General features: G+C 61.9%; 55 protein-coding genes (1 of these 55 cut by a window edge). 23 read left to right on the top strand and 32 right to left on the bottom strand.

What is annotated here, in order from left to right; all coding sequences use genetic code 11:
- From glpR to ACF8FG_RS10890, 3 genes are all read right to left on the bottom strand, one after another.
- Positions 1-671: the 5' portion of a DNA-binding transcriptional repressor GlpR gene (gene glpR / locus ACF8FG_RS10900; protein WP_003254962.1), read on the bottom strand. It extends 85 nt beyond the left edge of the window; 671 of the gene's 756 nt are visible here — the first part of the coding sequence; the start codon lies at positions 669-671; the stop codon falls past the left edge of the window.
- Between the two features lie 101 nt (positions 672-772).
- Positions 773-2,272 carry a glycerol kinase GlpK gene (glpK, locus tag ACF8FG_RS10895; protein WP_014589908.1) on the bottom strand — a complete coding sequence of 500 codons (1,500 nt, stop codon included), beginning with the start codon at positions 2,270-2,272 and terminating at the stop codon, positions 773-775.
- A gap of 51 nt (positions 2,273-2,323) precedes the next feature.
- Positions 2,324-3,175 carry an MIP/aquaporin family protein gene (locus ACF8FG_RS10890; RefSeq protein WP_014589909.1) on the bottom strand — a complete coding sequence of 284 codons (852 nt, stop codon included), beginning with the start codon at positions 3,173-3,175 and terminating at the stop codon, positions 2,324-2,326.
- Between the two features lie 302 nt (positions 3,176-3,477).
- On the opposite strand from ACF8FG_RS10890, the gene ybaK reads away from it, so the two are divergent.
- Entirely contained in the window at positions 3,478-3,948 is a 471-nt protein-coding gene (ybaK, locus tag ACF8FG_RS10885; RefSeq protein WP_003254957.1) for a Cys-tRNA(Pro) deacylase, read from the top strand.
- A gap of 37 nt (positions 3,949-3,985) precedes the next feature.
- On the opposite strand, the gene ACF8FG_RS10880 is transcribed toward ybaK, so the two are convergent.
- Both ACF8FG_RS10880 and argF read right to left on the bottom strand, forming a co-directional pair.
- Positions 3,986-5,095, bottom strand: a complete 1,110-nt coding sequence (locus ACF8FG_RS10880) for an ABC transporter ATP-binding protein (RefSeq protein WP_014589910.1) — start codon at positions 5,093-5,095, stop codon at positions 3,986-3,988.
- Complete coding sequence (gene argF, locus ACF8FG_RS10875; protein WP_014589911.1) at positions 5,092-6,012, bottom strand: ornithine carbamoyltransferase; 921 nt, start codon at positions 6,010-6,012, stop codon at positions 5,092-5,094. The genes ACF8FG_RS10880 and argF overlap by 4 nt, the downstream gene beginning before the upstream one ends.
- A 373-nt stretch (positions 6,013-6,385) precedes the next feature.
- Between argF and ACF8FG_RS10870 the strand changes: the two genes are divergently transcribed.
- Both ACF8FG_RS10870 and grxD read left to right on the top strand, forming a co-directional pair.
- Positions 6,386-8,494, top strand: a complete 2,109-nt coding sequence (locus ACF8FG_RS10870) for a molybdopterin-dependent oxidoreductase (protein ID WP_070383524.1) — start codon at positions 6,386-6,388, stop codon at positions 8,492-8,494.
- Positions 8,495-8,585: 91 nt separating this feature from the next.
- Positions 8,586-8,921, top strand: a complete 336-nt coding sequence (gene grxD, locus ACF8FG_RS10865) for a Grx4 family monothiol glutaredoxin (RefSeq protein WP_003254949.1) — start codon at positions 8,586-8,588, stop codon at positions 8,919-8,921.
- A 57-nt stretch (positions 8,922-8,978) separates the two neighbouring features.
- Here grxD and bfr read toward each other — a convergent pair whose 3' ends face one another.
- Entirely contained in the window at positions 8,979-9,452 is a 474-nt protein-coding gene (gene bfr / locus ACF8FG_RS10860; RefSeq protein WP_003254948.1) for a bacterioferritin, read from the bottom strand.
- Positions 9,453-9,651: 199 nt separating this feature from the next.
- Complete coding sequence (locus ACF8FG_RS10855; RefSeq protein WP_134697459.1) at positions 9,652-9,870, bottom strand: bacterioferritin-associated ferredoxin; 219 nt, start codon at positions 9,868-9,870, stop codon at positions 9,652-9,654.
- Between the two features lie 224 nt (positions 9,871-10,094).
- On the opposite strand from ACF8FG_RS10855, the gene ACF8FG_RS10850 reads away from it, so the two are divergent.
- Positions 10,095-10,697: a peroxiredoxin gene (locus ACF8FG_RS10850; RefSeq protein ID WP_003254945.1), complete on the top strand. Its 603-nt coding sequence runs from the start codon at positions 10,095-10,097 to the stop codon at positions 10,695-10,697.
- A 159-nt stretch (positions 10,698-10,856) separates the two neighbouring features.
- On the opposite strand, the gene rnt is transcribed toward ACF8FG_RS10850, so the two are convergent.
- On the bottom strand, positions 10,857-11,468 hold the full coding sequence (rnt, locus tag ACF8FG_RS10845; RefSeq protein WP_010952252.1) for a ribonuclease T: 612 nt from the start codon (positions 11,466-11,468) through the stop codon (positions 10,857-10,859).
- Between the two features lie 59 nt (positions 11,469-11,527).
- Positions 11,528-12,574, bottom strand: a complete 1,047-nt coding sequence (pyrC, locus tag ACF8FG_RS10840; protein WP_014589913.1) for a dihydroorotase — start codon at positions 12,572-12,574, stop codon at positions 11,528-11,530.
- A gap of 130 nt (positions 12,575-12,704) precedes the next feature.
- On the opposite strand from pyrC, the gene ACF8FG_RS10835 reads away from it, so the two are divergent.
- Entirely contained in the window at positions 12,705-13,685 is a 981-nt protein-coding gene (locus tag ACF8FG_RS10835) for an OmpA family protein (RefSeq protein ID WP_019438141.1), read from the top strand.
- A gap of 309 nt (positions 13,686-13,994) precedes the next feature.
- A complete protein-coding gene (locus ACF8FG_RS10830; protein ID WP_003254941.1) occupies positions 13,995-15,212 on the top strand; it encodes an argininosuccinate synthase in 1,218 nt (405 codons plus the stop codon).
- 67 nt (positions 15,213-15,279) lie between these two features.
- Here ACF8FG_RS10830 and ACF8FG_RS10825 read toward each other — a convergent pair whose 3' ends face one another.
- Positions 15,280-15,762, bottom strand: a complete 483-nt coding sequence (locus ACF8FG_RS10825) for a hypothetical protein (protein WP_014589915.1) — start codon at positions 15,760-15,762, stop codon at positions 15,280-15,282.
- Positions 15,763-16,130: 368 nt separating this feature from the next.
- Here ACF8FG_RS10825 and ACF8FG_RS10820 point away from each other — a divergent pair, with 368 nt between their 5' ends.
- Entirely contained in the window at positions 16,131-16,754 is a 624-nt protein-coding gene (locus ACF8FG_RS10820; protein ID WP_003254939.1) for a response regulator transcription factor, read from the top strand.
- A 69-nt stretch (positions 16,755-16,823) separates the two neighbouring features.
- Here ACF8FG_RS10820 and ACF8FG_RS10815 read toward each other — a convergent pair whose 3' ends face one another.
- The 7 genes from ACF8FG_RS10815 to metG all read right to left on the bottom strand — a co-directional run bounded on the left by ACF8FG_RS10815 (position 16,824) and on the right by metG (position 22,526).
- The gene (locus tag ACF8FG_RS10815; protein ID WP_010952256.1) at positions 16,824-17,000 is read right to left on the bottom strand and encodes a PA3496 family putative envelope integrity protein; all 177 of its coding nucleotides are present in this window, start codon (positions 16,998-17,000) and stop codon (positions 16,824-16,826) included.
- Positions 17,001-17,104: 104 nt separating this feature from the next.
- Positions 17,105-17,743 (bottom strand): endonuclease III, encoded by a 639-nt coding sequence (gene nth, locus ACF8FG_RS10810; protein ID WP_014589916.1) that lies wholly within the window; start codon positions 17,741-17,743, stop codon positions 17,105-17,107.
- A gap of 4 nt (positions 17,744-17,747) precedes the next feature.
- Positions 17,748-18,272: a hypothetical protein gene (locus ACF8FG_RS10805; protein WP_014589917.1), complete on the bottom strand. Its 525-nt coding sequence runs from the start codon at positions 18,270-18,272 to the stop codon at positions 17,748-17,750.
- Positions 18,265-18,867, bottom strand: coding sequence for an RnfABCDGE type electron transport complex subunit G (locus ACF8FG_RS10800; RefSeq protein ID WP_019438143.1), 603 nt, complete (start codon positions 18,865-18,867; stop codon positions 18,265-18,267). The genes ACF8FG_RS10805 and ACF8FG_RS10800 overlap by 8 nt, the downstream gene beginning before the upstream one ends.
- On the bottom strand, positions 18,864-19,835 hold the full coding sequence (locus tag ACF8FG_RS10795; RefSeq protein WP_014589919.1) for an RnfABCDGE type electron transport complex subunit D: 972 nt from the start codon (positions 19,833-19,835) through the stop codon (positions 18,864-18,866). The genes ACF8FG_RS10800 and ACF8FG_RS10795 overlap by 4 nt, the downstream gene beginning before the upstream one ends.
- Complete coding sequence (locus ACF8FG_RS10790; protein ID WP_144179916.1) at positions 19,832-20,380, bottom strand: Rnf-Nqr domain containing protein; 549 nt, start codon at positions 20,378-20,380, stop codon at positions 19,832-19,834. The genes ACF8FG_RS10795 and ACF8FG_RS10790 overlap by 4 nt, the downstream gene beginning before the upstream one ends.
- Positions 20,381-20,486: 106 nt before the next feature.
- Complete coding sequence (gene metG, locus ACF8FG_RS10785) at positions 20,487-22,526, bottom strand: methionine--tRNA ligase (protein WP_014589921.1); 2,040 nt, start codon at positions 22,524-22,526, stop codon at positions 20,487-20,489.
- 158 nt (positions 22,527-22,684) lie between these two features.
- On the opposite strand from metG, the gene apbC reads away from it, so the two are divergent.
- Positions 22,685-23,779, top strand: a complete 1,095-nt coding sequence (gene apbC / locus ACF8FG_RS10780; RefSeq protein WP_318078428.1) for an iron-sulfur cluster carrier protein ApbC — start codon at positions 22,685-22,687, stop codon at positions 23,777-23,779.
- A gap of 252 nt (positions 23,780-24,031) precedes the next feature.
- Here apbC and ACF8FG_RS10775 read toward each other — a convergent pair whose 3' ends face one another.
- Positions 24,032-24,241 carry a cold-shock protein gene (locus ACF8FG_RS10775; protein ID WP_003254922.1) on the bottom strand — a complete coding sequence of 70 codons (210 nt, stop codon included), beginning with the start codon at positions 24,239-24,241 and terminating at the stop codon, positions 24,032-24,034.
- Positions 24,242-24,568: 327 nt separating this feature from the next.
- Between ACF8FG_RS10775 and dcd the strand changes: the two genes are divergently transcribed.
- Both dcd and ACF8FG_RS10765 read left to right on the top strand, forming a co-directional pair.
- Entirely contained in the window at positions 24,569-25,135 is a 567-nt protein-coding gene (gene dcd / locus ACF8FG_RS10770) for a dCTP deaminase (RefSeq protein ID WP_003254920.1), read from the top strand.
- 94 nt (positions 25,136-25,229) lie between these two features.
- The gene (locus ACF8FG_RS10765; RefSeq protein WP_003254918.1) at positions 25,230-25,457 is read left to right on the top strand and encodes a hypothetical protein; all 228 of its coding nucleotides are present in this window, start codon (positions 25,230-25,232) and stop codon (positions 25,455-25,457) included.
- A 6-nt stretch (positions 25,458-25,463) separates the two neighbouring features.
- On the opposite strand, the gene pdeM is transcribed toward ACF8FG_RS10765, so the two are convergent.
- The 7 genes from pdeM to ACF8FG_RS10730 form a co-directional block, all read right to left on the bottom strand.
- Positions 25,464-26,114: a ligase-associated DNA damage response endonuclease PdeM gene (gene pdeM / locus ACF8FG_RS10760; protein WP_019438146.1), complete on the bottom strand. Its 651-nt coding sequence runs from the start codon at positions 26,112-26,114 to the stop codon at positions 25,464-25,466.
- Positions 26,111-28,561 (bottom strand): ligase-associated DNA damage response DEXH box helicase, encoded by a 2,451-nt coding sequence (locus tag ACF8FG_RS10755; RefSeq protein ID WP_019438147.1) that lies wholly within the window; start codon positions 28,559-28,561, stop codon positions 26,111-26,113. Before ACF8FG_RS10755 ends, pdeM begins: the two co-directional genes overlap by 4 nt.
- A gap of 67 nt (positions 28,562-28,628) precedes the next feature.
- Positions 28,629-29,744 carry a succinylglutamate desuccinylase/aspartoacylase family protein gene (locus ACF8FG_RS10750; RefSeq protein ID WP_019438148.1) on the bottom strand — a complete coding sequence of 372 codons (1,116 nt, stop codon included), beginning with the start codon at positions 29,742-29,744 and terminating at the stop codon, positions 28,629-28,631.
- Positions 29,745-29,857: 113 nt separating this feature from the next.
- Entirely contained in the window at positions 29,858-31,516 is a 1,659-nt protein-coding gene (locus ACF8FG_RS10745; protein ID WP_019438149.1) for an ATP-dependent DNA ligase, read from the bottom strand.
- Complete coding sequence (locus ACF8FG_RS10740; protein ID WP_019438150.1) at positions 31,513-32,529, bottom strand: ligase-associated DNA damage response exonuclease; 1,017 nt, start codon at positions 32,527-32,529, stop codon at positions 31,513-31,515. The genes ACF8FG_RS10745 and ACF8FG_RS10740 overlap by 4 nt, the downstream gene beginning before the upstream one ends.
- A gap of 126 nt (positions 32,530-32,655) precedes the next feature.
- Positions 32,656-35,097 carry a penicillin acylase family protein gene (locus ACF8FG_RS10735; protein ID WP_318078411.1) on the bottom strand — a complete coding sequence of 814 codons (2,442 nt, stop codon included), beginning with the start codon at positions 35,095-35,097 and terminating at the stop codon, positions 32,656-32,658.
- Between the two features lie 85 nt (positions 35,098-35,182).
- The gene (locus tag ACF8FG_RS10730; RefSeq protein ID WP_014589929.1) at positions 35,183-36,541 is read right to left on the bottom strand and encodes a PLP-dependent aminotransferase family protein; all 1,359 of its coding nucleotides are present in this window, start codon (positions 36,539-36,541) and stop codon (positions 35,183-35,185) included.
- Positions 36,542-36,713: 172 nt separating this feature from the next.
- Between ACF8FG_RS10730 and ACF8FG_RS10725 the strand changes: the two genes are divergently transcribed.
- Genes ACF8FG_RS10725 through ACF8FG_RS10710 form a run of 4 tightly spaced genes read left to right on the top strand, consistent with a single transcriptional unit; the run spans position 36,714 to position 40,319 of the window.
- Positions 36,714-37,427: a serine O-acetyltransferase gene (locus tag ACF8FG_RS10725; RefSeq protein ID WP_026031912.1), complete on the top strand. Its 714-nt coding sequence runs from the start codon at positions 36,714-36,716 to the stop codon at positions 37,425-37,427.
- On the top strand, positions 37,424-38,212 hold the full coding sequence (locus ACF8FG_RS10720) for an alanyl-tRNA editing protein (protein WP_014589931.1): 789 nt from the start codon (positions 37,424-37,426) through the stop codon (positions 38,210-38,212). The genes ACF8FG_RS10725 and ACF8FG_RS10720 overlap by 4 nt, the downstream gene beginning before the upstream one ends.
- The gene (locus tag ACF8FG_RS10715) at positions 38,209-39,420 is read left to right on the top strand and encodes an MFS transporter (protein WP_014589932.1); all 1,212 of its coding nucleotides are present in this window, start codon (positions 38,209-38,211) and stop codon (positions 39,418-39,420) included. The genes ACF8FG_RS10720 and ACF8FG_RS10715 overlap by 4 nt, the downstream gene beginning before the upstream one ends.
- Entirely contained in the window at positions 39,417-40,319 is a 903-nt protein-coding gene (locus ACF8FG_RS10710) for a pyridoxal-phosphate dependent enzyme (protein WP_392518772.1), read from the top strand. The genes ACF8FG_RS10715 and ACF8FG_RS10710 overlap by 4 nt, the downstream gene beginning before the upstream one ends.
- 162 nt (positions 40,320-40,481) lie before the next feature.
- On the opposite strand, the gene ACF8FG_RS10705 is transcribed toward ACF8FG_RS10710, so the two are convergent.
- Genes ACF8FG_RS10705 through ACF8FG_RS10690 form a run of 4 tightly spaced genes read right to left on the bottom strand, consistent with a single transcriptional unit; the run spans position 40,482 to position 42,136 of the window.
- Positions 40,482-40,679, bottom strand: a complete 198-nt coding sequence (locus tag ACF8FG_RS10705; RefSeq protein ID WP_003254900.1) for an SEC-C metal-binding domain-containing protein — start codon at positions 40,677-40,679, stop codon at positions 40,482-40,484.
- A gap of 7 nt (positions 40,680-40,686) precedes the next feature.
- Complete coding sequence (locus ACF8FG_RS10700; protein ID WP_014589934.1) at positions 40,687-41,160, bottom strand: LEA type 2 family protein; 474 nt, start codon at positions 41,158-41,160, stop codon at positions 40,687-40,689.
- A gap of 2 nt (positions 41,161-41,162) precedes the next feature.
- On the bottom strand, positions 41,163-41,639 hold the full coding sequence (locus ACF8FG_RS10695) for a YchJ family protein (RefSeq protein WP_026031913.1): 477 nt from the start codon (positions 41,637-41,639) through the stop codon (positions 41,163-41,165).
- Positions 41,640-41,641: 2 nt separating this feature from the next.
- Positions 41,642-42,136: a DUF6231 family protein gene (locus tag ACF8FG_RS10690; protein ID WP_019438154.1), complete on the bottom strand. Its 495-nt coding sequence runs from the start codon at positions 42,134-42,136 to the stop codon at positions 41,642-41,644.
- Between the two features lie 159 nt (positions 42,137-42,295).
- Between ACF8FG_RS10690 and ACF8FG_RS10685 the strand changes: the two genes are divergently transcribed.
- From ACF8FG_RS10685 to ACF8FG_RS10675, 3 genes are all read left to right on the top strand, one after another.
- Positions 42,296-42,988 carry an OmpA family protein gene (locus ACF8FG_RS10685; RefSeq protein WP_010952284.1) on the top strand — a complete coding sequence of 231 codons (693 nt, stop codon included), beginning with the start codon at positions 42,296-42,298 and terminating at the stop codon, positions 42,986-42,988.
- Positions 42,989-43,076: 88 nt separating this feature from the next.
- Complete coding sequence (locus tag ACF8FG_RS10680) at positions 43,077-43,796, top strand: OmpA family protein (RefSeq protein WP_014589937.1); 720 nt, start codon at positions 43,077-43,079, stop codon at positions 43,794-43,796.
- A gap of 98 nt (positions 43,797-43,894) precedes the next feature.
- Entirely contained in the window at positions 43,895-44,170 is a 276-nt protein-coding gene (locus ACF8FG_RS10675) for a DUF1145 domain-containing protein (protein ID WP_014589938.1), read from the top strand.
- Positions 44,171-44,286: 116 nt separating this feature from the next.
- Here ACF8FG_RS10675 and ACF8FG_RS10670 read toward each other — a convergent pair whose 3' ends face one another.
- Complete coding sequence (locus ACF8FG_RS10670) at positions 44,287-44,751, bottom strand: CopD family protein (RefSeq protein WP_014589939.1); 465 nt, start codon at positions 44,749-44,751, stop codon at positions 44,287-44,289.
- 98 nt (positions 44,752-44,849) lie between these two features.
- Between ACF8FG_RS10670 and dinG the strand changes: the two genes are divergently transcribed.
- From dinG to pdxH, 5 genes are all read left to right on the top strand, one after another.
- Positions 44,850-46,994 (top strand): ATP-dependent DNA helicase DinG, encoded by a 2,145-nt coding sequence (dinG, locus tag ACF8FG_RS10665; RefSeq protein ID WP_003254889.1) that lies wholly within the window; start codon positions 44,850-44,852, stop codon positions 46,992-46,994.
- Between the two features lie 79 nt (positions 46,995-47,073).
- Positions 47,074-49,308, top strand: coding sequence for a beta-galactosidase (locus tag ACF8FG_RS10660; RefSeq protein WP_119714093.1), 2,235 nt, complete (start codon positions 47,074-47,076; stop codon positions 49,306-49,308).
- Between the two features lie 133 nt (positions 49,309-49,441).
- Entirely contained in the window at positions 49,442-50,587 is a 1,146-nt protein-coding gene (locus ACF8FG_RS10655) for an EstA family serine hydrolase (protein WP_014589941.1), read from the top strand.
- A 99-nt stretch (positions 50,588-50,686) separates the two neighbouring features.
- Positions 50,687-51,664 carry an OmpA family protein gene (locus tag ACF8FG_RS10650; RefSeq protein WP_070383536.1) on the top strand — a complete coding sequence of 326 codons (978 nt, stop codon included), beginning with the start codon at positions 50,687-50,689 and terminating at the stop codon, positions 51,662-51,664.
- A 19-nt stretch (positions 51,665-51,683) separates the two neighbouring features.
- Positions 51,684-52,331 (top strand): pyridoxamine 5'-phosphate oxidase, encoded by a 648-nt coding sequence (gene pdxH, locus ACF8FG_RS10645; protein ID WP_134697453.1) that lies wholly within the window; start codon positions 51,684-51,686, stop codon positions 52,329-52,331.
- Positions 52,332-52,371: 40 nt separating this feature from the next.
- Here the strand turns inward: pdxH and ACF8FG_RS10640 are convergent, their stop codons facing one another.
- The gene (locus ACF8FG_RS10640) at positions 52,372-52,605 is read right to left on the bottom strand and encodes a hypothetical protein (protein WP_014589944.1); all 234 of its coding nucleotides are present in this window, start codon (positions 52,603-52,605) and stop codon (positions 52,372-52,374) included.
- A 147-nt stretch (positions 52,606-52,752) separates the two neighbouring features.
- On the opposite strand from ACF8FG_RS10640, the gene ACF8FG_RS10635 reads away from it, so the two are divergent.
- The gene (locus ACF8FG_RS10635; protein WP_003254883.1) at positions 52,753-53,217 is read left to right on the top strand and encodes a glycine zipper 2TM domain-containing protein; all 465 of its coding nucleotides are present in this window, start codon (positions 52,753-52,755) and stop codon (positions 53,215-53,217) included.
- A gap of 69 nt (positions 53,218-53,286) precedes the next feature.
- Here ACF8FG_RS10635 and nhaA read toward each other — a convergent pair whose 3' ends face one another.
- On the bottom strand, positions 53,287-54,480 hold the full coding sequence (gene nhaA / locus ACF8FG_RS10630; RefSeq protein WP_026031914.1) for a Na+/H+ antiporter NhaA: 1,194 nt from the start codon (positions 54,478-54,480) through the stop codon (positions 53,287-53,289).
- Between the last annotated feature and the right edge of the window lie 178 nt (positions 54,481-54,658).

Raw genomic sequence — 54,658 nt, 5'->3', positions numbered from 1 at the left:
ACCAGGTCGATCGAGCCCAGGCGCACCATGGCATTGCGCCCGAACTTGCTGGAATCGGCCGCGAGGATCACTTGCCGGGCATTGGCGATGATGGCTTGCGACACCCGCACTTCCTGATAGTCGAAATCGAGCAGGCTGCCATCCTCGTCGATACCGCTGATGCCCACCAGGGCGAAGTCGACCTTGAACTGGTTGATGAAATCGACACTGGCCTGGCCGACCACACCACCATCACGGCGTACCGTGCCACCCGCCACCAGCACTTCGAAATCGTCCTTGGCGGCCAGGATCGCCGCCACGTGCAAGTTGTTGGTGATGACTTTCAGGTGGTTGTGGTTGAGCAGCGCCCGTGCGATCGATTCGGTGGTGGTGCCGATGTTGATGAACAGCGACGCATGGTCGGGAATCTGCCGGGCTACGGCGTCGGCAATGCGCTGCTTTTCGTCACGCATCTGGTCTGCACGCATGGCGTAGGCGGTGTTCTCGATGCTCGAGTCGTAAGCCGCGCCGCCGTGGTAACGGCGCAGCAGGTTGAGCTCGGCAAGCTGGTTGATGTCGCGTCGGATGGTCTGGGGAGTGACAACGAACAGCTGCGCCATTTCCTCGATACTGACATAGCCGCGTTCGCGTACCAGTTCGAGGATTTGTTGTTGGCGGGGGGGCAGATTCATGGGCGGTCCTTTGGGGCTGCCGGACAAATTCTGCAATGATGCCGTAGGAAGGGGATGACGGCCAATAGACGATTGGGGCCGCATGGCGGCCCCAACAGCTATCATGCCTCGTGATCTTCCCAGTCACGGGTACGCTCGACCGCCTTCTTCCAGCCGGCATACAGCTTTTCTTTCTGCGTTTCGTCCAGTTGCGGGCTGAACTCACGCTCGATGATCGCCTTGTCGCGCAGCTCGTCCAGGCCACTCCAGAAGCCACAGGCCAGGCCTGCCAGATAGGCGGCGCCCAGCGCCGTGGTTTCGCGCATCTGCGGCCGCTCCACGCAGGTGCCGAGGATGTCGGCCTGGAACTGCATGAGGAAATTGTTGGCCACGGCACCACCGTCCACGCGCAGTTCGGACAAGCGCTGGCCACAGTCCTGCTGCATGGCGTCGAGGACATCGCGGGTCTGGTAGGCGATGGACTCCAGTGCGGCGCGGATGATGTGGTCCACCTTCACGCCACGTGTCAGGCCGAACAACGCACCACGGGCATACGGGTCCCAGTACGGGGCACCCAGGCCGGTAAAGGCGGGCACCAGGTAAACGCCATTGCTGTCCTTGACCTTGCTGGCGAAATACTCGGTATCCAGGGCGTCGTTGACGATCTTCAGTTCGTCACGCAGCCATTGCACGGTAGAGCCACCATTGAATACCGCGCCTTCCAGTGCATAGGCCACCTCTCCACGCGGGCCGCAGGCAATGGTCGTGAGCAGGCCGTGGGACGACTTCACCGCCTGGTCGCCCGTGTTCATCAACAGGAAGCAGCCGGTGCCGTAGGTATTCTTGGCTTGGCCCGGCTCCACGCACATCTGGCCGAACAGTGCCGATTGCTGGTCGCCGGCGATACCGGCGATGGCTATGCCGCTCTTGGTGTGGCCGTACACTTCCGAGGATGGGCGCACCTCAGGCAGCATCTGCCGCGGGATGCCCAGGATTTCCAGCAGCTTGTCGTCCCACTGCAGGCTGTGGATGTTGAACATCAGTGTGCGCGAGGCGTTGGTGTAGTCGGTGACGTGCACCTTGCCGCCGGTAAATTTCCAGATCAGCCAGGTGTCGATGGTGCCGAACAGCAGTTCGCCACGCTCGGCGCGCTCACGGGCGCCGTCGACATTGTCGAGGATCCACTTCAGCTTGGTGCCGGAGAAATACGGGTCGGTGACCAGGCCGGTGGTTTCACGAATGTAGTTTTCATGGCCGTCACGCTTGAGCTGAGCACAGATCTCGGTGCTGCGGCGGCACTGCCAGACAATGGCGTTGTATACCGGGCGCCCGGTTTCCTTGTCCCACACCACAGTGGTTTCGCGCTGGTTGGTAATGCCCAGCGCGGCAACCTGGGCGTGGCTGATACCCGCCTGGGCCAGGGCCTCGACCATGGTCGCGCTTTGTGTGGCGAAAATCTCCATCGGGTCATGCTCGACCCAGCCCGCCTGCGGGTAATGCTGTGCGAACTCGCGCTGGGAGGTACCCACAACATTGGCGTCACGGTCGAAAATGATCGCCCGCGAACTGGTGGTACCCTGGTCCAGGGCGATGATGTAGTTCTTATCCTGGGTGTCTGTCATGGTCGTAGGCCTTGCAAGAATAGGGGGTCAGGGCTGTGCGTGATGGTGGCATCAATTGGCTTGAGTATCGCCCTGGCGAATGTCATTTGTCTCAGGGGTCGCGGCGGGCGCCATTGGCAGGTTGCGTGCAATCAGGCCGCGGTAGCTCGCTGCCCCCAAGCAGGCGCCAAGGATCGGTGCAAATACCGGAACCAGGAAATAGGGAATATCCCGCCCGCCAGTGAAGGCGATTTCGCCCCAACCGGCCAGGAAGGTCATGAGTTTTGGCCCAAAATCGCGGGCCGGGTTCATCGCAAAGCCAGTCAATGGGCCCATGGCGCTGCCAATCACTGCAATCAGCAGGCCGATCAACAGCGGGGCCATGGCGCCGCGCGGCAGGCCGTTGTTGTCGTCGGTCAGGGCCATGATCACGGCCATCAGAATGGCAGTGATCACCACTTCGACCAGAAACGCCTGGCTGGTAGACAGCGACGGGTGTGGATAGGTGGAGAACACCGAGGCCAGCTCAAGGCTGCCTTCGCTACCGCGCAGCATGGCGTGGGTTTGTTCGAAATCGAAGAACAGGTTGCTGTACAACGTGTAGACCAGTGCTGCGCCACAGAATGCGCCGCATACCTGGGCCAGCATGTAGAAGGGCAGCTTGCGCTTGTCGAACCCTGCGAACAGTGTGAGAGCGATACTCACGGCTGGGTTCAGGTGCGCACCGGAAATACCGGCGGTGAGGTAGATGGCCATGCTGACGCCCACGCCCCAGATGATACTGATTTCCCAAAGCCCGAAGCTGGCCCCGGCAACCTTGAGCGCGGCGACGCAGCCGGTACCGAAGAAGATGAGCAGGGCGGTGCCGAGAAACTCGGCCAGGCATTGGCTGGACAGTGTGGGTTGGCGCAGAGCAGTCGTCATGTATGACCTCGTTTTTTTTGTTGTGAGGCGCGTGGCGCTCGACAGCAAAACCCGGTGTCTATCCCCATTGACCCCGGGTGATGTAGGAAATGCACCTTAAAAGGGCATCGTTTATTCAGAAACGAAAAAATATAGACAAGAAACGCTGATGTCAAAGGTCGAAAGTGAACGGTCAGTCACGATAAGGTCGCTAGAATCAGCTGCTGATCCCTGTACTAGACGCGCTCGATTGCGGTGCGGTGGCTGGGATGTGGGAATTGTCCTAAAGTAGCCGCCGAGTCGTCCCTGACTGGAGCCCTTGCATGACCCCCGCCCTAGACCTGTTGAAGAAGCACCGTGCCGAGCATCGTGTGCACAGTTATGAACATGACCCGAAGTCGGCGTCGTATGGCCTGGAGGCGGCAGAAAAGCTCGGGCTCGACCCGCAACAGGTGTTCAAGACGTTGCTGGCAAGCAGCGAGAAAGGGGAATTGCTGGTAGCGGTGGTGCCCGTGGTGGGGACCTTGGACCTTAAGGCCCTGGCCCATGCTGCTGGGGTGAAGAAGTGCGAGATGGCCGACCCGGCGGCGGCGCAGCGGGCGACCGGTTACCTGGTGGGCGGCATCAGCCCGCTGGGGCAGAAGAAGCGCCTGCGGACCTTTATTGATGACTCGGCGCAGAATTTTGCAACTATCCATGTCAGCGCCGGCAGGCGTGGCCTGGAAGTGGAGCTGGCAGCGGCGGTGCTGGCGGAGTATACGCAGGGCACGTTTGCCGGGATTGGTCGAGGCTGAGAACAGGGGGCCGCCAAGCGGCCCCCTGGCGCTGAAGTCAAGTCGCCGAACTGTATCGACGCACGCCATTCTCCTGGCGTGGCAACTGTGCTGCAACGCTACCCGGTACCGGGAATAGCACGAGGTGATCGGCCTTCACTGCAATCTCCACATTCTCACCGATCTCGTGGTCGTTATGGCTAGGGAAGATCGCTTCCAGCTGGCTACCGGTGGGCAACTGCAGGCGGTAGAGCGTGGATGCCCCAAGGAAACTCTTGCCCACGATGTTCGCCAGGAGCGCGCTGCCAGGTGCATGCACGATATCATCCGGGCGCAGCAGTACATCCACCGAACTGCCCGGCGCCATGATGTAGGCGCGGTTACCGCGCAGCTCACCCACTTCGGTATTGACTGCCTCGTGGCTGCTCATTTGCCCACGGATGAAGTATCCCTGGCCGATGAAACTCGCCACGAATGGCGTCTGCGGTTCGTGGTAAAGGTTATAGGGCGTATCCCACTGTTCCAGGCGGCCTTCCTTGAAGACGCCAACCTGGTCGCTGACGGCAAAGGCTTCTTCCTGGTCATGGGTGACCAGAATGGCGCTGGTACCGCGGCTTTTGAGAATGTCGCGAACCTCATGGCTCAGGCGCCGGCGCAGCTCCACGTCGAGGTTGGAGAACGGCTCGTCAAGCAGCAGCAGCTGCGGCTCGGGCGCCAGCGCCCGGGCCAGGGCGACACGTTGCTGCTGGCCGCCAGACAGCTCATGCGGGTAACGTCCGCCCAGCCCGCCGAGTTTGACCAGCTCCAGCATCTCTTCGATGACGGCGGCCTGGCGTGGGTGTTTGGCGATACCAAAGGCAATGTTCTGCGCCACGGTCAGGTGCGGGAACAGCGCGTAGTCCTGAAATACCATGCCGATGCGGCGCTTTTCCGGAGCCAGGGTGAAGCCAGCCCGGGAAATGACCTCACCGGCCAGGTGGATTTCACCTTCGTGCACCGGCTCGAAACCGGCGATGGCGCGCAGGGTGGTGGTCTTGCCACAACCGGATGAACCCAGCAGGCAACCGATGTCGCCTGCGTTCAGGTGCAGGTTGAGGTTCTGGACGATGCGCTGGTCGCCATAGCCGCAGGCGAGGTTGCGCAGGTTGAGCAGTAGGGGTTGACTCATGCGTGGTGGTAAGCCGGTTCTACAAGGAATTCGAGAAGCGCCTTCTGTGCATGCAGGCGGTTTTCAGCCTCGTCCCAGGCGACCGAACGTGGGTCGTCGAGCAGGTCCTGGCTGATTTCCTCGCCACGATGGGCGGGCAGGCAGTGCATGAAGAGGACATCGGGTGCAGCCAGGTCGAGCAGTTCGCGGGTGACCTGGTAAGGCGCGAAATGCGCCAGGCGCCGTGCAGTTTCCTCCTCCTGACCCATGGAAGTCCAGACATCGGTGACCACCAGGTGTGCATCACGCACAGCTTCCCTGGCATCCCGGATGATCTGCACGCGGTCACCGCCCAGTGCCATGAAGCGTTGATCCGGCTCATAGCCTTCGGGGCAGGCGATGCGCAGCTGGAAATCGAACTGCCTGGCGGCTTCGATATAGGAGTTGCACATGTTGAAGCCATCGCCGATCCAGGTCACGGTCTTGCCCTGAATCGAGCCGCGGTGTTCAACGAAGGTCTGCATGTCGGCCAGCAGTTGGCACGGGTGCGATTCGTCGGACAGGCCGTTGATCACGGGTACGCGCGACTTGGCGGCGAACTCGGTCAGGGTGCTGTGGGCGTGGGTACGGATCATCACCGCATCAACCATGCTCGACAGCACAATGGCGCTGTCACCAATCGGCTCGCCGCGGCCCAGCTGGGTGTCGCGGGGCGACAGGAAGATGGCCTGGCCACCGAGCTGGATCATGCCGGCCTCGAACGACACACGGGTACGGGTCGAGGACTTTTCGAAGATCATGCCCAGTACACGGTTCTTCAGCGGTTCGAACAGCACGCCTCGCTTACGCAGGTCCTTCAGCTCGATGCCGCGGCGGATCACCCCGAGCAATTCGTCGGTGGTGAAGTCCAGCAGGGAGAGAAAGTGCCTAGCGCTCATGAGTGACTACCTTATCTGCAACGGTATGCAGGTCGACCGTATGGTTTTTTTGACAACGGGGGTGACCTGCGGCGTAAGCCGCACGGGGCGGACGAAATAGGGAAAGGCGCAATACTATAAGTAAATGTCGCCTGAAGCCAAGGGGGGAAAAGCGGCGTGATTGCAAAGGGTATTGCAAAGGGTGTCTTTACCCGTTGGCCCGTGCTGTTCTTTATTTGCTACAGACGGTTGTACACGGCTTGCTGGCAATTTGGCAAATGGCTGTCGTGAATCGTGCGCCTGATGTCGGTGGATTCACGCGGCGAAGCGCACTGGCCGCGGGGCGGGGTCGGGCGCATAGTCACTGTTCGACAACAACAAGGCAGAGGCGGCCATGACCAAGACCCTGCATCACCGTGCCTGTCACCTGTGCGAAGCGATCTGCGGGCTCAACATCGAAGTCAGTCATGAGGAGGACGGGCGGGCCCTGATCAGCTCGATCAAGGGCGACCCCCAGGACCCGTTCAGCCGTGGCCATGTCTGCCCCAAGGCCGTGGCGTTGCAGGACATCCAGAACGACCCGGATCGCCTGCGCCAGCCCCACAAGCGAGTCGGTGAGCAATGGCAGGCCATTGGCTGGGATGAGGCTTTCGCACTGGCTGCCGAAAAATTGTGGGCGGTCCAGCAAGCCCATGGGCGCAATGCCGTGGCGGTCTACCAAGGCAACCCGAGTGTGCACAATTACGGCTTGATGACCCACAGCAACTATTTCCTGGGCCTGCTCAAGACCCGTAACCGTTTCTCTGCCACGTCCGTGGACCAGTTGCCCCAACACCTGGTCAGCCACTTGATGTACGGGCATGGGCTGCTGCTGCCGATTCCGGACATCGATCACACGGAGTTCATGCTGATTCTTGGCGGCAACCCGCTGGCCTCCAACGGCAGCATCATGACCGTTCCGGACGTGGAGAAGCGCCTGAAGGCCCTGCGGGCGCGTGGTGGGCGCCTGGTGGTGGTTGACCCGCGGCGTAGCGAAACGGCTGCAATGGCTGACAGCCATTTGTTCATACGCCCTGGTGGTGATGCAGCCCTGTTGTGCGGCTTGCTCAACACATTGTTCGAAGAAGGCCTGGCACGGGGCTCGCACTTGCCGGTTAGCGGCCTGCAGCAGGTGCGCGAGGCCATTGCGCCGTTCAGTGCCGAGGCCGTTAGCGCCCAATGTGGTATTGCTGCAGCGGATATTCGCCAGCTGGCACGCGACTTCGCCGCTGCCGGGCAGGCCGTGTGCTACGGCCGCATGGGTGTCTCGACCCAGGCATTCGGTACCCTTTGCCACTGGCTGGTGCAGCTTGTGAACCTGGTGACCGGCAACCTCGACCGTACAGGCGGCGCGTTGTGCACGGAGCCTGCCGTCGACCTGGTGGCAACCACCTCGGGCGGCCACTTCAACGCCTGGCAGAGCCGTGTGTCGGGCTTGCCCGAGTACGGCGGCGAGCTGCCGGTGGCTGCCCTGGCCGAGGAAATGCAAACACTGGGCGAAGGGCAGGTGCGCGCCCTGGTGACAGTTGCCGGCAACCCTGTGTTGTCCACGCCTAACGGCCGCCAGCTGGATACGGCGCTGGAGGGGTTGGAGTTCATGCTCAGTATCGACCTCTACATCAACGAAACCACCCGCCATGCCGACCTGATCCTGCCCTCCACCTCAGCGCTTGAGAACGACCATTACGACAGCACCTTCAACCTGCTGGCAGTGCGCAATGTCACGCGCTTCAACCGGGCGATCCTGCCCAAGCCGGAGGGAGCATTGCATGACTGGGAAATCTTCGTCGGCCTGGCCCAGGCTTTTGCCAAGCGTGCCGAGTTGGAGTTGAAGCAGACCTGGTCGCCTGCGCAGATGATTGATCAAGCCCTGCGCAAAGGGCGCTATGGTGAAGCTACGCCTTGGCGGCTCTCCCTGGCAACCCTGGACGATCACCCGCACGGGCTTGACCTGGGGCCGTTACGCAGCAACCTCGCCGGGCGCCTGGCGACTGCCAGCAAGGCTGTCGAAGCCGCCCCCCAGGTTTTACTGGACGACCTGCACCGCCTGGCGCAAATGACGCCCCCGGTGCCGGGCGAACTGCTGCTGATCGGGCGCCGCCATGTGCGCAGCAACAACTCGTGGATGCACAACTTCCATCGCCTGGTGAAAGGCAAGCCACGGCATCAGTTGTTGATGCACCCGCAAGACTTGCAGCAGCGGCAACTGCAGGATGGCCAGCGCGTGCGCATACGTTCGCGTACCGGCTCACTGGAGGTCGAGGTGCAGGCCTGCGAGGACATGATGCCCGGTGTGGTCAGCTTGCCCCATGGTTATGGTCATGGTCGTCAGGGCGTGCACATGCAGATCGCCCAGGCGCAACCCGGCGTGAGTGCCAATGACCTGACCGATGAGCGCTTTCGGGACCAGGTTTCCGGAAACGCTGCACTCAATGGCGTACCCGTGCAGGTCGAGGCCGCTTGAGGAACGGCAAGGCCGAGCACTGCGCTCGGCTTTCCGATACAATGCGACACCGTGCCGACGACTGTGTCGGATAGTTCAGCCGAGGTGCTACATGGATATCATCGAAACGATCAAAGAGCAGATTGCCAACAACACCATTCTGCTTTACATGAAAGGCTCGCCGAATGCTCCGCAGTGCGGCTTCTCTGCGCGTGCATCGCAGGCCGTGATGGGTTGTGGCGAAAAGTTCGCCTACGTCGACATCCTGCAGAACCCGGAAATTCGCGCCAACCTGCCAAAATACGCCAACTGGCCGACCTTCCCGCAACTGTGGGTAGCCGGTGAGCTGGTTGGCGGCAGCGACATCATGCTGGAAATGTTCGAGAAGGGTGAGCTGCAAACCCTGATCAAGGAAGCGGCTGCCAAGGCCAAGGCTTCTGAAGCCTGATCTTCCGGCAAGCATGAAAAAACCCGCTGATCGCGGGTTTTTTCATGGGGCGAATATTTACTCTTCGCCCATCTGCGACTGCAGGTAGTTCTCGATACCGATCTTGTCGATCAGCCCCAGTTGGGTTTCCAGCCAGTCGATGTGTTCTTCCTCGGACTCGAGGATATCTTCGAGCACGTCACGCGAGCCGAAGTCGCCAGCGGTTTCACAGTGGGCGATGGCGGCCTTCAGGTCGACCAGGCCTTGCTGTTCAATCTTCAGGTCGCACTCGAGCATTTCCTTGGTGTGCTCGCCGATCAGCAGTTTGCCCAGGTCCTGAACGTTAGGAATACCCTCGAGGAACAAAATACGCTTGATCAGCTTGTCAGCGTGCTTCATTTCATCGATGGATTCTTTGTACTCGTGCTTGCCGAGTTTGTTCAGCCCCCAATCTTCGTACATGCGTGCGTGCAGGAAGTACTGGTTGATCGCGACCAGCTCGTTTCCGAGGATCTTGTTGAGATGCTGGATGACGCTTACGTCGCCTTTCATGTCGGGTTCCTGCCCTGTAGAAGTGTGTCAATCCACTGAAGTTTGAGCCCGATACTTAGGTGTGTCAAACCTAAGTTCTTGAATAATAAGTGAAAATTAATAGGAATAAGAATGTTTGTGAACCGCGTTGCAACGCTAACTTGTTGAATTTCGGGCATAAAAAAACCGGACACCAGGTCCGGTTCTTGAAATTCTGCGTTCAGGCAGCGGTAAATTCGACGGCGTAGGGCAGGGCTGCCTGACTGACCTGAAGCTCGGTCAGGGTCTCGCGGACCACTTGCTTGGCCACGCAGGCGCATTTCCCACACTGGCTGGCGACATTGGTGGCGGCTCGCACTTCCTTGTAACTGCAGCATCCTTCATAGATCGCATCGCGGATCTGTCCGTCGGTAACGCCGACACAAAGACACACATACATAAGGGCTGACCATCGCTTGTTGGGTCGATGGGTTGGAGCTTAATGGTAATGAGAATGCTTGTCAAAGATCTTTCTGAGAGGGCTGTGCTTGAGTGACCGGTGGTCGCTTTGTCGACGGAGTCGGCCTGTCATGAGAAGCCGTGTATGATGGTCGGCCTTTGTTGGATGTCGGGCAAGCCCGTCTGGCCCGGCAAACGGTTTTTCACCCTCATCAGGAGATTACAATGAGCGTACTCGTTGGTAAGAAAGCCCCCGATTTCACCGTTCCGGCCGTGCTGGGCAATGGCGAGATCGTCGATAGCTTTAACCTGGCCTCGGCCATCAAGGGCAAGTACGGCCTGGTGTTCTTCTACCCGCTGGACTTCACCTTCGTCTGCCCGTCCGAGCTGATCGCCCTGGACAACCGCATCCCTGACTTCCAGGCGCGCAACGTGGAAGTGATCGGTGTATCGATCGACTCGCACTTCACCCACAACGCCTGGCGTAACACCCCGGTCAACAACGGCGGCATCGGTCAGGTGAAGTACACCCTGGCTGCCGACATGACCCACGAAATCTGCAAAGCCTACGACGTTGAGTCCGAAGGCGGCGTGGCCTTCCGTGGTGCCTTCCTGATCGATACCAACGGTGTTGTCCGTTCGCAGATCGTCAACGACCTGCCACTGGGCCGTAACATGGACGAGCTGCTGCGTCTGGTTGACGCTCTGCAGTTCCACGAAGAGCACGGCGAAGTCTGCCCTGCCAACTGGAAAAAAGGCGACAAGGGCATGAACGCTTCGCCTGAAGGCGTTGCTGCCTACCTGAGCGAGAACGCTGGCAAGCTGTAATTGCTGCGTGCATGAAAAAACCGGCCTTCGTGGCCGGTTTTTTTATGCCTTTCTGTGCCGGGCTCTTCGCGGGCGCGCCCGCTCCCACCGATTCTCTGCATGCCTGAAGGCAAAGGTGAACCTGTGGAAGCGGGCGTGCCCGCGAATGCCTTTGGCAGGTCAATCGTTGAAATCGCGCCAGCCGCCCATTTCTTTCCAGCGGTTGACGATGCCGCAGAACAGCTCAGCGGTTTTCTCGGTGTCATAACGTGCCGAGTGCGCCTCACGCCCGTCGAAGTCGATGTCAGCGCTCTGGCAGGCCCGCGCCAGCACGGTCTGGCCATACGCCAGGCCCGCCAGGGTGGCGGTGTCGAAGCTGGAGAACGGGTGGAACGGATTGCGCTTCAGGTCATTGCGCGCCACTGCTGCATTGAGGAAACCCAGGTCGAAACTGCTGTTGTGGCCGACCAGAATCGCCCGCTTGCAGCCGTTGGCCTTGAGTGCCTTGCGCACGCCACGGAAGATGTCGGTCATCGCGCTTTCCTCGCTGACCGCCATGCGCAGCGGGTGGTCCAGCTTGATCCCGGTGAACTCAAGCGCGGCCGGCTCGATGTTGGCGCCCTCGAACGGCTCCACTCGGTGGAAGTAGGTGTGTTCGGGGAACAGGAAGCCTTTCTCGTCCATGCCGATGGTGACGGCGGCAATTTCCAGCAATGCATCGGTAGCGCTGTTGAAACCACCGGTTTCAACATCCACCACGACCGGCAGATAGCCGCGGAAGCGCTCGGCCATCGGGTGGCGAGGACCGCTGCTGCCTTGGGTGTCCAGGTCGTCTTCGTAAAGGTCTTCGCTCACGCGTTTTTCTCCAGCAGGCGCCAGCGCAGTTTTTCGCCAGCGCGCAGCGGGACTACGGTTTGCTCGCCAAATGGCAGGCTTTCCGGAGCGGTCCATTCTTCGCGGACCAGGGTAATGGTTTCGGTGTTCGCCGGCAGGCCATAGAAGGCCGGGCCGTGCAGGCTGGCGAAGCCTTCCAGCTTGTCCAGCGCGTTACGCTGCTCGAACGCTTCGGCGTACATCTCGATGGCCGCATAAGCGGTGTAGCAACCCGCGCAACCGCAGGCTGCTTCCTTGGCGTGACGGGCATGAGGTGCCGAGTCGGTGCCGAGGAAGAACTTCGGATTGCCGCTGGTGGCTGCATCCAGCAAGGCCACCTGGTGGGTGTTGCGCTTGAGGATCGGCAGGCAGTAGAAGTGCGGGCGAATGCCGCCAACCAGCATGTGGTTGCGGTTGTACAGCAGGTGCTGGGCGGTGATGGTCGCACCCACGTTGGCCGGGGCCTCGGTGACGAACTGCGCGGCGTCGCTGGTGGTGATGTGTTCGAACACCACTTTCAGCGTCGGGAAGCGCTCGACCACACGGCGCATGTGCTCGTCGATGAAGCGCTTCTCGCGGTCGAACACGTCGATCTCGCTGCGGGTCACTTCGCCATGCACCAACAGCGGCATGCCAACTTCCGCCAGCGCCTCTATGGCCGGGAAGATGTTGTCGATGCTGGTCACGCCCGAATCGGAGTTGGTGGTGGCGCCGGCCGGGTACATTTTGGCGGCGTACACGAAACCGCTGGCCTTGGCCGCGCGGATGTCCTCGGGGCTGGTGCGGTCGGTGAGGTACAGCACCATCAGCGGCTCGAAGCGACTGCCGGCCGGGCGGGCAGCCAGAATGCGCTCACGGTAGGCACCAGCCTGCTCGGCATTACGCACCGGAGGATTCAGGTTGGGCATGATGATGGCACGGGCGAAGGTACGCGCCACGTCGCCAACGGTGTGGGGCAGGACGGCACCATCGCGCAGATGGATGTGCCAGTCGTCGGGGCGCAGGAGGGTCAGGCGATCGGACATTGGGGATTCCAGGCGGGTCGAACTCAAGCCCCAATCCTACCGGAAAACCCCGGGGCGAGCACGGCTATCAAGTTTTCAGGACAGCGTCCGATAGCCTGCAGGTAAGCCGTCAGAATTTGTGGAGCCGCCCGTGCGCCAGCGTTACCTAGCCCTGTTGACCCTGTTCGCCAGCCTGCCGGCCGGCGCACTGACTTTCCAGACGCGCATGGAGAACATTGCCTGGAAGGTCGAGGGTGACCAGTTCGAGTGCCGTCTGAGCCAGCCGATCGAAGGTTTCGGCAGCGGTACGTTCGTGCGTCGGGCAGGCGAGCAGCCGGTGTTCCAGCTGCGGTCGGACAGCAACGTACTGGGTGCAGGCACCGCCAGCCTGTTGGCCGCGGCAGCGCCGTGGCAACCAGGGCGTGGCGATATCAACCTGGGCAATGTGCGTATGGCCCGCAGTGGTGTGCTGTTCAGCTCCTCCCAAGGGCAGGCCAGCCGGCTGATCAACGGCTTGCTCGACGGGCGTAGCACCGTCGTGCGCAACTACACCGGTGAGGCAGGCAGGCCGATGGAGGTGCGAGTGCTGCCGGTCAGCTTCGCCAAAGCCTACAATGACTATCAGGTCTGTGCTGGCAAACTGTTGCCGATGAACTACGACCAGGTGCGCCAGACCCAGGTGGGTTTTCCCGGGGGCGGTATCGAGCTGGATGCAGCAGCCAAGGCGCGGCTGGACGTGATCCTCGATTACATGAAAGCCGACCCGACGGTGAACCATGTCGAGCTCAATGGGCATTCCGACAACAGTGGCAACCGCCTGGCCAACCGCGACCTGTCACGCCGCCGCGCATTGGCCGTGGCCGATTATTTCAAGGCTAATGGTGTGCCGGACGAGCAGATCACTGTGCGCTTCCATGGCGAGCGTTATCCGCTCGCGAAGAACAACAGTGCGTCGAATCGAGCGCGTAATCGGCGGGTGAATATCGAGCTTGATAGGCTGGCGGTGGTTGAGAAACCGGTGGAAAAGCCGGTTGAGCAAGCGGCGCCGGGTGTTGCACCGGTATCAGGGCCTGTTCCAGCGGGTCCGGCTGCTGCACCTGCCTCGGGCGTCCCGGGGGCGAAGGCGCCCTGAGATCTGGTCGGTGCATGTCATGGGCTCGCATCAAGGCGGACACCTGGCGGCGCTCGGTCTCACAGGCGCAGAATGTGTCGAGGCGGACACCTGGCGGCGCTCGATCTCACAGGCGCTGAACTCCTCAAGGCATGCACGCTGCGGCTCGACGCCCCTCCATGGTCCTCATGCCACATCCTGCAACCGACCGCCCGTCGCCCCTACGAAAGTTCCTGTCGCTTTGTCGTCAGAAGCTGTCGCCCCACTGTAAATTTATCCGCAACGCCGGTAGAATCGGTCCCTTTCCGTACAACCCCGTGGAGTGATGGCATGGCGGACGTAAAAAAGGTCGTACTGGCGTATTCCGGCGGCCTTGATACTTCGGTGATTCTCAAGTGGCTGCAGGATACCTACAACTGCGAAGTGGTGACCTTCACCGCTGACCTGGGGCAGGGCGAAGAGGTCGAACCGGCCCGTGCCAAGGCCCAGGCAATGGGCGTTAAAGAGATCTACATCGACGACCTGCGCGAAGAATTCGTGCGTGATTTCGTGTTCCCGATGTTCCGCGCCAACACCGTCTACGAAGGCGAGTACCTGCTGGGTACTTCCATCGCCCGTCCGCTGATCGCCAAGCGTCTGATCGAAATCGCCAACGAAACCGGCGCTGACGCCATTTCCCATGGCGCCACCGGCAAGGGTAACGACCAGGTGCGCTTCGAGCTCGGTGCTTATGCCCTGAAGCCAGGCGTCAAGGTCATCGCCCCATGGCGCGAGTGGGACCTGCTGTCCCGCGAAAAGCTGATGGACTACGCCGAGAAGCACGGCATCCCGATCGAGCGCCACGGCAAGAAGAAGTCGCCGTACTCGATGGACGCCAACCTGCTGCACATCTCCTACGAGGGCGGTGTCCTGGAAGATACCTGGACCGAGCACGAAGAAGACATGTGGCGCTGGAGTGTCTCGCCTGAGAATGCCCCGGATCAGGCTACCTACATCGAACTGACCTACCGCAATGGTGACATCGTTGCCATCGACGGCGTCGAGAAATCCCCGGCCACCGTCCTGGCAGACCTGAACCGTATCGGTGGTGCCAACGGCATCGGCCGTCTGGACATCGTCGAAAACCGTTACGTCGGCATGAAGTCGCGCGGTTGCTACGAAACGCCTGGCGGTACCATCATGCTCAAGGCACACCGTGCCATCGAGTCGATCACCCTGGACCGCGAAGTCGCTCACCTGAAAGATGAGCTGATGCCAAAGTATGCCAGCCTGATCTACACCGGCTACTGGTGGAGCCCGGAACGTCTGATGCTGCAACAGATGATCGATGCTTCGCAGGTCAACGTGAATGGTGTGGTGCGCCTGAAACTGTACAAGGGCAATGTGACCGTGGTTGGCCGCAAGTCGGACGATTCGCTGTTCGATGCCAACATCGCCACCTTTGAAGAAGATGGTGGTGCGTACAACCAGGCAGATGCTGCGGGCTTCATCAAGCTCAACGCACTGCGTATGCGCATTGCCGCCAACAAGGGCCGTTCGCTGCTCTGATTGCTGGCGTGTGCGAAAACCCCGGCTCAGTCCGGGGTTTTTTTATGCCCGCGCAAAGGCGGGTCGTTCAACTTCGATGGCTCACATCATCGCCCTCAAGTGTGCTGATCGAAAGCTGCGCACATTGACGTCTGTCCAGATTACAAAAGCGCCAGACTCGTGTTGGCTCGGGCGGTTGGGCAAGTGCGTGCAAGAGTTGTTGCTCCATCATGCGATAGGCGTCGGGGCCAGAGAACATGAATGTGACAGGCTCGCCCTGTACCGCCTCTTGGGCATCATTGGAAATAGCGGGTGTGACCACACTGTTCAGTGCTGGCGTGTTGGGCTGTGCTGTGCTGTCGGGTAGCGGGTTGTAGAACGACTTGTAATTGAAGTTGAGCGTCAGAAAGAACAGTGCCGTCAGAAAGAATGGAAAGCCTACCAGGAACCAGGTGTAGAGCTTTTGGCTGGACTCGCCGAGAAATGGCAGTGTGGCAAGGGCGGAGGCTTCGATGATCCCCGCGAAGATGGCAATGATCGTCAGCGGGGCGACAGGTTGTGCTTGGGTCATATAGGCCGTCTCCAGCGGTTTTGTCCATCTTTACCTTACTGCTGTACTCAACTAAAGGCTGGATTGTTTCCCGGGGGAGGAATGATCGTCAGAGAACCTCGTTGTGTTGCTTTTTCGACGTGCTTGAGTCGGAAGTTTTCCTTTGCTGAAGATCAGTCTTCAACTGGTACGTTTATGTCAGTGGGTGGTACCGTTTCTTTCGGTAATAAGTAATTTGTTTGTTACAACCATAGTCATTGTGTGTAGGAAGTTTCTGTAAGTTCTGTAGGCTTTGTCTGTCCATGGCTTTCGCTGGTAAATCGCCGCGCCAGCAAGCGTCCTGTCGGTTATCTTGGCGTGCCAAAGCAACAACAATGTATGGATATCGCATGAATAAAGTGCTTATCGTGGATGATCATCCGGTCATACGCCTGGCCGTACGCATGCTGATGGAGCGGCATGGGTATGACGTTGTGGCGGAGACTGACAATGGGGTGGCTGCGTTGCAGCTGACACGGCAACACCTGCCGGATATCGTGGTGCTGGATATCGGTATCCCGAAACTGGATGGCCTGGAGGTGATCGCCCGCATGGCGACGTTCAGCCCGGGTAGCAAAGTACTGGTGCTGACGTCACAGGCCCCCGGCAACTTTTCGATGCGCTGCATGCAGGCAGGGGCGGCGGGTTACGTGTGCAAGCAACAGGAGCTTACCGAACTGCTCAGCGCTATCAAGGCTGTGTTGTCGGGTTACAGCTACTTCCCCAACCAGGCCTTGCATGCGTCACGTGGCAGGGGGGCGGGCAGCGAGACGGATATGGTGAATCGCCTTTCTGCGCGAGAAATGACGGTGCTGCAACAACTGGCGCGAGGGCGTTCGAACAAGGAGATTGCCGACAGCATGTACCTCAGCAACAAGACGGTCAGTACCTACAAGTCGCGGCTCTTGCTCAAGCTCAATGCACGGTCGCTGGTTGACCTGATCGAGCTGGCGCAACGGCAAGGTCTGAACTGATCGCCAAGCCTTGAAGCCTCCAGACGGAGGCTTTGCCAAGGCTATGGGGCCATGACTACGGGACCCGCACTACAGGTCGTAATCGAAATCGGCCAACTGCTTTTGCAGGCGCCGTTCTTCCAGCATGTTGTCGATGGTGCGGCGTTTGCTCAGGTTGGTCTTTGCGATTTCAACCTGTGGCTCCGCGTCGTCGTCTGCGGCAACAAAATCATCATCGATCGACAGGTCGTCTTTATCGGTACTCATGAGTCGCTCCAAGCCAAGGGGCCATTGGCCGTCCTTATAACCAGAAAGCAGACGCTGGTAAAAAAGATTTTTTCAATCGATGTGAGTGGTTTTTGGCTATCGGCTCAATCGTCGGAGGTTTTGTGCTTGTACTCGCACAAATCTTCGATCCTGCAGCTTCCGCACCTTGGCTTGCGCGCCTGGCATACGTAGCGCCCGTGCAGGATCAGCCAGTGGTGGGCGTCGAGCAGATAGTCCTTGGGTACAAACTTGACCAGTTTCTTTTCCACTTCCAGCACCGTTTTGCCTGGCGCGATGCCCGTTCGGTTACTCACCCGGAAGATATGGGTATCCACGGCCATGGCCGGTTGGCGAAACGCCGTGTTAAGCACCACATTGGCGGTTTTTCGGCCGACACCGGGTAGCGCCTCCAACGCTTCGCGGGTTTGCGGTACCTGGCTGTCGTGGCGCTCGATCAGCAGCCGGCACGTTTCTATGACATTCTTGGCCTTGCTGTTGTAAAGCCCGATGGTCTTGATGTATTCGCTGAGGCCTTCAACGCCCAGGGCATGGATGGCCTCGGGGGTGTTGGCGACGGGGAACAGGCGGGCAGTGGCCTTGTTGACGCCGACGTCGGTGGATTGCGCGGACAGTGTCACGGCGACCAGCAGTTCAAACGGGGTCGTGTAGGCCAGTTCGGTCTTGGGGTCGGGGTTGTCTTCGTGCAGCCTGCGAAAAATCTCCAGGCGTTTGGCGGCATTCATGAAATCAGGGCTTTCCTTGACAATGTGGGTGGGCTGGGCCCGGAAGCAGGCGATTGTACAAGGCCAACAGCAGACCCAGCAGCAGTAGCGCACCGGGGGCGAGGCTGGCCAGGTGCAGCTCGGCATGGTCAGCCAGCCATTGGCGACTGGCGCCCAGCAGCAGGCAAATGGCAAAGACAGCGCCGAGGTGCCTTGCGAGCAGGCGCCAGCGGTGTTGGTCAGGCAACAGGTGGTCACTGGCCAGGCATTGCAGGCACAACAATGCGGGATAGTGGCCCAAAGCAATGGCCAGTGGTAGCAGCCAGGCCCGCATGGCCAACTGCAGGCAACTGGCCAACGCAGCCAGCAGCAGCAGGCTAGCCAGTACATATGCCCAGCTGGCCATGTGTTTACGCAGTGGCGCCAGCAACAGTTGGTGCAGGCACCCCATCAGTACTGCGCACAGGCCGATGGCCGCGCCTTCAGCCAGCGTTCGGGTGGCACCCAGCAGTGGCGCCAGGCTCATGGCCAGCAGGCAGAACCTATTCATGGGTGGCGCCCTCCAGCAATACACTACGCTGCTCGTCGAAATAGCTCAGCGCATCCTGCAATGCGGCGATCACCGCGCGCGAGGTCACGGTTGCGCCGGCCAATTGGTCAAAGTCACCCTGGTCCCGCTTCAGCGCCCAGTGATCGCCCTGATCGCGGTTGTTGAACTGACTCAGCCAGTGCAATCGCGGATCCCCCAGGCGATCGCCCAGCCCGGGGCTTTCCTGTTGTTCGACAACCTGGCTGCCGATCAGCCGGCCGTCCGTGGTGATGGCGACGCTCAGCACGATCGGCCCGGCATACCCCTGGGCCTGTGTTATCAGGATAATGGCGCTTGGCTTACCTGCCACAGTGGCACGGTAAGCTGCCAGGATACGGCTGTTGGGCCTCTGTGCGGCGGGCCTTGGCAGTGGGCTTTCCAGGGGCTGGTTGTCATAGCTACCGTCGGGCAGCACGGCCAGTCGCAGGCGGCTTTGCAGCTGCTTTTCAGCGCCGGCGATGGCCGGACCGGTCCACTGCCGCCAGGCCAGGGTGGCGGACACTGCCAATACTCCCGTCAGCAGCAACAGGCCCACATTCCGAACCCCGCGCTTCATCGGGCTGCCTGCTGACGCTGCGCAGCCATGCGCTCGAGTGCCGGTGCGAAAAGGTTCATCAGCAGGACGGCGAACGCGGTGCCATCCGGATAGCTGCCCCACGTACGAATCAGGTAGATGAGCACCCCTGTTCCTACGCCGAAGCACAGTTTGGCCCAGTCGTCTCGGGGGCCGGATACTGGCTCGGTCGCAATGAAGAATGCTGCCAGCATGGTCGAGCCGGAAAACAGGTGCAGCAAAGGCGAGCCATTGGAGTCCGACCCCGAACCGTTCCAGCCCAACAGGCTGAATACCAATAGCCCTGCCAGCAAACCTGCCGGTGCATGCCAACTGATCACCTTGCGCTGCAGCAAGAACAGGCCGCCAAGCAGGAATGCCAGGTTGACCCATTCGCTGCCTGCCCCGCCAATGTTGCCAAAGCCCGGATGGCTGGCAAACAGCTCGTCGATGGTCAGGCTGCGGTTGTGGCGCAAGCCGTCGAGCAATGTCGGCCGGGCCCAGGCATCGATCTGTTCGCCCCCAGCGAACACCTGCTGCACGCTGTCGAGCAGGCCTGGGGCCTGCCCAGGCCAATGGTTCATCTGCAACGGGAAGCTGAGCAGCACGAAGGCATAGCCCACCATGGCTGGATTGAACAGATTTCGCCCCACCCCACCGTAGGCCTGCTTGCCGATACCGATCGCGACACTTGCCGCGATGACCGGCAGCCACCATGGCGCCAAGGTGGGCAGGGCGGCCGCCAGCAGCACGGCGGTCACCAGTGCGCTGCCGTCGTTTAGCGCCTGGCTCAGTGATTGGCTGCGCAGTGCCAGCAGCAATGCCTCGCACAGCAGCGCGGCACTGGCGCACAGCAACAGGTTCAGCATCATGCCCCAGCCATGCAGCCACAACAGCGCCAGCAGTCCAGGCGTGCAGGCTAGCAAGACCAGGCCCATGCTGGTGCGTAGGCGCGGATCGGGACTGCTCATTGGCCAAACATTCCGTTGAAACCGGAAAATGCCATGGCCATCACCCCGGCACCGATCAATTCGATGGGCAGGCCGCGCAGTACGTTGGGGATATCGGCGTGGGCGCTGCGCTGGCGCAGGTCGGCGAACACCATCAGCGCCAGCCAGAAGCCGCCACCCGTCAGCAAGCCTTGGAGCAGCATGGTTGGCCAGGTGCTGTTGTCGCTTGTCTGCTGCAGCGCCAGCCCAAGCGCTGCTGCATTGCTTAACAGCAGCGCTGGCAGCCCCACTACAGGCCAGGCCGGGCGCCACTTGGCCAAAAGCCAGGGCAGGCCCCAGGCGAGCAAAGCCAGCCAGGGCAATAGCAGAAACAGGGCAAGATCGTGGATGTGCAACGGGGCAAGTACCGCGTGCACCAGCAGCTGCGCGCCGATTACGCCCAGGGCGATGCACAGGGCGCAGGCCAGGCCGTGCACCTGCAGTTGCAGCCCGGGGAGTGGCTGTCGAAGCAGGCACAGGTGATTGATCAGTGCGGCGCTGATCAGGACCAGGATGTAGTCATTCATGAGATGACGATAGCCGGGAATCGGGGCGATTGTCCGGGTTTGACATGAAGGGGCCTGCGTAATTGTGGGAGCGGGCAGGCCGCTCCCACAATGGCCCGCAGGGCGGTTACTTGATGCGCTGGCCTGGCTTGGCGCCGCTGTCCGGGCTCAGCAGGTAGATTTCTTCACCGCCAGGGCCGGCAGCCATGACCATGCCTTCGGACACGCCAAAGCGCATCTTCCGGGGTTTGAGGTTGGCTACCATCATGGTCAGGCGGCCTTCCAGCTTGGACGGGTCTGGGTAGGCCGACTTGATGCCGGAGAACACGTTGCGTCGCTCGTCACCAATGTCCAGGGTCAGTTGCAGCAACTTGTCGGCACCCGCCACGGCTTCAGCCTTGACGATCAGCGCCACACGCAGGTCGACGGCAGCGAAGGTATCGAACTCGATCTCTGCCGATAGCGGGTCCTTGGCCAGTTCGCCATTGCCCGCCGGGGCCTTGGCTTCGGCAGCCAGCAGGTCTTCCTTGCTGGCAGCGACCATGGCTTCGACCTTGGCCGGTTCGATACGGCTCATCAGGGCCTTGAACGGGTTAAGCGGGTGGTTTTCCAGGCGTGTCAGGTGGTCGTTCCAGGTCAGCGGGGCCACGTTGAGGAAAGCCTCGGCGTCAGCGGCCAGCACCGGCAGTACCGGTTTGAGGAAGATCACCAGCTGGCGGAACAGGTTGATGCCTTGGGCGCAGATGGCCTGGACTTCATCCTGCTTGCCTTCCTGCTTGGCCAGTGACCACGGTGCCTTGTCGGCGATCCAGGCGTTGGCGCGGTCGGCCAGTGCCATGATTTCGCGCATGGCGCGGCCAAAATCACGGGCCTCATAGGCTTCGGCGATGGAAGGTGCGGCAGCCAGGAAGGCTTCGGTCAGCTCAGGCGCGGCATCACCGCTTACCATCACACCTTCGTTGCCCTTGTGGATGAAACCGGCGCAGCGGCTGGCAATGTTGACGACCTTGCCGACCAGGTCGGAGTTGACCTTCTGTACGAAGTCTTCCAGGTTCAGGTCCAGGTCGTCGACGCCACGGCCCAGCTTGGCCGCATAGTAGTAACGCAGGTATTCCGGCTGCAGGTGGTCCAGGTAGGTGCGGGCCTTGATGAAGGTGCCGCGTGACTTGGACATCTTGGCGCCGTTGACCGTCAGGTAGCCGTGCACATTGACCGCGGTCGGCTTGCGGAAGCCGGCGCCTTCGAGCATGGCTGGCCAGAACAGGGCGTGGAAGTTGACGATGTCCTTGCCGATGAAGTGGTACAGCTCGGCCTTGGAGCCTTCGTTCCAGAAGGCGTCGAAGTCCAGCTCCGGGCGGCGCGCGCAGAGGTTCTTGAAGCTGGCCATGTAGCCGATTGGTGCATCCAGCCATACGTAGAAGTATTTGCCAGGCTCACCCGGGATCTCGAAGCCGAAGTATGGCGCGTCGCGGGAGATATCCCACTCCTGCAGGCCGGAGTCCAGCCATTCCGCCAGCTTGTTGGCTACCGCGTCCTGCAGGGTGCCGCTTCGGGTCCACTGCTGCAGCATGGCCTGGAAGTCTGGCAGCTTGAAGAAGAAATGCTGGGAGTCACGCAATACCGGGGTGGCACCGGAGATCGCTGACTTGGGGTTCTTCAGCTCGGTGGGTGCGTAGGTGGCACCGCATTTTTCGCAGTTGTCGCCGTACTGGTCTTCGGCCGCGCACTTCGGGCAGGTGCCCTTGATGAAGCGGTCGGCAAGGAACATGCCTTTTTCCGGGTCGAAGTACTGGGTCACCGACCGGGTGGCGATGTGCCCGGCTTCGCGCAGGCGCGAGTAGATCAGGCTCGACAGCTCGCGGTTCTCTTCGCTGTGGGTGGAGTGGAAATTGTCGAAGTCCACCAGGAAGTCGGCGAAATCGCTGCTGTGCTCGGCCTGGACGTTGGCGATCAGCTGTTCCGGGGTGATACCTTCCTTTTCGGCGCGCAGCATGATGGCCGAACCGTGGGCGTCGTCGGCGCAGACATAGATGCATTGGTTGCCGCGCAGCTTCTGGAAGCGCACCCACATGTCCGTCTGGATGTACTCCAGCATATGGCCGAGATGGATCGATCCATTGGCATAGGGCAGGGCGCTGGTGACGAGAATCTGGCGTGGCTCGGACATGGTGGCTCGGCTACTTATCTGGCTACGGGGTAAAAATGAGGGTGATCGGCCACTATAAAGGGCTGGCGAAGATATTTCACCCCGCAAGCGCATCTGCTGACGATTGACGGGTTAGGATAGGCGGCTGTTTTACATTCAGTTTGCCAATGGGAGTCTCCATGAGTGCCGTCACCCGTGCCGCCGTTGAAGGCGTGCTTCGCCAGTACACCGACCCCTACCTGAACCAGGACCCGGTCAGCGCCGGCTGCGTGCGCGCCATCGATATCCAGGGCGGGCAGGTCAGCGTGCAGTTGCAGTTGGGTTATGCCGCAGGGCTGTTCAAGAACGGCTGGGCCCAGGTGCTGCAGACCGCCATTGGCAGCCTCGAGGGGGGCACTGGCGCCCAGGTTTCGATCGATTGCGTGGTGGCCGCGCACAAGGCCCAGGCCCAGGTGCCAGCCATGGCCAACGTCAAGAACATCATTGCCGTGGCCTCGGGCAAGGGCGGTGTGGGCAAGTCGACCACCGCTGCCAACCTGGCCTTGGCCCTCGCACGCGAAGGCGCACGGGTAGGTATTCTCGATGCCGATATCTACGGCCCCAGTCAGGGGGTGATGTTCGGCATCGCCGAGGGTACCCGTCCACAGATTCGTGAGCAGAAGTGGTTCGTGCCGATCAAGGCCCACGGCGTGGAAGTCATGTCCATGGCCTTCCTCACCGACGACAACACGCCGATGGTATGGCGTGGCCCGATGGTCTCTGGCGCGCTGCTGCAACTGGTCACCCAGACCGCTTGGGATGACCTGGATTACCTGGTGATCGATATGCCGCCGGGTACCGGTGACATCCAGCTGACCCTGGCACAAAAGGTGCCGGTGGTCGGCTCGGTGATCGTCACCACGCCACAGGACCTGGCGCTGCTGGATGCCAAGAAGGGCGTGGAAATGTTCCGCAAGGTCAACATTCCGGTGCTGGGCGTGGTCGAGAACATGGCCGTGCATATCTGCTCGAATTGCGGCCATGCCGAACACCTGTTCGGTGAAGGTGGCGGCGAGAAGCTGGCCAGCCAGTATGGCGTCGACCTGCTGGCGTCGCTGCCGTTGTCGATGCTGATACGTGAGCAGGCCGACAGCGGCAAGCCGACGGCGATCGCCGAGCCGGAAAGCCAGATTGCCATGGTTTACCAGGAGCTGGCCCGCCAGGTAGGCGCGCGGATCGTGCTGCAGGAAGCTGCGGCGCCGGCAATGCCCAGCATTACCATCAGCGAAGACTGACGCATTCCCTGTGGGGGCAACTGTCTTGCTCAATTTCTAAAAGCTGGCGCGATCCCTGTGGGAGCGGCCTGGCGTCGCGAAAGGGCCGCGCAGCGGCCCCAGGATCTCGGCATCATGCATAGATTGCTGGGGCCGCTTTGCGGCCCTTTCGCGACACAAGGCTCCACACACTTTCAATGCATGGCCTTCAGACAGGCATAAAAAAACCCGCCAGAAGGCGGGTTTTTTTGAAAGCTAGGAAGCTAGATCGACTTAGGCGATCTGAACTTCTTCAGCCTGCATGCCTTTCTGGCCGCGGGTAGCGACGAAAGTAACAGCCTGGCCTTCTTTCAGGGTTTTGAAGCCGTCAGCTTGGATGGCTTTGAAGTGCACGAACAGGTCGTCGCCCGACTGAGGGGTGATGAAGCCGTAGCCTTTCTCATCGTTGAACCACTTAACAACACCGGATTGACGGTTGGACATTTTTCTGTCTCCTTGGACAATTTGATAACGGTCAGGAAAAACCCTGCCCGGGACTGAGCGCAAAGAGAGCAGAAAATTCAGCGATGGGCCGATCAGGATCGTGCATCAAACTAGAGATTCTCGGTGTCACGTGCAGCACAGTGGCAACACCTTACCCCACTTTCCGCAACCTGCCAATGGTCAGAAGGCGCTTTAGGCAAATTCGGATCGGCGGCGGCTGCAGCCCCCACCCGGCGCGGGATGAGGGATGGAACTTTAACCTGGGCGCCGGGACCGGTAATATGCGCGTCACGATTTTCACCTCGCAACTCTTCAGGACACCCCGCCATGAGCATCAAATCGGACAAGTGGATTCGCCGCATGGCGCAGGAACACGGCATGATCGAGCCGTTCGTCGAGCGCCAGGTGCGCGGCGAGCAGGACAACCGCGTGATCTCCTTCGGCGTCTCCAGCTATGGGTACGACGTACGCTGCGCCGACGAATTCAAGGTGTTCACCAACATCAACTCGGCCACCGTCGACCCGAAAAATTTCGATGCTGGCAGCTTCGTCGATATCAAGAGCGACGTGTGCATCATCCCGCCAAACTCTTTCGCCCTGGCGCGCACTGTCGAATATTTCCGCATTCCCCGTGACGTGCTGACCATTTGCCTGGGCAAGAGCACCTACGCCCGTTGCGGCATCATCGTCAACGTCACGCCGCTCGAGCCTGAGTGGGAAGGCCACGTGACGTTGGAGTTTTCCAACACCACCACGCTGCCGGCGAAGATCTACGCCAACGAAGGCGTGGCGCAGATGTTGTTCTTGCAGTCCGACGAAGAGTGCGAAGTGTCGTACAAGGACCGTGGAGGCAAATACCAGGGCCAGCGCGGCGTCACCCTGCCGCGTACCTGAGCCGACAAGCGCGGGGAATTACCCGCGCCTTTGGCACTCCAACGAAGTAACGCCGGTGTGCATGATGTGCATCGGCTTTCGTCAGGAGCAGCCAATGAAACTCCATCCCGCAATCAGTGCCAAGCTGGCAGGCCTGCAGCCCAATCACGTTGGGTTGTTGCCCTGGTCACTGCTGGCGCACCCGCTGCCCATGCAGGCGGGGGGCGTGCCCCATCAGCCTGATCCCGATACCCCGCAACCGCCGGAACCCGGTGAGACGCCTCCCATGGAGCCGGGTGAGCCGACCTTGCCGGACGAGCCGCCTCCCGCCCCTGTGGCCTGAGCGTCGCTAAAGCGGCCAGACGCGTTCAGCGCCAGCCAGGTACAGCCGGCTGGCGCTGGCGGGGGTGACTTCCCACCCTCCGGTGAACTCACCGAATGCAGGTAGCAGGCTGACTTGCTCATCGATCACGAAGCAAGGCAGGCGCAAGCGCTGACGGGCCTTGCCGCGCAGGACGAAGACTGGGTGTACGTGGCCCGCCAGTACCGGGTGTGTGTGGTGGGGCTGCGGCTCGTGCTGCAGGGCAAAGGGCTCCAGAACCCAAGGCTCGTCCACGACCTGGATATCGAGCGAGGCAGGTGGATCGCCGGCGTTGCGGTCATGATTGCCGCGTATAAGCACTATTTTCAGTTCTTTGTGCCGCTTGCGCCAATCATCCACCTTGGCCAGCGTTGCCGGTGCACGGGCCGTGCGGGCATGCAGAAAGTCGCCCAGGATGATCAGTTGCTCACAGTCATGTGCGGCCAGCAGGCGATCGAGCCTGGCGAGTGTCGCCTCAGTCGTTCCACGTGGCACCGGTTGATGCAGGGCGCGGTAGCTGGCGGCCTTTCCGATGTGCACGTCGGCCACCAGCAAGGCTCGACGGGCGGGCCAGTAGATGGCTTTGTCGGCAAGCAGCCAGAGCGCCTGCCCCCAGTGTTCGATGGGTTGGTAATTCATCCCGCGTCCGCCGCTTGTTCCAGTTCCGCTACCATCCGCGCAATGCGGTCTGCCAGCTTCTCGGTGCTCAATGTCTCGCGCATGCCTTCCACCAACAAGGCAAACGCCAGGGGCCCTGGCCGCTTCAAAGCCCGCAGGTCAAGTTGCAAATCACTCATTTTCAGCAGTTGCCGATGCAACCGTTCGATTTCCAGCTCTTCGCTCAAAACTTCATTCCGCGCCTGGCCAAGCAGCAAATTCCCCGCGTCGTGCTTGCGAAACACCTCATAGAACAGTCCGCTGGAGGCCTGGATTTGCCGCGTGCTCTTCTGCGCGGCGGGATAGCCGCCAAACACCAGCCCGGCAATCTGGGCAATTTCACGAAAGCGCCGCAGTGCCATTTCCCCGGCATTCAGGCTGGCCAGCACATCTTCCAGCAGATCCCCGGTGCCGAGCGCTTGCGGCAGGTGACTGGCCCAGTCCACCTTGGCAGGGCTGAGGAGTTCGAATCCGTAGTCATTGACAGCAATCGACACCGACAGCGGTTGTGCGCGGCTGACCCGCCAGGCAATCAGATTGGCCAAGCCCAGGTTGGCCATGCGCCCGGCAAAGGGATACAGGAACAGGTGCCAGCCCTGGCGTGACTTGAAGGTTTCGGCCAGCAGCGTGCCTGTGGTGGGTAAGGCTGACCACTGCGCCTGAAGCGCAAGCAGCGGGCGTACTGCGCGCATTTCCGGCCCGTCAAAGCGTTCATGGGCGGCAGCATCGAGCTGCTCGACCAGCGCCTCGGCCAGTTCGCTCGAGAGCGGCATGCGCCCGCCGTTCCAGCGCGCTACCGCAGCCTTTCGCGCCGTGCTGCGACGCACATAGGCCGTCATGTTTTCCACGCGTACCAGCTCCAGTACCCGCCCGGCAAATACCAGCGTATCGCCGGGGCGCAGGCGGGCGATGAACGCTTCTTCAACACTGCCCAGCGTTTTCCCGCCGCCGCCCTTGCTCCAGTATTTCAGTTGCAGGTTGGCATCGCTGACGATAGTGCCGATGCCCATGCGGTGGCGCCGCGCCAGGCGTTCGCTGGTAACCCGATAAACACCGTCGGCCTGGCGCTCGACGCGCTGGTAGTCCGGATAGGCGGTCAGTGAGCTGCCGCCGTGGCAGACGAAGTCCAGCGCCCATTGCCATTGGCTGTCGCGCAACTGGCGAAAGGCCCAGGTGCTGCGCACTTCGGCGAGCAGTTGCTCCGGGTGAAAGCCACTGCCCAAGGCCATGCTGACCAGATGCTGTACCAGCACGTCCATGCACAGGCGCGGTGAAAAGCGGGCTTCGATGTGGCCGGCTATCAGCGCCTGCCGGGCCGCCGCCGCTTCCACCAGTTCCAGGCTATGGGTGGGCACCAGGGTGATCCTGGAGCGCCGCCCAGGCGCGTGTCCTGAGCGACCCGCCCGCTGCATCAGGCGGGCGATGCCCTTGGCCGAGCCAATTTGCAGCACCCGTTCCACGGGCAGAAAGTCAACGCCCAGGTCCAGGCTGGACGTGCAGATCACCGCCTTGAGGCTGCCTTGCTTGAGGCTGCGCTCGACCCAGTCGCGCGTATCACGGGCCAGCGAGGCGTGGTGCAGGGCGATCAGCCCGGCCCAGTCTGGCCTTGCCTCAAGCAGGGCCTGATACCAGATTTCTGCCTGGGCGCGGGTGTTGGTGAACACCAGGCTACTGGCACTGGCATCGATCTCGTGACTGACCTGGTCGAGCATCTTCAGGCCCATGTGTCCAGCCCAGGGGAAACGCTCGATTGCTGTTGGCAGCAGGGTGTCGACTTGCAGCGCCTTGTCTTGCCGGCCTTGCACCAGCAGGCCGCCCTGGGGCAGCAAGACATCCCGTGCGTGTTGCAGATTGCCGAGCGTTGCCGACAAGCCCCAGGTCGGTAGGCCTGGGTGCCAATGCCGCAGGCGCGCCAGGGCCAGCTGCAGTTGTACCCCGCGCTTGTTGCCAAGCAGCTCATGCCATTCATCCACTACCACCAGTTGCAGCGTGGCGAAATCCTCATGTGCCTGTGCCCGGGTCAGCAGCAGGGTCAGGCTTTCGGGGGTGGTGATCAGCACACTGGGTAGCCGCCGTGCCTGTCGGGCGCGCTCGGCACTGTTGGTGTCGCCGCTGCGCACCCCTACGCTCCAAGGCAGTTGGAGCTCATCAAGCGGCGCTTGCAACGCACGTGCGGTGTCGGCGGCCAGGGCACGCATGGGCGTCACCCACACCACCTGTATGGGGGCCAAGTGGCGGCCCTGGGGCCTGGGCTTGAACGCACGCAGCGCAGCGAGCCAGACCGCATAGGTCTTGCCGGCACCGGTACTGGCATGCAGCAAACCGGACTCGCCCCGTTCGACGGCAGCCCATACGCGCCGCTGGAAGGCGAAGGGCTTCCAGCCGCGCTTGGCAAACCAGGCATTGGCGAGGTCGGTAGCAGCAGGCATGAGGCAGATGGCCCTCCGAAGGCTGTGCTTCTACAGACCACTTGCCGGCTGCAATGGTTTTACCGGATCAATTGGCCAACAGGTAGCCGCTGCGGCATACCTGTTCGCCGGCCACATGGGCGATGACCATGCCAGCCGTGGCCATGCGCCGTACGCTACGCGCATACAGTAGGCCTGGCTGGCTGTTGCGCAGGGGGGTGACTCGGTCACTGAGTGGGTCGATGACCTCGGCGATCAGTTGGCCGGCCTCCAGGTGCTGGCCCGGTTTGGCGTGGTAAACCAGCAACCCACCCAGTGGCGTTGCCACGGGTTCCACGGCGGCCAACGGCGTGGCGTGGCGTAACAGCGCGGGCAGGGCGGCGCTGGTGCCTTCGATGACACCTGCGTGGGTCAGGAAGTCGAGGATCGCCTGGCAGTCCTTGCTGGCCAGATCATGGCTGACATCCGCCTGGCCACGCAGCTCGACGGTGACCGAGCAGCAGCCCAGCGGAATCGGGAAGCGTTTGCCGAAACGTTGCTGCAATTGCCACCAGACCAGGCTGAAACATTCATCGAACGACTGCCCGCCCGAGTCGGTTGCCAGCAGGCTGGCCTGGGCGCCCAGGTAACGGGCCAAGGGTTCGATCTGGGGCCAGGCATCGGGTGTGGTGTACAGGTGCTCGACTGCTTCGAAGTCGCAGTGCAGGTCCAGCACCATATCGGCATCGCAGGCCAGGCGCTGCAGTATCAGGCGCTGGGCCTGCAAGGGGGTGCGGGCCGGGTGTGCATCCAGGCCGCGGCGCAGGTATTCGCGGATCAGTGCAAGGTTGTGCGTCGGGTCCTGGGTGAGGTGTTCTTCGATCAGGTCGCCGATGCTGTCCGACAGGTCGACGAAGTTGCGATTGAAGTTCTCGCCGCTTTGCAGTTCAAAACGCCCCAATGGTGCATCCAGCAGCACTTGCTCCAGACCCACCGGGTTGGCCACCGGCACCAGTATGATCTCGCGCTGCAGTCGGCCTTGCTGTTCCAGCTCGGCCAGGCGGCGCTTGAGGTGCCAGGCTACCAGCATGCCCGGCAGCTCGTCGGCGTGCAGTGAGGCTTGTATATAGACTTTGCCACCACTGCGGGGGCCGAAGTGGAAGCTGTGCAGTTGGCGGGTGATGCCCGGTACGGGGGAGAGCAGGTCGTGGGTTGAATGGTGCATGTTGGTCCTGGCTGCGTGGCGAAAACGGTCTGCGACACGGGTCGGCTCAAAAATAGAAGCATAGTTTCAGCGAATGCGCCTCATCCTGCAGCAGTCGGGCATCGCAAACTTTTTCAGGCCAGTAGCGCCTGCAGGGTGGCCAGGTCATCTGCTTCTTCCACCGGCTTGTCCAGTCGCCAGCGCAGCATGCGCGGAAAGCGCACGGCAATACCGCTTTTGTGGCGCCGGGACAGGGCGATGCCTTCGAAGCCCAGCTCGAACACCAACGTTGGGGTCACACTGCGCACCGGCCCGAACGTTTCCACCGTGGTCTTGCGGATGATGGCGTCGACCTTGCGCATTTCTTCGTCACTGAGCCCTGAATAGGCCTTGGCAAAGGGCACCAACGCCCGACCAGGGGTACCTGCCGGTGCATCCCATACGGCAAAGGTGTAGTCGCTGTACAGACTGGCCCTGCGGCCGTGGCCGCGTTGGGCATAGATCAGCACTGCATCGACGCTGAAAGGGTCGATCTTCCACTTCCACCAGATGCCCATGTCCTTGGTGCGCCCCACGCCGTACAGGGCCTCGCGCTGCTTCAGCATCAGCCCTTCCACGCCCAGGCTGCGTGACTGTTCGCGCTGGCGGGCAAGGTCGGCCCAGTCCGGGCCTTGCAGCAGAGGCGACAACAGCACGGGGGCAAGTGGGTGTTCATCCACCAGGCGCTCCAGCTGGCTTCGGCGTTCGTGCTGCGGTCGGCTGCGCCAGTCCTCGCCCTGCCACTCCAGCAGGTCGTAGGCCTGCAGCACCACCGGCGCATCGTTCAACAGTTTTTTGCCCAGCGTTTTGCGACCGATACGCTGTTGCAGCAAGGCAAAAGGCTGCACGGCCAGTTCACCCTCGGTTTCACCGGGTTTCCAGACCAGGATCTCGCCGTCGAGCACCACGCCATCGGGCAACGTCTGTGCCAGACCATGCAGTTCGGGGAAACGCTCGGTAACCAGTTCTTCGCCGCGTGACCACACCCACAGCTGGCCATCGCGCTTCACCACTTGCGCCCGAATGCCGTCCCACTTCCATTCGATTTGCCAATCGCTTGGTGGACCGAGCAGGGTATGGAATTGATCGCTGGAGACTTGCAGCGGATGGGCCAGAAAGAAGGGGTAGGGCTGGCCGCCACGCTGGTTGTGTTCATCGGCGGACTCTGGGGCGATCAGCCTCTGGTAACTGGCTGCAGTCGGGCGATGGCCTATATCGGTGTAGCCGACCAGGCGCTGGGCCACGCGTTTGGCGTCCAGCCCGGCCAGTTGCGCCAGGGCGCGGGTGACCAACAGCTTTGACACGCCCACGCGAAAGCTGCCAGTGATCAGCTTCAGGCATAGCATCAGGCTGGCGCGGTCCAACCGGGCCCAGAGCAGCGGCAGGCGCTGGCGGACTTGCTCAGGCGCCAGCCCGCGCAGGGGCAGCAAATACTGTTCCACCCAGGTGGCCAGGCCTTCCTCGTTGCCATCGGCGTGCAGCGGCAGCAGCAGCGAAATGGTCTCGGCCAGGTCGCCCACGGCCTGATAGCTTTCTTCGAAAAGCCAGTCCGGCAGGCCAGCCAGCGTCGTTGCCAGTTCACGTAGGAGGCGGGTGGGCACCAGCTGGCGTGGGCGCCCGCCGGCCAGGAAATACACCGCCCAGGCAGCATCGTCGGCAGGCGCCATGTCGAAATAGTCCCGCAGTGCCTCGAGCTTGGCATTGCTGGAGGTGGTCGCGTCCAGGCGCAGGAACAGCGTAGCGAAGGCTTTCATGGCGAGGGGGCGGTGTTGGGCACATCGTCTTCGTCGCCATACTCGGTGACAAAGGCGCGGGCATCCAGGCCTTGTTCGGTGAGGTAGCGCACCAGTACCTCGACCGAGCCGTGGGTGACCATCACCCGTTGGGCACCGGTCTGGCCAATGGCCCAGAGCAGGCCAGGCCAGTCGGCGTGGTCGGACAGCACAAAGCCCCGGTCCACGCCGCGCCGCCGGCGGGCGCCGCGTAGCAGCATCCAGCCGCTGGCGAAGGCATCACTGTAATCGCCAAAACGGCGCATCCAGCTACTCCCGCCGGCTGACGGGGGCGCCAGGACCAGTGCCTGGCGCAGCAGTGGATCGTTGCGCGGAATATCGCCTGCGTAGCGGGTTTCCGGCAGGTGGATGCCGGCATCCCGGTACACCCGGTTGAGCGGCTCCATGGCGCCATGCACGAGGATCGGGCCGATGCTGGCATCCAGCCCATGCAGAATCCGCTGGGCCTTTCCGAAGGCATAGCAGAACAGCACGCTGGCCTTGCCCTGTTCACGGTTGGCCCGCCACCAGGCATTGATGCTGGCGAAGATCTCGCTTTGGCTTGGCCAGCGGTAGATCGGCAGGCCGAAGGTCGATTCGGTGATGAAGGTGTGGCACGCCACCGGTTCGAAGGGCGTACAGGTGCCATCGGGTTCTACCTTGTAGTCACCGGATGCAACCCAGACTTCACCTCGGTACTCCAGGCGCACCTGTGCCGAACCCAGCACGTGCCCGGCCGGGTGCAGGCTCAACGTCACGCCGTGGTGCAGCAGGCGCTCACCGTAGGGCAGGGTCTGCAGATTGATGTCCTGGCCCAGGCGGCTGCGAAGAATGCCAGCACCAGGGCTGGCGGTCAGATAATGGCCATTGCCGGTGCGTGCGTGGTCGCCGTGGCCATGGGTAATGACAGCCCGGTCCACGGGCCGCCAGGGGTCGATGTAGAAATCTCCGGGTGGGCAGTACAGGCCTTCGGGGCGGGCGATGACGAGGTCCATGGCACGGGCACTGGTTCTGGGGTTACCCGTTAAGAGGCATGGTGCTGGACGTTAGTTCGGATGGATTTGGGAGGGAGCTGCTGAAAAAGTTAATCAAGCCCCCTCATGCGCCCCTGAAGAACGCCCTTACCGCCCCGGCACCAACGTAAGCCGCTGGTTGCCATATGCCCTGCTGAAGTTCTGCTGTTGCAGTGGCAGGCTCATGAAGCGCCCTTTGAACCAGGCATCCAGCCCATCGCGGTAATGCGCGCTGGCCGGGTTGCCGGACTGGCCGCTGCTGGTCAGTATCTGCAACGGCTCGGCCTGGCCGAAGTCGACGATCATCCGTGCCGAGGCTGGCAGACGCGTGTCGAAGTCGCTGCCCCAGGCGAATGGTGTGAGGGCTAGGGTAGTGAAGTCGCCGCCTGCGGCAAGCGGTGCACGGCTGATCGCATCACCCAGGCCATGGTAGGCCGGTGCCGGCCAGCGGTACTGGTGCAGCTTGCCCCACTGCCAGGTGCGTCGGTCGGCCCCCAGCTGCGCGATACCGGCCTCCATTGCGCCTGCCAGGCTGCGGGCGAGGATGGCGGGCTTGTCTTCTTTTTGCGGCGTGTTGCGGTCATCCCAGAAGGGGCTGTCATCGCGGCCCAGCAGATGATCGGCCTGCGCCGAGAACGACAAACGTGCATTGCTGACGAATGCCTGCCAGGCCGGGCCGGACGCCGGGCCCAGGTCATCGAGGAAGGTCTGGCGAGCGACCTCCTGCAAGAACAGCTCGTACAGCGCGGCATCTGCCGACACCGGGCTCAGGCGGCCATCGAAGGCCTTGAGCCGGGCCAGCGTGTCGCGGGCCTTTTCGCGCTGCCCGGCCGGGAGGGCGTCGATCGCCTGCTTCAGTGGCTGGGCCATGCCGGGGGCGTCGAACATCTGCTTGAGCTTGTTGGCGAGCAAGGTCACCTGGTCGTTCTGCAGGGCCATCAGGCTTCGACTGTCGTGGCGACCGTTGCCGGCCAGCTGTGCCAGGCGTTCGGCACGCTCGGGGTAGTACCAGGTGCTGGACAGCTGCATGCCATAGCCGCGCGGCAGGCTGCGCTGGTTGGCGTGGCCGATCCAGCCCGCGGGTGGGTCCTGGTCGTACGGGTGCAGCATCGGGTCGGCATAGCCGTCCCAGTCGTAACGCCCGTCCCAGCCCGGCGAGGGCAGCAGGCCCTGGCCTTCGCGGCGATTGGGGTAGCGGCCACTGACTTGCCAGCCGATATGCTCAGGCTCGGCGAAAACGAAGTTGACGGCAGCAGCCGTCACTTCACGTGTGCTGTCGAAGGCCCGCTCTACGTTCTTGGCCCGCGTCAGGTCGAACAGGGCATCCAGGCTGCGATCACCTTTGAACTGTGGCAGGTTCAGCGCCAGGCCCAGGCTGGCGTTTTCTGGCTGGGCCAGCAGGGTGCCGTGGCGGGTGTCGTACATCACTTCGCGCACGGGTCGCTGGCCACGTACAAAGTAGGTTTCGCTACGGGCGCGGGCCGGCAGCCATTTACCATCGGCCAGGTAGCTCAGCTGATTGCCTTGGCGGCGCAGCTGCTCGAGGAACAGGTCCTGATTGTCGGCCATGACCGCGCTGCTGCTCCAGGCCAGCTTGCCATTGTAGCCGGCCAGCACGATCGGCAGCCCCGGCAAGGACAGGCCGGCAACCTGGTACTTGCTGGTATTGATTTGTACCGGGCTCAAGGCCCAGGCGGCGCGGCTGTCGCTGGCCAGCAGGCTCTTGCCGCTGCGGCTGCGCTGCGGGCCCAGGGCCAGGTTGGCCGACCCCGGGCTACCGAGCAGGTCCAGGTCGGCGAGCTTCTGGCTGGCAGCTGCCAGGGCTGGCAGCCCCGGCAACTGGCTGGCCAGGTTCAGGCCCTTGAGCTTGTCCACTTCCATTTCGGCCAACGGCTCGTCGGGGGCCCCGGGCAGCAACCAGGCCAGCTTGTCGCTACCGGCTTTCTGCGCCAGGGTCAGGGCGCTGAGTTCCTCTTGCAGGTTGACCGACTGGCTGAACGCGTACAGGCAGAAGATCAGCGCCGAGTCTTCAGGCTTCCAGTATTCGGGGCGATAGCCACTACTGGCCAGGCCTGCTGGCAGCTTGTCGCGGTAGCGGAACAGGTAGGCATTGACCCCGCGCGCGTACACTTCGAAGAAGCGCTTGAGCCGTGGCGATGCGTCGGCGTATTGCTGGGCGGCACTCTGCTTGAGGTTGGCGGCGCGCATGAGGCGGTCGATATCCAGCGCCTCGCTGCCGGCCAATTCGGCCAGACGGCCTTGGGCGAGCAGGCGCATGGCGACCATCTGTTCGATGCGGTCGCCGGCGTGCACATAGCCCAGGCTGAACAGCGCATCATGGAAGCTGCTGCTTTCGATCAGCGGCGCGCCCATGGCATTGCGCCGTACCGAAACATTCTGTGCCAGGCCTTTAAGCGGCTGCACGCCGCTGGTCGGTGGCACGCTATCCTGGTAGCCGCCCGTCTGGCAGCCGGCCAGCCCGAGCATGCCGAGCAGGGTGGCAGCGGTTGCGAACCGCAGGCGGAAGGGAGGAAAGGCGGGGGCGGCCATGGCAAGGGCTCCTGCAAGGCGAGGCTGGTTTGGAAAGGCGCTAAGGTAGTAAGCGCGCAGGCGCCATGCAAGGTCCCAGGTCGGTTTATTTGATCGCGCCGGGTCCAACGTCGAAGTGCTCGGCCAAGGCGTCGGAAAAATGCGTGCAATTGATGCGCGTGTAGCGTTGGTAGTCACGGCTCACCGCGAATGCAGAGCCGGGCATCAGCAGGATCTTGTGTTGCTCCATTTTACGCATGAAAGGTTGCAGGTCGGGCAGGTCCGGGTGGTAGACCCAAAGGAACATACCCCCTTGCGGCGCAATATCGAACTGCCAGCCGCGCTCAAGCAGCAAGCGTTGGGTTTGCACTTGCTGGCGGATCAGGCGCTGCTGCACGTCTTTCATGTGCCGGGCATACGTGCCATCCGACAATATGGTGTTGACGAAGCGTTCGCAAAACGCGGGGACGGCGACGCAGGTCAGCAGTTTAAGACGTGTAAGCGGTTCGATCAGGTCTTGCGAGCAGGCAATGAACCCCACGCGCAGCGATGCCGACAGGCATTTGGAGAAGCTACCGATGTAGATAACCCGGTCAAGGTTGTCGAGCTCGGCAAAGGTCTGACGCACAGCAGGGCTGAAGTCCCCATAGACATCGTCCTCGACCACGAAGAACTCGTGCTCCACCGCCAGGCGCAGGACGCTGAAGGCGTTGTGCGGGCTGATGTTGCTGCCGGTCGGGTTGTGAAAGGTGCTGTTGCAGAAAAACGCCTTGACCTTGTGCCTGGCCAGGTGGCTTCTCATTTCTTCCACGTCCGGCCCGTCCTGGGTCCGCCGAATGCCCACGACGTGCCCGCCAGCGAGTTGGATCAGCTTGATCAGGTTGCCGTTGCCCGGCTCGTCGACGAAAACGTGGTCGCCTGGTTTGATCAGCAACCGTGCAACCAGGTCCAGGCCTTGTGTGGCACCCAGTGTGGTCAGCAACTGGTTGGGCCGGGCTTCGACACGGGTCAGCCGTTTCATGTGCACGCACAGCTGTTTGCGCATGGGCAGGTACCCCTGGATGTCGCCGTACTCTGCCAGCGAGCTCTGCTCAAGCCGCGCTGTGCGACGAATTGCCTTGGCCAGCAGTTCGGTGTCGCGCCACGCTGGGGGCAGCCAGCCGCTGCCCAGCTTGGTGAAGTGCTGGCCGCCCTGCAGCAGCCGGAACAGCGGGTCGCCGGCCATGCATTCGGGTTCGTGGATCACGCTGGTTTGCCGGGCGCGGTTTGCCACGAAGTAGCCTCGCCCGGGTGATGCCGTCAACACCCCTTCGCTGACCAGCTGGGCATAGGCCGACACGACGTCGTGGTAACTGAAGTCCACTGCAGCGGTCAGCTTGCGGATGGAGGGCATGCGTTGCCCGGGCAACCACTCGCCTGCATCCAGGCGTTGTTTCAAAAGGTGATGAAGGCTGCAGGGGATCATGGCAGGTCCGAAACCGTTAGAAAAAAAAGCCTAACAGTTAACGGAAATGCTTGTCGACTGTTCGTTTGCAAATGGCCAGCACATGCCAATATCCCCGTGTCGGAACTTTCGGCTGCCAACAAAGGCGGCACTTTTAGCGTCTGTGCAGACCAGACAACTGGATATCAAGCCCATGCACCCTATGGACATGCAATCAGCCGTCATTGCCAGGCTTCCTGTCCCTGACGAACTGGAGTCATTCAAAGTTGTAAAGAATCTTGTGACCTCGGCGTTATTGGAGTGTTGTTCAATCGTCGAGTTCGAAGCACTGAAGGAAACAACAGTCATAGAACATGTGACTGAACAGGCACATGCCGATTTACAGGCATTTGCCATGAAAGATCCGGCTGCCGGCCGCGACCTGGTATTCGTTGCAAAAACCTACACCTCTTATTCTGCGGTTTTGCATTATCGGCTTGCCCATTGGATCTACAACAATAGCGCCGCGACCTACGGCGCCGGCGGTCAATGCCTGGCCGCCATGATCTCCAGGCGCGGAAAAATGCTTTCGGGGGCGGAGATCCATTTCCGCAGCCGCATTGGTGCGCGCTTCATCATCGATCACGGCATGGGCACCGTCATTGGTGAAACGTCGACCATTGGTGACGATTGCTACGTGCTTGGCGGCGTAACCCTGGGCGCCCGCGGTATCAGTGACAACCCCTCCAGCCCCAGGCATCCGACGTTGGGTAACCGGGTGCAGATCGGCGCTTTCGCCAGTGTGCTGGGCGCAATTCATGTCGGTGACGGTGCGTTTATCGGGCCGGGCTGCATTGTGACCAAAGACGTCCCGGCCGCTGCCCGGGTACAGGTTAAAACATCATTGCAGGTGGTATTGGAATCATGAACGCTCTGAACTATGAAGTTTTAAGAAATACCGAAAAACTGTATTACAAAGACCAGTACCTGGCGGGCGCGAATACGCAAGTAGCGCGGGTGCACAGTGACGGCATCGAGTTGCTGAGTACGGTGGCCTATCCGGAAGGAGGCGGCCAGGAAGCGGACTTCGGCACCATTGAATTACCGGTGGGTACCGTGCGATTTGTCTGGGTTAAAAAACTCTACGGTAGCCCTATTCGCCTGGACGGTTTCAAAGGCGGAAAACTGGGCGGCATTATTATTCACAGCCTGCACCCGGATGATTTACACCTGTTGGATGAAGTCACCGTAGGCATGCCGGCCCGCGTCACCATCGATATTGAACGGCGCGAACGGCTGACGTTGTCTCACAGTGCCAGCCACTTTCTGTACGCCGCCGCCATCGGGCTGCGTGAAGAACTGAAGCAATGGACTATCGGCTGCCATATCAAGGAGGACACGGCACGTTTCGACTTCCTGGTCGAGGACGCGTTCACGGCTGAAGACGTACTTGAAATAGAACGACGGGCGAATGAACTGATTGGCTGCGATGCGCCCATCGAGCACTACGCGGTTCAAGGCCTGGAAGACGCGCGTTTGTGGACCTACAACGGCATCGAAATCCCGTGCGGTGGCACGCACCTCGATTCGCCTCGGCGCATCGGGCGCCTTGGCGTCAAGCGCAAACGCCTGGGTAAAGGCAAGGAACGGCTGATCTGCGTGTTCCCCGAGGCCGAAATCGACCTGTCCACTTATCACGAGCACGCACTATGAACAGCACGTTACCGCGGCGCACGTACCTGTACTTCACTGCACAGTCGATCAACCTGACGACTGCCGTGATGTCGGTGACGATGGCCGCCATTGTCGGGGCTGCGCTGGCGCCTGATGCCGCATGGTCCACGGTGCCGTACGGGTTCCAGTTTCTGTGCCTGATGCTGGCAACTTATCCGGTCTCCAGGCTGATGAGCCGTATCGGCCGTAAAAAGGCGTTCATGCTGGGCGCGATTCCCCTGGCGCTGTCTGGCGTCAGCGGCTTTCTGGCGGTGGAGCACCAGCATTTTCCAACGCTGGTCCTCAGCCACTCTGCATTGGGTGTGTACATCGCGTTCGCCAACTTCAACCGGTTCGCCGCAACCGACAATCTTTCCCAGGCCTTGAAGCCCAAGGCGCTTTCGCTGGTCGTGGCGGGCGGGGTCATCGCGGCTGTCGTCGGGCCGACGCTTACCGAATGGCTGCGTGACGTGGGTGGCTACCCACTGTTTTCGCTGTGTTATGCCGCGTTTGTCGGCCTGGCGTTGCTTTCATTGTTGATTGCGCTTTGCCTGCCCAACGATGCCGGTATGGCCAGCGCGGTCAACAGCGCAGCAAAGCCGGCCAGTGTCCGTGCCGAGCCGGCAGGCCCGAGCGTGGTTGTGGCAATGGCTGTCGCTGCGCTGGGCTACGGGATCATGAACCTGCTGATGATCCAGGCCTCGATGCACATGAAACACATGCACGAGGACTTCACTGACGTCCGCCTGGCGATCCAGTGGCATGTGATTGCCATGTTTGCCCCGTCGTTCTTCACCGGCGCCATCATCCAGCGGCTGGGTATCAAGACCACCATTTGCGCGGGCCTGGCCCTGTTGATCGGTTGCTCGGCGATGAATATCTGGTCGCACAGCTACGCCATGATGACCCTGGCACTGATTGCCCTCGGGCTGGGCTGGAACCTCACTTATGTAGGCGGAGGTGCCTTGCTGGCCCAGTCACTGCAGAACAGCCCGGCAGCGATGCAGATGCAGGGCAAGAACGACTTGGCCATCGCCATTTTTGCCACCCTCGGCGCATTCAGCCCTTCGCTGTTGCTCAGCTCGGTCGGCTGGGACGGTACCAACGCCATCTGCATGGTCCTCTGCCTGGGGCTGCTGGTTGCCACTGCCGGCCTGCTGCAGAACAAGGTCGGCCTGCAAACTTCAATGGAAGGTAGCCGCAAATGAGCGAGCTCATCAGTGTCAGCGATCGTATCTACACCAAGCTGGAAATGAACAACCTGGGCGGAAGCCACAAATACCGGGCGGCGCGGCGGATCGTCGAACATGCCGTGCGCAAGGGTGAGATCATTCCCGGGGTGACGACCGTCATCGAAAAAACCGGTGGCAGCTTCGGCTTTGGCTTGCTGGCGGCCTGCCACAAGTACCAGGTCGCCGTAGAGCTGGCGGTCGGGCTGAGCTTCAGTCAGACCAAGCGGGATCTGCTGGAGTGTTTCGGTGCCCGACTGATCGGCAAGGAAATGCTGATGGCCGGTGCCACACCCAAGGACGTGGTGATGCATCACCTGGATAACCAGGCCGCGCTGGGCAAGTCATACTTCTATACCGACCAGTTCAACAACCCGGTGGGCATCGAAGCCCATCGTTATCAGACCGCCAGTGAACTGGCCGTGCAACTGACCAACGCCGGTGCTGGGCGGCAGATCCTGTTCGTGGGCTGTGCGGGTACTGGCGCCAGTTTCACGGGTATCACCCTGGGGCTGAAAGACCATGGCTTCGAGGTGTCGACGGTGTTGGTCGACCCCAATGGCTGTGATTCGAGGGCTGGCGTGTTCGCCGATCATCGTTTTGAAGGCATGGCCGTGGGCGTTTGCCCGCCGTTCATGGACTGGTCGCTGGTGGACGAGCGGGCCCAGGTGCAGCACGCAGAGATGCTGGCTGCTCAGCGCTGGTTCTACATGCAGAGTGGCATTTTCGTCGGTAATACAGCCGCTGCCTGCCTGGCGGTTGCCCAGCGCATGGCCCAGCACCCGCGGTATGTCGAGACCACCCTGGTGACCATCGCCTATGATGCCGGCCTCTGGTATCAGGATTTGCTGGGGGCTAACCGGCGAAAGGCCGCGTAGCCACCTGTGTCAGGCCCATGGTCCAGAGGCTGGCACGGTACCTGTGGGAGCGGGCAAGCCCGCGAAGCAGGCGACGCGGTGGATGGCACGGGCTTCGCCCGTGTTCCCGGGCGAAGCCCGCTCCCACAGTGCCATCTCTCAGATTTTTATCGCGTCAGTCGATCAGGCACCGTGGCACTTCTTGTACTTCTTCTCGCTACCGCACGGGCACGGGTCGTTACGGCCAACGTCCTTCAGGGCGTTGCGTACCGGCTCCTGGTGGCCGTGGTTGCAGTGCGGGCCGTGTACATGGCCGTGGTCGTGGTGGTGATCATGGTCATGGTTGCAGTCAGGGCCATGAACGTGGGGTTGTTGGGACATTGCAGGGTTACTCCGGTAGGTAATCGTCGGGGATTATCTCACCACTGCGCGAGATGTGCAGGTCCCGATGGATGAGCAACCCGGTCGCCAGTTCGCCCTGCAGGGTGTAATGCAGGGGCTGCTTGCTTCTGAGCAGCTTGGCCAGTGGCTTCAGGTGCTGCCACAGGTTGGTTCGTGCGGTGATCTTGAAAGTGCGCCCTGCATGCCCGCCCACGCTGCGCCATACGCTGGCTTCATCCTGCACCAGTAGCAGGTCATTGAGGCGTATTGCATACGACACGTTGCGAATGAACAGGCGGCTGTCATTGGGGTTATCGACCCGCAGGTGCAACACGAACTCCTGTTCCAGCAACCTGGCCTTGACCGTTTCGACCTCGACCAGATGCACTTCGGGTTCGCGCCAGTCCTCGCCCCAACTCGCACAGCCCGTCAGCCATGCCAGCAGCGCACCGAGCAGTAGCAGACGGGTGCGCTTGATCATGTTCAGCTCCCTACGTAGCTGGCGCAGCATTTCTTGAATTTGTGCCCGCTGGCGCAGGGGCAGGGGTCGTTGCGCCCGGCCTTCAGCCCGACCATTGGGTCGATGAAATACCAGCGGCCGGCATGCTGGACGAACGCCGAGCGTTCGCGGTGCTGATGATCGCCGTCTTGGTCGTGCCAGCGTGCGGTGAAGGTGACGAAACTGTGCTCGGGTTGGCCGCCCAGCACTTCTGCGCTTTCCACCTCCAGGCCCAGCCAGGTGCTCTGTGCACTCCAGTCGGCCATGGCAGCACGGTCCAGGCCGGCTTGCTGGGCCGGTAGGGTGGTGGCTACCAGGTAGTCAATAAGGCCCAGCACGTAGGCACTGTAGCGTGAGCGCATCAGGGCCTGGGCATCCGGTGCCGGGGTACCGGCATGGTAATGCCCGCAGCAGGCTTCAAGCAGGTTGCCACTGCCACAAGGGCAGACCGAGACACTCATCATCACCACCAGTACTTGCCGAAGTTTTCAGGGTTGGCCCAGAACCTGGCATTGAGCCAGTCCGGGACCTGCTTATAGTCATGTAGATCATAGGTGAACAGGCTCAAAACCTGTTGGTCACGGCAGAATTTCTCGCTGGCCGACATGGCCAGGGCGAAAAAGTCGGTGTCCTGCCAGCCGCAGGCAGCCAAGTCGGCCAGCACTGCAACCCGGCTGGCATTGAGGTTGCGAATGCCGCCGAGCAGCTCCAGGCCGGTGCGCTTGGGCAGGTGTTCCAGGCAGTCCACCAGTACCGCCAGGTCAAAGCGCTTGGCGGCCAGTTCGGCCGGCAGCGGGCCAGGGGCGGCGGTGTCGATGGTGACCTGGGGGTGTGCCTGGGCGAAGGCGTCCAGCGCCGGAAAGCGCGTACCTACCAGCAGTAGCCGATGTGGAGTGAAGCGTTCGAGCAGGGCTGCCAGGGCCTGTTGCGGGGTGCGTGTGGAGAAACCTTCGGTCATTGCCATTCCTCGTTCAAGTCATCCAAGACTAGCGGGCTGCGGCGTGCGGGCAAAGAGGCATGTGACCGTGTCGTAGCTTATTGCTGGCAGGGTTGGAATGCGCGGTCTTTACTCCCAGAGATCGGCCTTATGCCGATTCCCCCTAGGAGAAGCAATGAAATGAGCATAGTACGCACAGCGTTACCCCTGGTACTGCTCACCAGTGTGTTGACTGGTTGTGCAGGTTTGCAAAAAACCGACTGGCCGAAATGTGCCGCCGTCGGGGGTGTAGGCGGCGCCGCCCTGGGCGCCATCGAAAGCTCCAGCTGGGCTGGCTGGGGTGCGTTGCTGGGCGGTGGCCTGGCGGCGGGCTATTGCTGGGCCCATGGCGATGGCGACGAGGATGGCGACGGCGTGCCAGACAGCCGTGACAAGTGCCCTGGCACCCCGCGTGGTGTGCAGGTCGATGCCAACGGATGCCCGCCTGAGCCGGTTGCGGTGGTCGAAGAAGTGGTGGTGCAGAAGGAAGAAGTCATTGTCATCCGCGATGTGCACTTCGAGTTCGATTCTGCGCGCCTGACTGCCAGTGACAAAGAGCGCCTCAATACCATTGCCACGCGCCTGAAGCAGGAAGCGCCCTCTGCCCGCCTTAGCGTCAGCGGCCATACCGACAGCGTCGGTTCCGACAGCTACAACCAGAAACTGTCCGAGCGACGTGCCCATTCGGTGACCGATTACCTGGTCGAGAGCGGCGTACCGCGCAGCAGCTTCGTTTCGGTGGTCGGCGCGGGTGAAACCCAGCCGGTGGCAGACAACGCCACGGCCGAAGGGCGTGCCATGAACCGTCGTACCGAGATCAAGATCCAGCGGTAAGACGGCGGGCGCCCGTGCCTCGAGCAGTGGCACGGGCGCGTCTCATGCCGGCCAGCCGTTTGTGGCCAATGACACAGGAGCATTCAGCATGAGTGTGACGTCGAAGGCGGCATTGCCGCTGTTGGTGGCTGCCAGCCTGCTCGCGGGCTGCGCTACGCACAGCGATGGCAGCGCGCCCCTCAATCAAAGGACCTGGCCCATCTGTAGCCTGCTGGGCGGCTTGGTCGGTGGTGGCCTTGGTGCCATCGAGAGTTCTTCCTGGGCTGCCGGTGGCGGCGCCCTGGGTGCCATCGCCGGCGGGCTGATTTGTTACGCCCAGGACGGTGACGAAGATGGTGACGGCATTTTCGACCGGCGCGATCACTGCCCCGAGACCCCTGCCAACACGGCGGTCGACCACATGGGTTGCCCACTGAAGCAGTACCCGGCCGCGCCACCTGCCAGTGCACCCGAACCCTCGCCAGAGGTGATCACCCTCGATGACAACGGCGCGGTGATGTTCGCCTTCGACTCCGCCGAGCTGACGCCGGCGGCCCAGCAACGCCTGCAAGGCCTGGTGGCGAAGCTCAATTCACCGACAGTGGCCAAGGTCCGTGTGATCGGGCACACCGACAGTGTGGGCTCCGACAGCTACAACCAGGCACTTTCCGAACGCCGCGCCAGCAGCGTTGCCGAGTACCTGATCGGCCAGGGCCTGGAGATGGGCAAGGTCACCAGCCAGGGCCGTGGGGAAAGCGAGCCGGTTACCGACAACGAAACCGAGGAGGGCCGCGCGCGCAACCGACGGGTGGAACTGCACCTCAACTGAGTGGTGCTGGCGCCTGTCTTGGCCTTGCCGTTAATGTTGCTCGCACGGTTTGCTCGATCAGGCCACCTCGACATGACAACTATCTATAGGGGCGTGGTATGAAGTTCATCCTGGGCCTGGGCAAGGTCCTGACGGTCGCTTTCTGGGGGGTGGTGCTGTTCAATCAGCTGATGCCACAACCCTTGCCCTTCAATCTGCTGATCAATGCCGCAGGCATCGTCTTGTTTGGCCTGCACCTGCTTGAAGTGCTGTTTTTCAATCGCAGCCTGCGCGGGCGCAGTCACCGCTGGTTCGACCGTTTGCAAATCCTGTTGACGGGTATTTTCCATGTCATGTCCATTCCCCGTCCGCGGGAGGCGCCGCGGGTGAGCTGATCTTGCAGCGTCTCTCGCTGCGATCCCTTGCAGGAGCGGGCATGCCGACGAACACTGGTAACGCCGGTGCCATCCATCGTGGCACCTGCTTCACTGCTGTTTGCACGCAGCGCCTGTCAGATCACCAGTCGCGAACTGGCCACCGCAACGACGGCCAGTCCCAGCAGCAGATTGACCCCCACCATCCGCCGAATGCGCCCGAGAACCGCCGCCCCCGTCGGCCAGTCCTCGGCCTGCACCGCTACCTTCAATTCCGGCAGCAGCAACGCCTGAATGCGCATGAACAAGGCAAACATGGCGATCCCGCCACCGATCATCACGTGCACGTACCGGGGCGCCGTCTCGAAACCGCTGAAGCGCATGTGCAACATGCCGATACCACTTATCGCCAAAATCGCCACCGCCAGCCAGACCCAGCCGAAGAAGCGTCGGAAAACTTCCACCCACAAGCGCAGGCGGGCAGGCCCTTCAAGGGCTGCAACCGTTGCCGGGCGCAGCACCAGCCAGGCGAAGAACATACCGCCGACCCATACGAGCGCGGCCAGAACATGCAGTGTGTAGGGCAGGGCAAAGGCAAGCATTCGGATCTCCATGCGGCAGAAAGGTCAATAGCGGGGTATGATAGCCGCCCCATGCGAAACACTGAAAATATATCCAGCCCTCCGGGCGCCTGCAGACCATGATCAGCAACGAACTCAAAGCCACTATCCAGGGCGCCTATTCGCGTTTTCTCGAAGCCAAGAGCCTCAAGCCGCGCTATGGCCAGCGCCTGATGATTGCCGAAGTGGCCAAGGTGCTTGGCGACATTGCCTGCGACGATGAAGGCCGCCGCGCTGGCGAGCCTGCCGTGGTGGCCGTGGAAGCGGGCACCGGCACCGGCAAGACGGTAGCCTACAGCCTGGCTGCCATCCCGGCGGCCAAGGCTGCCGGTAAACGCCTGGTGATCGCCACGGCCACCGTGGCCCTGCAGGAACAGATCGTCTTCAAGGACCTGCCCGACCTGATGCGCAGCAGCGGCCTCAACTTCAGCTTCGCCCTGGCCAAGGGCCGTGGCCGCTATCTGTGCCTGTCCAAGCTCGACATCCTGTTGCAGGAAGGCCACGCCCAGTCAGCCACGGCTCAGTTGTTCGAGGAAGAAGGCTTCCGCATCGAAGTCGACGAGCGCAGTCAGAAGCTGTTCAACAGCATGATCGAGAAGCTTGCCGGCAACCGCTGGGACGGTGACCGTGACAGCTGGCCAGAGGCCCTGGAAGATCAGGACTGGGCACGGCTGACCACCGACCACAGCCAGTGCACCGGCCGCCACTGCCCCAACTTCCAGCAGTGCGTGTTCTACAAGGCCCGCGAAGGCATGGGCAAGGTCGATGTGATCGTCACCAACCACGACATGGTCCTGGCCGACCTGGCCCTGGGTGGCGGTGCGGTGTTACCCGACCCGCGCGATACCATGTACGTGTTCGACGAAGGCCATCATCTGCCAGACAAGGCCATCGGCCATTTCGCCCACTATTCGCGGCTGCGTTCCACCGCCGACTGGCTGGAGCAGACCGCCAAGAACCTGACCAAATTGCTGGCCCAGCATCCGCTGCCCGGCGACCTGGGCAAGTACATCGAGCAGGTGCCGGAGCTGGCGCGAGAAGTACGCACCCAGCAGCAGTTCATGTTCACCCTTTGTGAACAGGTGGCTGACTTCCGTCCCAGCGAGGACACCGAAGGCCGTGAGCGCCCGCGTTACCGTTTCGAGGGTGGGGTGGTGCCGGAGCAGATTCGTGAAGTGGGCATCGAACTGAAAAAGGGCTTTGCACGCCTCAACGATTTGTTCACCCGCCTGGCTGACCTGCTCAAGGAAGGCATGGACGGCGAGGTTAATATCGGCATCGCCAGCCATCAGGCTGAAGAGTGGTATCCGCTGTTCGGCAGCCTGGTCACCCGTGCCCAAGGTAACTGGGAGCTGTGGACGGCCTTTACCGCCGAAGACCCGGAAGACAGCCCGCCCATGGCGCGCTGGCTGACCTTGGCCGAAAGTGGCGCGCTGTTCGACATCGAAGTCAACGCCAGCCCCATCCTCGCCGCCGACATGCTGCGGCGCAGCCTGTGGAGCGTCGCCCACGGCGCGCTGGTGACCTCGGCGACATTGACCGCGCTGGGCAAGTTCGACCGTTTCCGCATGCGTTCGGGGTTGCCGCGCGACGCAGTCACCTGCGTGGTGCCCAGCCCGTTCGTGCATGGCGATGCCGGCCTGTTGCGGGTCCCCGACCTGCAGGCCGACCCACGCGATGCAGCAGCGCACACCGCGGCGATCATCCGCGAGCTGCCGAACATCGTCGAAGATGCCCGTGGCGCGCTGGTGTTGTTCTCGTCACGCAAGCAGATGCAGGATGTGTTTGACGGTCTGGACCGTGACTGGCGCAAGCTGGTGCTCATCCAGGGCAACCTTTCAAAGCAGGAAACACTGAACAAGCACAAGGCGCGGGTCGACGATGGCCAGCACAGCGTGCTGTTCGGCCTGGCCAGCTTTGCCGAAGGTGTCGACCTGCCGGGTGCGTATTGCGAGCACGTCGTCATTGCCAAGATTCCCTTTGCTGTGCCCGACGACCCGGTCGAAGCTGCGCTGGCCGAGTGGATCGAGGCCCGTGGCGGCAACCCGTTCATGGAAATTGCCGTACCTGACGCCTCGTTGAAGCTGATCCAGGCCTGCGGCCGCCTTCTGCGTACCGAGCAGGATCGCGGCGTTATCACCTTGCTTGACCGGCGCTTGGTCACGCAGCGCTACGGCAAGGCTATTCTCAATGCGCTGCCGCCGTTCCGGCGGGAAATTTCCTGACCGCCGGAGCACTTGCGCCGGCGCATTGTCCATTACTCGTCTTGGGCCCATCAGGGTCCTGAAGGAGAGCCTCAGCCTTATGATCCGCCGTACCCTGCCCGCCGTATTCGCCTTGTTGTGCAGTTCGCCCTTGCTGGCCGGGCAGCAAACGCTGTTCAGCTTCGTGCGCCCGGCTTCGGTGGTCAATGTGGCGACGGTGGATGCCGGCATGCCGCAGTACAACGCGGAACAAACGGCCGAGGGCGAGGTGTTGCGGCGTGTGGTGTTCAACCCGGCCCAGCAGCCGACCCTGCGCCTGAGCCCGCAGAGCGGGCTGTGGGACTGGTCCGCCGGGCAGTTCCTGACCTTGCGCCTGCAAAGTGCCATGGATTGGGCATTGACCGTGGATATCACAGTGCAAAGCAGCGATGGCCGCGCCTTGACCAGCCGTATCGACCTGCCCGCTGGCCCCGCGCAAACCGTGATGGTGCCCCTGACGGCCAGTTCGCCGCTGGACCAGGGCATGCGCGCCGGCCCGCCGATGCCCTGGAGCCATGGTGGCCAGCGCCTTCTTTTGACCAGCAGTGCCGGTGGAGTCGACCTCAAGCAGGTGACCTCGGTCAGCCTGAGCATCCCCAGCCCCAAGGTGGCGCAGAGCCTGCTGATCGAGCGTGTCGGTATCCAGGATGACGACCAGGCGTACAGGGCGGCCTACCACGAGCTGATTGATGTTTATGGCCAGTCGACTCGCGGTAACTGGCCCGAGAAGGTATCCAGTGACGAGCAACTCAAGGCGGCCGATTCCCGTGAACAGCAACAGCTCAAGGGCTGGTTGGCAGAGCGCGGCAAGCAGCAGCTGGACGCCTACGGTGGCCTGGTGGGCGGGCCGGCCTTTGCAGCCAAGGGTTTCTTCCGCACTGAAAAGCGTGATGGCCGCTGGTACCTGATAACGCCGGATGGGCACCCGTTCTATTCCCTGGGGGTAAACGCCGTGGCGGCAGACGGCGGGCGTACGTATGTCGCCGGGCGCGAAGGCATGTTCAAGGCCTTGCCCGCTGAGGGCGATGCACTGGCCGCGTTCTATGGCGAAAGCAACAACGACGATGGCAATGCCTCGTCGCAAGGGCGCAATTTCAAGCAGGGGCGCTGGTTCGACTTCTACGCCGCCAACCTGCAGCGAACCTATGGCAAACCCTGTCCGCCCGCAGTGGAGGGCGAGCCAGCCAACTGCGCGCCGTCGGTGCTGGATGCCGACCGCTGGCAGGCGCATGCGCTTGATCGCCTTCAGGCCTGGGGGTTCAACACCGTTGGCAACTGGAGCGAGCCGGCGCTTGGCCAAGCCAGACGCATGCCGTATACCTTGCCGCTGTCGATCGTAGGCGACTACGCCAGCATCAGTACTGGCATGGACTGGTGGGGCCGCATGCCCGACCCGTTCGACCCGCGCTTTGCCATGGCCACCGAGCGTGCCGTGGCCATCGCCGCGCGTGATCACCGTGACGACCCTTGGCTCATCGGCTACTTCGCCGATAACGAACTGGCCTGGGCAGCCCCTGGAAGCGACCCCAAGAGCCGTTATGGCCTGGCCTACGGCACCTTGCGCCTGACCACCGACGTGCCAGCCAAACGCGCGTTCCTCAAGCAGTTACGCGACAAGTATCGCAACCAGGAAGGGTTGTCCAAGGCCTGGGGCATCGAACTGACCGCCTGGGAACTCATGGAAGATCCTGGCTTCGAGGCGCCGTTGCCTGACCCGGAGCACCCGGAAATCGAACGTGACTACCAGCATTTCCAGCGGGTATTTGCCGAGACCTACTTCAAGACCATTTCCGATTCGTTGAAGTGGCATGCGCCCAATCACATGCTCCTGGGGGGCCGCTATGCGGTCAGTACACCGGAGGCGGTCAAGGCCTGTGCCGAGTTCTGCGATGTACTGAGCTTCAACTTTTATACCCTCAAGCCACAGGACGGCTACGACTTTGCCCGCCTGGCAGAGCTGGACAAGCCGGTGCTGGTGTCCGAGTTCCAGTTCGGCTCGCGTGATCGCGGGCCGTTCTGGCCGGGGCCATTGGAGCTGGCGCGGGAAGAGGATCGCGGCCCGGCCTATGCAAACTTCCTCAAGGCAGCCATGGCGCAGCCGATGATCGTTGGCGCGCACTGGTTCCAATACCTCGACCAACCGGCCAGCGGTCGTCTGCTCGATGGTGAGAACGGCCACCTCGGGCTGGTGGCGATTACCGATATGCCCTATCCAGGGTTTGTCGATGCCGTGCGCAAAAGCAATCTGCAAACCATGAACCAACTGCGTGCCGAGCTGGAAAAACCGGCCCCCTGAGATCAGGTGGATGCAGTCAACTCAAGTGAGAGCGGCCTGGTGTCGCGACCACTTGGCCCAAGCCAGTTTGCAAAACACCCAACTACTGAAACAATGCACACCTTTTTGGATATGGTCGTACGGAGAGCAGCGGGTGCAGATCCAGGGTCACTATGAGCTGAAGTTCGAAGCTGTGCGCGAAGCTTTTGCCGCGCTGTTCGATGATCCCCAGGAGCGTGGCGCCGCGCTGTGCATCCAGGTGGGTGGCGAAACCGTTGTTGACCTGTGGGCCGGCAGTGCCGACAAGGACGGCCAGCAGGCCTGGCACAGCGATACCATCGCCAACTTGTTCTCCTGCACCAAAACCTTCGCGGCCGTTACCGCCCTGCAGCTGGTCGGCGAGGGCAAGCTGGCCCTCGATGCCCCGGTGGCCAACTACTGGCCCGAGTTCGCCCAGGCGGGTAAGCAGTCGATCACCTTGCGTCAGCTACTCAGCCACCGTGCCGGCTTGCCGGCCATACGCAAGCTGTTGCCGGCTGAAGCCTTGTATGACTGGCAGTTCATGGTCGATGCCCTGGCAGCCGAGACACCGTGGTGGACGCCAGGCACAGAACACGGCTATGCCGCCATCACCTATGGCTGGCTGATCGGCGAGCTGATTCGCCGTGCCGACGGCCGTGGCCCTGGCGACTCGATCGTGGCCCGCACCGCCCGCCCATTGGGGCTGGATTTCCATGTTGGCCTGGTCGACGAAGAGTTCCACCGTGTAGCGCATATCGCCCGTGGCAAGGGCAATGTTGGAGACAGTGCAGCGCAACGCTTGCTGCAGGTGACCATGCGCGAGCCTGAGGCGCTGTCGACCCGTGCTTTTACCAACCCGCCCGCGATACTGACCAGCACCAACAAACCGGAATGGCGGCGCATGCAGCAGCCAGCGGCCAATGGCCATGGCAACGCACGCAGCCTGGCGGGGTTCTATGCCGGCCTGCTGGACGGCAGCCTGCTTGAATCCGAGCTGCTCGATGAGCTGACCCGCGAGCATAGCCTTGGCCAGGATCGTACCTTGCTCACCCAGACCCGTTTCGGCCTGGGCTGCATGCTCGACCAGCCCGATGTGGCCAATGCCACCTTTGGTCTCGGCGCCCGCGCCTTTGGCCACCCCGGTGCCGGTGGTTCGGTCGGTTTTGCCGACCCGGAGTACGATGTGGCCTTCGGTTTTGTGGTCAATACCCTCGGCCCTTATGTGCTGATGGACCCACGCGCCCAGAAACTGGTACGCGTCCTTGCCGGTTGCCTTTGATCGGGTAATGCGGGTATTGCCACACCCCTTTGACTATCCTCAATGCCAACGCCTGAAGTTCGTAGGCAAAATATCTTTCTATTTCATGGTGTATCGCTGATGTCTTCACATAAAACCTTAGCACTCGCCCTGTGCCTGACCGCCGTTACCGGCTGCGCCAGCCACTCCCCGGACGGCTCCAAGGAAGGTGGCTCCAGCTGGTGGCCTTTCGGTTCGGACAAGGTTGCCGAGCAGGAAGTGAAGTCAGCCGTCACTGAAAACGTGGCCAAAGCCGATGCCAAATCCGAAAGCTCCAGCCGCTGGTGGTGGCCGTTTGGCGGTGACGACAAGCAAGCCAAGGGGCCGGTGGTGCCGAAGATCGATCAGAAGGCCACACAGGCCTGGCTGGACGAATACGAGCCCAAGCTGCGCGAAGCGATCAAGGACAGCAAGCTGGAGCTGGAGCGTCGTGACAACGTGCTGGCGGTAACCCTGCCGGTGGACAGCTCGTACAATCCTGATCGCCCGAACATGTTGCTGCCCATGTCCCTGGGCCCGATTACCCGTGTTGCCAAGACGGTCGAAGGCGACCCCAAGACTGCCGTGCTGGTACTGGGCCATGCCGACAGCAGCGGTGCCGCCGTTGCCAACCAGAAGCTCAGCCTGGAGCGCGCCGCTTCGGTATCGGCCATCTTCCGCCTCAGCGGCCTGCAGCGTGACCGCCTGACCCTCAAGGGCATGGGTTCGGTGATGCCGCGCGCTGCCAACGACAGCGCCGAGGGGCGCGCCCTGAACCGCCGCGTGGAAATGTTGCTGACCCCGCAAAACACCATGGTCGCGCTGCTGGCCAAATACCAGCAGGCCGCCCCGGCACCCGTCCCGGCCTCGATGGTGGCGGTGCAGGATGCCAAGGCATCAGCCGCTAAGGCCGCTGGCAGCAAACCGGCCGTCAAGGCTGCGGCGAAGAAACCTGTAGCCAAGGCCAAAACGCCTGCGAAGACTGCAGCCAAGAAAAAAGCTGCGCCGGCCAAGCCTGCCGCCAAGAAAGCTGCCGTTGACAAGAAAGTAGCTGCCAACAGCCCTGCGAAGACCAACTGATCGTCAAGGAACCGCAGTAATGACCCAATCCCTGGCCGATATGCGCCGCGACTACACCCGTGATGGCCTGGCCGAAGCCCAGGCACCAGGGGAGCCGTTCGCCCTGTTTCACCAGTGGTTCGCCGATGCGGTGAAAACCGAGCAGGTACCGGTAGAAGCCAACGCCATGACCTTGGCCACCGTGGACGGCGAAGGTCGCCCGCATTGCCGTGTATTGCTGTTGAAGGGGCTCGACGAGCAGGGTTTCACCTTCTTCACCAACTACGACAGCGCCAAGGGCCAGCAACTGCAAGCCAACCCCTTTGCGGCAATGACCTTCTTCTGGCCGGCGCTGGAGCGTCAGGTGCGCATCGAGGGCCGGGTGCAGAAGGTCACGGCGCAGGAGTCGGATGCCTACTACCAGGTACGCCCGCTGGGCAGTCGCCTGGGGGCCTGGGCTTCGCCACAGAGCCGCGTGATTGCCGGGCGTGAAGAGCTGGAGAGCCTGGTAAAGGCCACCGAAACGCGTTTCTCCGACACCCAGCCGCACTGCCCTGAGCATTGGGGGGGATACCGTTTGTTGCCCGAGCGCATCGAGTTCTGGCAGGGGCGGGCAAGCCGCCTGCATGACCGGTTGAACTACCGACTGGTGGATGGGCAGTGGCTGCGAGAGCGGCTGGCGCCCTGAGCAACCGGGGCCGCCAAGCGGCCCCAGCCATCGATCAAAGCTACCCCGGATAACCCGCCGCCTCGCGCGCCAACCACCCCGCCAGTTGCTTACGCCCCACCTTCTCCTGCCGCGCCTGCGCCAACCTTTCCAGCATGAACGCGCGTTTTTCAGGATCGGCTCCTGCCAGCGACAACGCCAGGTCGCGGTCCATCCAGCGACGCATGCGCACATACAGCCACCAGTGGAAATACAGTCCCGTAACGGTGGTGACCACGACGATGAAGTAATCCATGGCTATTCTTGGTCTCACTTGAAAGGCCTTCGACACAGCCCGGCAGGCTGTACCCCGGCTGAATGAAAACAATTTTATTACGTTTGTACCGTGACAGCCGTCAATGTGCAGCGTCTAATGAGCACCTGACTTATGGAGACTTTACCCATGCGTAAATCCGCTTTGCTGGTGGCGACCTTTACCACCATGTCGCTGCTGCTGGGGGGCTGTGCCTCGAGCCTGACCGGTGACAGCTACTCTCGTGACGAAGCCCGCCGCGTGCAAACCGTGCGTATGGGTACCATCGAATCCCTGCGTCCGGTCAAGATCGAGGGCACCAAGACCCCGATTGGTGGCGGTGCCGGTGCCATCGTGGGTGGCGTAGCCGGCAGCGCCGTGGGTGGTGGCCGTGGCAGCATCGTGGCTGCCGTGATCGGTGCCGTGGCCGGTGGCTTGGCGGGTTCCGCAGCAGAAGAAGGCCTGACCCGTACCCAAGGTGTCGAAATTACCGTTCGTGAAGATGATGGCAGCATGCGCGCCTATGTACAGGCCGTGCAGGAGAACGAAGTCTTCCGCGTTGGCGAACGCGTGCGCATCATGACAGTTGACGGTACCAGCCGCGTTTCGCACTGACTGTAGCGCAGTCAAACAAAACCCCGACATGGCTGCTGCCGGTCGGGGTTTTTTCATGCCTCAGCCAAGTTAGACAACGCTGGTTTTGCGGCTGGCCATTGCGGTGACGGCGTAGCCGATCACCGCGGCAAAGAACGAACCAGTAAGAATGCCCATGCGGTCCATGCCGGCGTACTCGCTGCTACCCGGGGCGAAGGCGAGCGAGCCTACGAACAGGCTCATGGTGAAGCCAATGCCGCAGAGTATCGCCACCCCCAGAATTTGCCCCCAACCAGCACCCGCAGGCAGCGCGGCCAGGCGCAGCTTGACCGCCACCCAGGTCAGGCCGAAAACCCCCACGGTCTTGCCCAGCAACAGGCCGACCGTGATGCCCATCGGCACGGGGTGGGTGAAGCTGTCTAAGGTCATGCCTGCCAGCGAAACGCCGGCATTGGCGAAGGCGAAAATTGGCAGGATGGCATAGGCCACCCAGGGGTGCAGGGCGTGTTCCAGCGCCAGCAGCGGCGACGATTCAGCATTGCGTGTACGCAGCGGGATGCAAAAGGCCAGGGCGACACCGGCCAAGGTGGCATGCACGCCACTCTTGAGCACGCAGACCCACAGGATCAGGCCAACGATCATGTAGGGGCCAAGCTTGATCACGCCAAGCCGGTTCATCGCCACCAGTACCAGCAGACAGGCCGCAGCCAGCAGCAGCGATACACTCGACAGGGTGCCGGAGTAGAACAGGGCGATGACAATGATCGCACCCAGGTCGTCGATGATCGCCAGGGTCATCAGGAACAACTTCAGTGACACCGGTACGCGTTTGCCGAGCAAGGCCAGGACACCGAGGGCGAAGGCGATGTCGGTGGCGGTAGGGATCGCCCAGCCGGCCACGGCCGCAGGGTTGTCCCGGTTGATGAACCAGTAGATCAGCGCTGGCACCACCATGCCGCCCACGGCTGCGGTGGCAGGCAGGATCACTTGTGAGGGCTTGGACAGGTGACCGTCGACCACCTCGCGTTTGACCTCCAGGCCGATGAGCAGGAAGAACAGCGCCATCAGGCCGTCGTTGATCCACAGTAGCAATGGCTTGGCGATGTTCAGCGCGCCGACCTGGATGGCGACGGGTACCTCGAGCAAGCCGCCGTACAGGTAGGACAGTGGCGAGTTGTTGATGATCAGGGCCAGAACGGCGGCGGCGATCAGCAGCAGGCCACTGGCGGCTTCGAGCTGGAAGAAACGGGCAAACAGGCTACGCACGGGCTGTAGGCCCTCCATGAGCAGTTTACGAAGGGTACGGGCGTACACCCTAGCCTGTGACGATGTTCCTTAAAAAAGAAAACATATTCGTTTTTGTTATATGTTGTTACTGACAGGCCTGGGGCAAGCCTAGATGGATTTGGGGAAGGATGGGGGAGGGTAGTCTGGAGTAGGTGCTGGAATATTCTGATGCCGG

The sequence above is a fragment of the Pseudomonas sp. YQ_6 genome, from assembly GCF_043103245.1.
Lineage (GTDB): Bacteria > Pseudomonadota > Gammaproteobacteria > Pseudomonadales > Pseudomonadaceae > Aquipseudomonas > Aquipseudomonas alloputida.
The sequence above is the reverse complement of the archived record's forward strand: the minus strand, read 5'-3'. Positions and strand labels throughout refer to the sequence as shown.

Bases quoted from the DNA above. Each gene is read 5' to 3' on its own strand.
- ACF8FG_RS10685 (WP_010952284.1), top strand. From the start codon at position 42,296: ATGAGCATAGTACGCACAGCGTTACCCCTGGTACTGCTCACCAGTGTG.
- ACF8FG_RS10670 (WP_014589939.1), bottom strand. From the start codon at position 44,751: ATGCTTGCCTTTGCCCTGCCCTACACACTGCATGTTCTGGCCGCGCTC.
- dcd (WP_003254920.1), top strand. From the start codon at position 24,569: ATGAGCATCAAATCGGACAAGTGGATTCGCCGCATGGCGCAGGAACAC.
- ACF8FG_RS10755 (WP_019438147.1), bottom strand. From the start codon at position 28,561: ATGCCTGCTGCTACCGACCTCGCCAATGCCTGGTTTGCCAAGCGCGGC.
- ACF8FG_RS10690 (WP_019438154.1), bottom strand. From the start codon at position 42,136: ATGACCGAAGGTTTCTCCACACGCACCCCGCAACAGGCCCTGGCAGCC.
- ACF8FG_RS10870 (WP_070383524.1), top strand. From the start codon at position 6,386: ATGACCAAGACCCTGCATCACCGTGCCTGTCACCTGTGCGAAGCGATC.
- ACF8FG_RS10805 (WP_014589917.1), bottom strand. From the start codon at position 18,272: ATGAATAGGTTCTGCCTGCTGGCCATGAGCCTGGCGCCACTGCTGGGT.
- ACF8FG_RS10795 (WP_014589919.1), bottom strand. From the start codon at position 19,835: ATGAGCAGTCCCGATCCGCGCCTACGCACCAGCATGGGCCTGGTCTTG.
- ACF8FG_RS10745 (WP_019438149.1), bottom strand. From the start codon at position 31,516: ATGAAAGCCTTCGCTACGCTGTTCCTGCGCCTGGACGCGACCACCTCC.
- ybaK (WP_003254957.1), top strand. From the start codon at position 3,478: ATGACCCCCGCCCTAGACCTGTTGAAGAAGCACCGTGCCGAGCATCGT.
- ACF8FG_RS10800 (WP_019438143.1), bottom strand. From the start codon at position 18,867: ATGAAGCGCGGGGTTCGGAATGTGGGCCTGTTGCTGCTGACGGGAGTA.
- ACF8FG_RS10725 (WP_026031912.1), top strand. From the start codon at position 36,714: ATGCACCCTATGGACATGCAATCAGCCGTCATTGCCAGGCTTCCTGTC.
- ACF8FG_RS10750 (WP_019438148.1), bottom strand. From the start codon at position 29,744: ATGCACCATTCAACCCACGACCTGCTCTCCCCCGTACCGGGCATCACC.
- pyrC (WP_014589913.1), bottom strand. From the start codon at position 12,574: ATGTCCGATCGCCTGACCCTCCTGCGCCCCGACGACTGGCACATCCAT.
- dinG (WP_003254889.1), top strand. From the start codon at position 44,850: ATGATCAGCAACGAACTCAAAGCCACTATCCAGGGCGCCTATTCGCGT.
- ACF8FG_RS10815 (WP_010952256.1), bottom strand. From the start codon at position 17,000: ATGAGTACCGATAAAGACGACCTGTCGATCGATGATGATTTTGTTGCC.
- ACF8FG_RS10650 (WP_070383536.1), top strand. From the start codon at position 50,687: ATGTCTTCACATAAAACCTTAGCACTCGCCCTGTGCCTGACCGCCGTT.
- nth (WP_014589916.1), bottom strand. From the start codon at position 17,743: ATGAATGCCGCCAAACGCCTGGAGATTTTTCGCAGGCTGCACGAAGAC.
- nhaA (WP_026031914.1), bottom strand. From the start codon at position 54,480: ATGGAGGGCCTACAGCCCGTGCGTAGCCTGTTTGCCCGTTTCTTCCAG.
- grxD (WP_003254949.1), top strand. From the start codon at position 8,586: ATGGATATCATCGAAACGATCAAAGAGCAGATTGCCAACAACACCATT.
- ACF8FG_RS10695 (WP_026031913.1), bottom strand. From the start codon at position 41,639: ATGAGTGTCTCGGTCTGCCCTTGTGGCAGTGGCAACCTGCTTGAAGCC.
- ACF8FG_RS10640 (WP_014589944.1), bottom strand. From the start codon at position 52,605: ATGGATTACTTCATCGTCGTGGTCACCACCGTTACGGGACTGTATTTC.
- ACF8FG_RS10855 (WP_134697459.1), bottom strand. From the start codon at position 9,870: ATGTATGTGTGTCTTTGTGTCGGCGTTACCGACGGACAGATCCGCGAT.
- glpK (WP_014589908.1), bottom strand. From the start codon at position 2,272: ATGACAGACACCCAGGATAAGAACTACATCATCGCCCTGGACCAGGGT.
- ACF8FG_RS10825 (WP_014589915.1), bottom strand. From the start codon at position 15,762: ATGACCCAAGCACAACCTGTCGCCCCGCTGACGATCATTGCCATCTTC.
- argF (WP_014589911.1), bottom strand. From the start codon at position 6,012: ATGAGCGCTAGGCACTTTCTCTCCCTGCTGGACTTCACCACCGACGAA.
- pdeM (WP_019438146.1), bottom strand. From the start codon at position 26,114: ATGAATTACCAACCCATCGAACACTGGGGGCAGGCGCTCTGGCTGCTT.
- ACF8FG_RS10880 (WP_014589910.1), bottom strand. From the start codon at position 5,095: ATGAGTCAACCCCTACTGCTCAACCTGCGCAACCTCGCCTGCGGCTAT.
- ACF8FG_RS10765 (WP_003254918.1), top strand. From the start codon at position 25,230: ATGAAACTCCATCCCGCAATCAGTGCCAAGCTGGCAGGCCTGCAGCCC.
- ACF8FG_RS10740 (WP_019438150.1), bottom strand. From the start codon at position 32,529: ATGGACCTCGTCATCGCCCGCCCCGAAGGCCTGTACTGCCCACCCGGA.
- bfr (WP_003254948.1), bottom strand. From the start codon at position 9,452: ATGAAAGGCGACGTAAGCGTCATCCAGCATCTCAACAAGATCCTCGGA.
- apbC (WP_318078428.1), top strand. From the start codon at position 22,685: ATGAGTGCCGTCACCCGTGCCGCCGTTGAAGGCGTGCTTCGCCAGTAC.
- rnt (WP_010952252.1), bottom strand. From the start codon at position 11,468: ATGGCCGAGCGCTTCCGCGGCTATCTGCCGGTCGTGGTGGATGTTGAA.
- ACF8FG_RS10675 (WP_014589938.1), top strand. From the start codon at position 43,895: ATGAAGTTCATCCTGGGCCTGGGCAAGGTCCTGACGGTCGCTTTCTGG.
- metG (WP_014589921.1), bottom strand. From the start codon at position 22,526: ATGTCCGAGCCACGCCAGATTCTCGTCACCAGCGCCCTGCCCTATGCC.
- ACF8FG_RS10730 (WP_014589929.1), bottom strand. From the start codon at position 36,541: ATGATCCCCTGCAGCCTTCATCACCTTTTGAAACAACGCCTGGATGCA.
- ACF8FG_RS10720 (WP_014589931.1), top strand. From the start codon at position 37,424: ATGAACGCTCTGAACTATGAAGTTTTAAGAAATACCGAAAAACTGTAT.
- ACF8FG_RS10890 (WP_014589909.1), bottom strand. From the start codon at position 3,175: ATGACGACTGCTCTGCGCCAACCCACACTGTCCAGCCAATGCCTGGCC.
- ACF8FG_RS10710 (WP_392518772.1), top strand. From the start codon at position 39,417: ATGAGCGAGCTCATCAGTGTCAGCGATCGTATCTACACCAAGCTGGAA.
- ACF8FG_RS10735 (WP_318078411.1), bottom strand. From the start codon at position 35,097: ATGGCCGCCCCCGCCTTTCCTCCCTTCCGCCTGCGGTTCGCAACCGCT.
- ACF8FG_RS10715 (WP_014589932.1), top strand. From the start codon at position 38,209: ATGAACAGCACGTTACCGCGGCGCACGTACCTGTACTTCACTGCACAG.
- ACF8FG_RS10680 (WP_014589937.1), top strand. From the start codon at position 43,077: ATGAGTGTGACGTCGAAGGCGGCATTGCCGCTGTTGGTGGCTGCCAGC.
- ACF8FG_RS10790 (WP_144179916.1), bottom strand. From the start codon at position 20,380: ATGAATGACTACATCCTGGTCCTGATCAGCGCCGCACTGATCAATCAC.
- ACF8FG_RS10700 (WP_014589934.1), bottom strand. From the start codon at position 41,160: ATGATCAAGCGCACCCGTCTGCTACTGCTCGGTGCGCTGCTGGCATGG.
- pdxH (WP_134697453.1), top strand. From the start codon at position 51,684: ATGACCCAATCCCTGGCCGATATGCGCCGCGACTACACCCGTGATGGC.
- ACF8FG_RS10820 (WP_003254939.1), top strand. From the start codon at position 16,131: ATGAATAAAGTGCTTATCGTGGATGATCATCCGGTCATACGCCTGGCC.
- ACF8FG_RS10705 (WP_003254900.1), bottom strand. From the start codon at position 40,679: ATGTCCCAACAACCCCACGTTCATGGCCCTGACTGCAACCATGACCAT.
- ACF8FG_RS10660 (WP_119714093.1), top strand. From the start codon at position 47,074: ATGATCCGCCGTACCCTGCCCGCCGTATTCGCCTTGTTGTGCAGTTCG.
- ACF8FG_RS10850 (WP_003254945.1), top strand. From the start codon at position 10,095: ATGAGCGTACTCGTTGGTAAGAAAGCCCCCGATTTCACCGTTCCGGCC.
- ACF8FG_RS10775 (WP_003254922.1), bottom strand. From the start codon at position 24,241: ATGTCCAACCGTCAATCCGGTGTTGTTAAGTGGTTCAACGATGAGAAA.
- ACF8FG_RS10830 (WP_003254941.1), top strand. From the start codon at position 13,995: ATGGCGGACGTAAAAAAGGTCGTACTGGCGTATTCCGGCGGCCTTGAT.
- ACF8FG_RS10635 (WP_003254883.1), top strand. From the start codon at position 52,753: ATGCGTAAATCCGCTTTGCTGGTGGCGACCTTTACCACCATGTCGCTG.